This is a genomic window from Azospirillum sp. HJ39 (genome assembly GCF_041507355.1).
GTDB lineage: Bacteria > Pseudomonadota > Alphaproteobacteria > Azospirillales > Azospirillaceae > Azospirillum > Azospirillum thiophilum.
This window is the reverse complement of sequence record NZ_CP167913.1, coordinates 786238-843908: the sequence shown is the minus strand read 5'-3', so window position 1 is coordinate 843908 and position 57671 is coordinate 786238. Positions and strand designations below refer to the sequence as shown.

Annotated in this window: 44 protein-coding genes and 2 tRNA genes (2 of these 46 only partly in view); 26 read left to right on the top strand and 20 right to left on the bottom strand. The window is 69.5% G+C overall.

Going from position 1 to position 57671, the window contains the following annotated elements; all coding sequences use genetic code 11:
* Together ABMY26_RS35285 and ABMY26_RS35280 are read right to left on the bottom strand one after the other, a co-directional pair.
* On the bottom strand, window positions 1-11 hold the 5' portion of the coding sequence (locus ABMY26_RS35285) for a DUF2892 domain-containing protein (protein ID WP_045584027.1). Its footprint begins 193 nt before the window's first position; 11 of the gene's 204 nt are visible here — the first part of the coding sequence; its start codon is at window positions 9-11; its stop codon lies off the left edge, out of view.
* Between the two features lie 152 nt (window positions 12-163).
* Entirely contained in the window at window positions 164-847 is a 684-nt protein-coding gene (locus ABMY26_RS35280) for a Crp/Fnr family transcriptional regulator (RefSeq protein ID WP_372400095.1), read from the bottom strand.
* A 275-nt stretch (window positions 848-1122) separates the two neighbouring features.
* Between ABMY26_RS35280 and ABMY26_RS35275 the strand changes: the two genes are divergently transcribed.
* The 8 genes from ABMY26_RS35275 (at window position 1123) to ABMY26_RS35240 (ending at window position 12541) form a co-directional block, all read left to right on the top strand.
* On the top strand, window positions 1123-3384 hold the full coding sequence (locus ABMY26_RS35275; protein WP_372400094.1) for a GumC family protein: 2262 nt from the start codon (window positions 1123-1125) through the stop codon (window positions 3382-3384).
* 50 nt (window positions 3385-3434) lie between these two features.
* A complete protein-coding gene (locus ABMY26_RS35270) occupies window positions 3435-4880 on the top strand; it encodes a flippase (RefSeq protein ID WP_372400093.1) in 1446 nt (481 codons plus the stop codon).
* Between the two features lie 418 nt (window positions 4881-5298).
* Window positions 5299-6654: a nucleotide sugar dehydrogenase gene (locus tag ABMY26_RS35265; protein WP_372400092.1), complete on the top strand. Its 1356-nt coding sequence runs from the start codon at window positions 5299-5301 to the stop codon at window positions 6652-6654.
* Window positions 6655-6682: 28 nt separating this feature from the next.
* Entirely contained in the window at window positions 6683-7690 is a 1008-nt protein-coding gene (locus ABMY26_RS35260) for an NAD-dependent epimerase/dehydratase family protein (RefSeq protein ID WP_372400091.1), read from the top strand.
* 182 nt (window positions 7691-7872) lie between these two features.
* Window positions 7873-8850, top strand: a complete 978-nt coding sequence (locus tag ABMY26_RS35255) for a GDP-L-fucose synthase family protein (protein WP_372400090.1) — start codon at window positions 7873-7875, stop codon at window positions 8848-8850.
* Between the two features lie 6 nt (window positions 8851-8856).
* Complete coding sequence (locus ABMY26_RS35250; RefSeq protein ID WP_372400089.1) at window positions 8857-10152, top strand: glycosyltransferase family 4 protein; 1296 nt, start codon at window positions 8857-8859, stop codon at window positions 10150-10152.
* The gene (locus tag ABMY26_RS35245) at window positions 10149-11390 is read left to right on the top strand and encodes a glycosyltransferase family 4 protein (RefSeq protein WP_372400088.1); all 1242 of its coding nucleotides are present in this window, start codon (window positions 10149-10151) and stop codon (window positions 11388-11390) included. Before ABMY26_RS35250 ends, ABMY26_RS35245 begins: the two co-directional genes overlap by 4 nt.
* Before the next feature lie 2 nt (window positions 11391-11392).
* A complete protein-coding gene (locus ABMY26_RS35240; protein ID WP_372400087.1) occupies window positions 11393-12541 on the top strand; it encodes a glycosyltransferase family 4 protein in 1149 nt (382 codons plus the stop codon).
* 17 nt (window positions 12542-12558) lie between these two features.
* On the opposite strand, the gene ABMY26_RS35235 is transcribed toward ABMY26_RS35240, so the two are convergent.
* Window positions 12559-13038, bottom strand: a complete 480-nt coding sequence (locus ABMY26_RS35235; protein WP_372400086.1) for an Lrp/AsnC family transcriptional regulator — start codon at window positions 13036-13038, stop codon at window positions 12559-12561.
* A gap of 136 nt (window positions 13039-13174) precedes the next feature.
* Between ABMY26_RS35235 and hppD the strand changes: the two genes are divergently transcribed.
* The 3 genes from hppD (at window position 13175) to ABMY26_RS35220 (ending at window position 19146) form a co-directional block, all read left to right on the top strand.
* The gene (hppD, locus tag ABMY26_RS35230; protein WP_372400085.1) at window positions 13175-14248 is read left to right on the top strand and encodes a 4-hydroxyphenylpyruvate dioxygenase; all 1074 of its coding nucleotides are present in this window, start codon (window positions 13175-13177) and stop codon (window positions 14246-14248) included.
* A gap of 166 nt (window positions 14249-14414) precedes the next feature.
* Complete coding sequence (locus ABMY26_RS35225) at window positions 14415-17993, top strand: response regulator (RefSeq protein WP_372400084.1); 3579 nt, start codon at window positions 14415-14417, stop codon at window positions 17991-17993.
* A gap of 52 nt (window positions 17994-18045) precedes the next feature.
* Window positions 18046-19146: a two-component system response regulator gene (locus ABMY26_RS35220; RefSeq protein WP_045583846.1), complete on the top strand. Its 1101-nt coding sequence runs from the start codon at window positions 18046-18048 to the stop codon at window positions 19144-19146.
* Between the two features lie 42 nt (window positions 19147-19188).
* On the opposite strand, the gene ABMY26_RS35215 is transcribed toward ABMY26_RS35220, so the two are convergent.
* A complete protein-coding gene (locus ABMY26_RS35215) occupies window positions 19189-23505 on the bottom strand; it encodes a glycosyltransferase (RefSeq protein ID WP_372400083.1) in 4317 nt (1438 codons plus the stop codon).
* 572 nt (window positions 23506-24077) lie between these two features.
* Here ABMY26_RS35215 and ABMY26_RS35210 point away from each other — a divergent pair.
* Entirely contained in the window at window positions 24078-27224 is a 3147-nt protein-coding gene (locus tag ABMY26_RS35210; RefSeq protein WP_372400082.1) for a carbohydrate-binding domain-containing protein, read from the top strand.
* A gap of 272 nt (window positions 27225-27496) precedes the next feature.
* Window positions 27497-28252: a phytochelatin synthase family protein gene (locus tag ABMY26_RS35205; RefSeq protein ID WP_372400081.1), complete on the top strand. Its 756-nt coding sequence runs from the start codon at window positions 27497-27499 to the stop codon at window positions 28250-28252.
* 9 nt (window positions 28253-28261) lie between these two features.
* Here the strand turns inward: ABMY26_RS35205 and ABMY26_RS35200 are convergent, their stop codons facing one another.
* Complete coding sequence (locus ABMY26_RS35200) at window positions 28262-28726, bottom strand: hypothetical protein (RefSeq protein ID WP_372400080.1); 465 nt, start codon at window positions 28724-28726, stop codon at window positions 28262-28264.
* A 135-nt stretch (window positions 28727-28861) separates the two neighbouring features.
* On the opposite strand from ABMY26_RS35200, the gene ABMY26_RS35195 reads away from it, so the two are divergent.
* Entirely contained in the window at window positions 28862-29413 is a 552-nt protein-coding gene (locus tag ABMY26_RS35195) for a DUF3305 domain-containing protein (protein ID WP_372400079.1), read from the top strand.
* Window positions 29406-30065 (top strand): DUF3306 domain-containing protein, encoded by a 660-nt coding sequence (locus tag ABMY26_RS35190; RefSeq protein WP_372400078.1) that lies wholly within the window; start codon window positions 29406-29408, stop codon window positions 30063-30065. Before ABMY26_RS35195 ends, ABMY26_RS35190 begins: the two co-directional genes overlap by 8 nt.
* Window positions 30066-30158: 93 nt before the next feature.
* On the opposite strand, the gene ABMY26_RS35185 is transcribed toward ABMY26_RS35190, so the two are convergent.
* The 3 genes from ABMY26_RS35185 to ABMY26_RS35175 form a co-directional block, all read right to left on the bottom strand.
* The gene (locus ABMY26_RS35185) at window positions 30159-30905 is read right to left on the bottom strand and encodes a glucose 1-dehydrogenase (RefSeq protein ID WP_045583916.1); all 747 of its coding nucleotides are present in this window, start codon (window positions 30903-30905) and stop codon (window positions 30159-30161) included.
* 175 nt (window positions 30906-31080) lie between these two features.
* Window positions 31081-31157 (bottom strand) — tRNA-Asp (locus ABMY26_RS35180).
* Window positions 31158-31161: 4 nt separating this feature from the next.
* Window positions 31162-31237: transfer RNA gene (locus ABMY26_RS35175), tRNA-Asn, on the bottom strand.
* A 305-nt stretch (window positions 31238-31542) separates the two neighbouring features.
* On the opposite strand from ABMY26_RS35175, the gene ABMY26_RS35170 reads away from it, so the two are divergent.
* Both ABMY26_RS35170 and ABMY26_RS35165 read left to right on the top strand, forming a co-directional pair.
* A complete protein-coding gene (locus ABMY26_RS35170) occupies window positions 31543-32721 on the top strand; it encodes a hypothetical protein (RefSeq protein WP_372400077.1) in 1179 nt (392 codons plus the stop codon).
* A 179-nt stretch (window positions 32722-32900) separates the two neighbouring features.
* Window positions 32901-33479 carry a hypothetical protein gene (locus ABMY26_RS35165; RefSeq protein ID WP_245636973.1) on the top strand — a complete coding sequence of 193 codons (579 nt, stop codon included), beginning with the start codon at window positions 32901-32903 and terminating at the stop codon, window positions 33477-33479.
* Window positions 33480-33641: 162 nt separating this feature from the next.
* Here the strand turns inward: ABMY26_RS35165 and lhpI are convergent, their stop codons facing one another.
* The 4 genes from lhpI to ABMY26_RS35145 form a co-directional block, all read right to left on the bottom strand.
* Window positions 33642-34547, bottom strand: coding sequence for a bifunctional Delta(1)-pyrroline-2-carboxylate/Delta(1)-piperideine-2-carboxylate reductase (lhpI, locus tag ABMY26_RS35160; protein ID WP_372400076.1), 906 nt, complete (start codon window positions 34545-34547; stop codon window positions 33642-33644).
* Between the two features lie 37 nt (window positions 34548-34584).
* The gene (locus tag ABMY26_RS35155) at window positions 34585-34968 is read right to left on the bottom strand and encodes a dihydroneopterin aldolase (protein WP_045583913.1); all 384 of its coding nucleotides are present in this window, start codon (window positions 34966-34968) and stop codon (window positions 34585-34587) included.
* An 88-nt stretch (window positions 34969-35056) separates the two neighbouring features.
* Window positions 35057-36139, bottom strand: coding sequence for a site-specific DNA-methyltransferase (locus ABMY26_RS35150; protein ID WP_372400075.1), 1083 nt, complete (start codon window positions 36137-36139; stop codon window positions 35057-35059).
* Window positions 36140-36228: 89 nt separating this feature from the next.
* Complete coding sequence (locus ABMY26_RS35145) at window positions 36229-36882, bottom strand: ribonuclease HII (RefSeq protein WP_372400074.1); 654 nt, start codon at window positions 36880-36882, stop codon at window positions 36229-36231.
* Window positions 36883-37118: 236 nt separating this feature from the next.
* On the opposite strand from ABMY26_RS35145, the gene ABMY26_RS35140 reads away from it, so the two are divergent.
* Entirely contained in the window at window positions 37119-37625 is a 507-nt protein-coding gene (locus ABMY26_RS35140; protein WP_372400073.1) for a YchJ family protein, read from the top strand.
* Between the two features lie 239 nt (window positions 37626-37864).
* Window positions 37865-38488, top strand: coding sequence for a cold-shock protein (locus tag ABMY26_RS35135; protein ID WP_082109142.1), 624 nt, complete (start codon window positions 37865-37867; stop codon window positions 38486-38488).
* A gap of 124 nt (window positions 38489-38612) precedes the next feature.
* Here the strand turns inward: ABMY26_RS35135 and ABMY26_RS35130 are convergent, their stop codons facing one another.
* Genes ABMY26_RS35130 through ABMY26_RS35120 form a run of 3 tightly spaced genes read right to left on the bottom strand, consistent with a single transcriptional unit; the run spans window position 38613 to window position 41895 of the window.
* The gene (locus ABMY26_RS35130; RefSeq protein ID WP_372400072.1) at window positions 38613-40292 is read right to left on the bottom strand and encodes an oligopeptide/dipeptide ABC transporter ATP-binding protein; all 1680 of its coding nucleotides are present in this window, start codon (window positions 40290-40292) and stop codon (window positions 38613-38615) included.
* Window positions 40289-41101, bottom strand: coding sequence for an ABC transporter permease subunit (locus tag ABMY26_RS35125; protein ID WP_372400070.1), 813 nt, complete (start codon window positions 41099-41101; stop codon window positions 40289-40291). The genes ABMY26_RS35130 and ABMY26_RS35125 overlap by 4 nt, the downstream gene beginning before the upstream one ends.
* Before the next feature lie 29 nt (window positions 41102-41130).
* Entirely contained in the window at window positions 41131-41895 is a 765-nt protein-coding gene (locus ABMY26_RS35120) for an ABC transporter permease subunit (RefSeq protein ID WP_372400069.1), read from the bottom strand.
* A gap of 219 nt (window positions 41896-42114) precedes the next feature.
* Here ABMY26_RS35120 and ABMY26_RS35115 point away from each other — a divergent pair, with 219 nt between their 5' ends.
* From ABMY26_RS35115 to ABMY26_RS35105, 3 genes are all read left to right on the top strand, one after another.
* On the top strand, window positions 42115-44415 hold the full coding sequence (locus tag ABMY26_RS35115; protein ID WP_372400068.1) for a VTT domain-containing protein: 2301 nt from the start codon (window positions 42115-42117) through the stop codon (window positions 44413-44415).
* On the top strand, window positions 44412-45221 hold the full coding sequence (locus ABMY26_RS35110; RefSeq protein WP_372400067.1) for an endonuclease/exonuclease/phosphatase family protein: 810 nt from the start codon (window positions 44412-44414) through the stop codon (window positions 45219-45221). Before ABMY26_RS35115 ends, ABMY26_RS35110 begins: the two co-directional genes overlap by 4 nt.
* A gap of 231 nt (window positions 45222-45452) precedes the next feature.
* Window positions 45453-46679, top strand: a complete 1227-nt coding sequence (locus tag ABMY26_RS35105; RefSeq protein ID WP_372400066.1) for a polyhydroxyalkanoate depolymerase — start codon at window positions 45453-45455, stop codon at window positions 46677-46679.
* A gap of 175 nt (window positions 46680-46854) precedes the next feature.
* Here the strand turns inward: ABMY26_RS35105 and eat are convergent, their stop codons facing one another.
* The 3 genes from eat to ABMY26_RS35090 are packed head-to-tail and all read right to left on the bottom strand — an operon-like array spanning window position 46855 to window position 50473.
* Window positions 46855-48267, bottom strand: coding sequence for an ethanolamine permease (gene eat / locus ABMY26_RS35100; protein WP_372400065.1), 1413 nt, complete (start codon window positions 48265-48267; stop codon window positions 46855-46857).
* A gap of 50 nt (window positions 48268-48317) precedes the next feature.
* Window positions 48318-49082: an ethanolamine ammonia-lyase subunit EutC gene (gene eutC / locus ABMY26_RS35095; protein WP_372400064.1), complete on the bottom strand. Its 765-nt coding sequence runs from the start codon at window positions 49080-49082 to the stop codon at window positions 48318-48320.
* Entirely contained in the window at window positions 49079-50473 is a 1395-nt protein-coding gene (locus tag ABMY26_RS35090) for an ethanolamine ammonia-lyase subunit EutB (RefSeq protein WP_372400063.1), read from the bottom strand. The genes eutC and ABMY26_RS35090 overlap by 4 nt, the downstream gene beginning before the upstream one ends.
* A 281-nt stretch (window positions 50474-50754) precedes the next feature.
* On the opposite strand from ABMY26_RS35090, the gene ABMY26_RS35085 reads away from it, so the two are divergent.
* Window positions 50755-50943 (top strand): hypothetical protein, encoded by a 189-nt coding sequence (locus ABMY26_RS35085; RefSeq protein WP_372400062.1) that lies wholly within the window; start codon window positions 50755-50757, stop codon window positions 50941-50943.
* A 54-nt stretch (window positions 50944-50997) separates the two neighbouring features.
* Here ABMY26_RS35085 and ABMY26_RS35080 read toward each other — a convergent pair whose 3' ends face one another.
* Window positions 50998-51753 (bottom strand): DUF1194 domain-containing protein, encoded by a 756-nt coding sequence (locus tag ABMY26_RS35080; protein WP_372400061.1) that lies wholly within the window; start codon window positions 51751-51753, stop codon window positions 50998-51000.
* A gap of 392 nt (window positions 51754-52145) precedes the next feature.
* Here ABMY26_RS35080 and ABMY26_RS35075 point away from each other — a divergent pair, with 392 nt between their 5' ends.
* The 3 genes from ABMY26_RS35075 (at window position 52146) to ABMY26_RS35065 (ending at window position 57246) form a co-directional block, all read left to right on the top strand.
* The gene (locus ABMY26_RS35075) at window positions 52146-54029 is read left to right on the top strand and encodes a hypothetical protein (RefSeq protein WP_372400060.1); all 1884 of its coding nucleotides are present in this window, start codon (window positions 52146-52148) and stop codon (window positions 54027-54029) included.
* A 118-nt stretch (window positions 54030-54147) separates the two neighbouring features.
* Complete coding sequence (locus ABMY26_RS35070) at window positions 54148-54783, top strand: LysE family translocator (RefSeq protein ID WP_372400059.1); 636 nt, start codon at window positions 54148-54150, stop codon at window positions 54781-54783.
* Window positions 54784-55149: 366 nt separating this feature from the next.
* Window positions 55150-57246 (top strand): putative bifunctional diguanylate cyclase/phosphodiesterase, encoded by a 2097-nt coding sequence (locus tag ABMY26_RS35065; protein WP_372400058.1) that lies wholly within the window; start codon window positions 55150-55152, stop codon window positions 57244-57246.
* 38 nt (window positions 57247-57284) lie between these two features.
* Here ABMY26_RS35065 and ABMY26_RS35060 read toward each other — a convergent pair whose 3' ends face one another.
* Window positions 57285-57671 carry the 3' portion of a DMT family transporter gene (locus ABMY26_RS35060; protein WP_372400057.1) on the bottom strand. It continues 543 nt past the right edge of the window, so 387 of the gene's 930 nt are visible here — the last part of the coding sequence; its start codon lies off the right edge, out of view; it ends in the stop codon at window positions 57285-57287.

Here is a 57671-nt window from a genome sequence, read left to right as displayed (position 1 = left end):
CGGCAATTCATGGCGGCACCCGTCATGTTGAGGCGATGGCACGGGAATCGCTCGTTCCCGCATGACGATGGTTTATGCCGCGGCTGAGGTTGCCGTCTGTGACGGAGTCACAGGGGGGCAGGTCAGGGCAGCTTTTGCACGTCCCGGTATCGAGCCGCCGCCCTCACCGGCCGTCCGCCAGCGCCAGCAGCGCCGCCGGGTCCGGCACCTGGATCCGGCCGCGCGACAAGGCCACCAGCCCGCGGCGCTCGAACTCCTTCAACTGGCGGCTCACCACCTCGCGCGCGGTGCCCAGCTCCACGGCGAGCGCCTGGTGGGTGATGTCCAGCCCGCCGGCCGCGTCGCGGCGGTCGGCCAGGAACCGCGCAAGGCGCAGGTCGATGCGGCCGAAGGCGACCTCCTCGATCAACATCATCATGCCGGTCAGCCGGGTGCCGAAAGAGGCGAAGACGAAGTCGCGGAAGGCGGCGGAGCGCGCCACCAGCTCGTGGAACGGGCCGGCCGCCAGCGCCACCGCGTCGATGTCGGTTTCCGCCACCGCCTCGGCGCCATAGGGGGCGTCGGTCAGCAGGCAGGCGGTGGTGACGATGCAGGTTTCGCCGCGGGCGACGCGGTACAGCACGATCTCCCGCCCGGTCTCCGAGGTCATCTGCACCCGCACCGTGCCGTCAAGAACCATCAGGAAGGTGTGGCACCGGTCGCCGGCGCGGAACAGGACGGTGCCGCGCGGAACCTCCACCCGCCGGCCGGCAGTGTCGAGATAGGCGGCCCGATCCGGTTCCAGCCTCGCCAATGCTGGGAAAAGCGCAGGCATTTCGGCGGCCCAACCGGTGCGTTCGCGCGTCATGGCCCCTGTCCTTTCGAGTAATCCCCATTATCCCCCGTCCGGCTGCGACGGTCCATACTGCACTGCAACAGGGTCAGGAAGACTACCCACTGCGCGCCCCTTGCTCGCCGCATGCACAGGATGGCCGATGCAACGGCTGGACTAACACTGCGTTTCAGCCAATCGGACGAACCGCCGAGCCCGACCGACGGACAGCAGCCGCTGTCCGAAATGGAAGATCGGGCGACCGTTCGGTCCTATGGCCGCGCTTCTGGTCGTTACGCGAGGAGGACCCTTTGGCCACCCAGGAACTTCAGGAACAGCCCCGCCGTCATACCCCTGAAACCCGGCGGGGGACCGGTTCCGTATCCTACGACCTGTCGGCCAGCGCCGCCAGCGCGGTGCGCCGGACCACCGGGCTGCTGCGGCGGCACAAGCTGCTGATCGGCATGGCGATCGTGGTCGGCACCGGGCTGGCGGCCCTGGTCGCGTTCCGCATGACGCCGCTCTACACGGCCGAAACCCTGATCATGGTCGAGCATCGCAAGAACACCGTCCTCAATTTCGAGGGCGTGGTGTCCGACATGACCCCCGACATCAGCGCGCTGCAAAGCGAGGTCGCGATCCTGAAATCGCCGGCCTTCGCCGAGAAGGTGGTGGCGAAGCTGGGGCTGACGAAGGATCCGGAATTCAACGCCGCGCTGCGTCCGCCGCCGCCGGGCTGGCTGGTGGCGCTGAACCCGCGCAACTGGATCCCCGACAGCTGGAAGCAGACCAGCGATGTGCCGCTGTCCCCCGACGAGATCGCGCGCAACCAGATGACCTCGGTGGTCAACGCCGTGCTCGACAACACCTCGGTCCGGCCGCAGGGGCGCTCCTACGTCATCGCCGTCAGCTTCGACAGCGAGGACCCGCGCAAGGCGTCGCAGATCGCCAACACCATGGCCGACCTCTATCTGGTCGACCAGCTGGACGAGAAGTTCAAGGCGTCCAAGCGCGCCACCCAATGGCTGGAGGAGCGGCTGGGCGACCTGCGCAAGGAGGCCCAGACCACCGGCGACGCGGTGGAGAAATACCGCACCCAGCATGGGCTGACCGTCTCCTCGACCAACGAAAGCACGGTGGTCGGCCAGCAGCTGAGCCAGCTCAACGCCGACTACATCCTGACCCGCACCAAGCGGCAGGAGGCGGAAAGCAAGCTGCGCGACGTCACGGCGATGGCCAACTCGCCGCGCGGCGCGTCGGCGGTCGGCGAGGTGCTGGGCTCGCCCTTGATCCAGGCGCTGCGCGAGCGCGAGGTCGATCTGCAACGGCAGATCGCCGACGCCACCAACCGCTATGGCAACCGGCACCCGATGCTGCAGGCGCTGCAGAGCCAGCTGCGCGACCTGCAGGGCCAGATCAGGGCCGATGTCGGCAAGATCGTCGCCAACCTCGGCAACGAGGTCGAGATGGCGAAGGGCCGCGAGCAGGCGCTGAAGGCCAGCCTGGACCAGGCGGAGGCCAGGCAGAACGAGCAGCAGCAGGCGACCGTCGGCCTGCGCACGCTGGAACGCGACGCCAGCACCGCCCAGGCGATGTACGAATCGCTGCTGACCCGCTCGCAGCAGATCGCCACGCAGAACGACATGCGCCAGCCCGACGCCCGCATCGTGTCGGAGGCATCGATCCCGCTCGACCCGTCGCAGCCCAACCGCAAGCTGATCCTGCTGCTGGCGCTGGTGGCGTCGGGGACGGTCGGCGTGCTGCTGGCCATGCTGCGCGAACGGTCCGACGGCGGCTTCCGCAGCCCGCACCAGTTCGAGCTGGCCACCGGCGTGCGCAGCCTCGGCATCGTGCCGCGCATCCCGCGCTTCGGCGGCGCACCGGCCAGCTACATCGTCGACAAGCCGGTCTCGGCCTTCGCGGAATCGATGCAGAACCTGCGCACCTCGCTGCTGCTCGCCAATCCGGACGGGCGGCACCGGGTGATCCTGTTCAGCTCGTCGGTTCCCGGCGAGGGCAAGAGCTCCGTCGCCGCGGCCTTCGCCCGCACCTGCGCCAACGCCGGCCAGCGGACGATCCTGGTCGACTGCGACCTGCGGCGCAAATGCCTGCACGAGATGCTCGGCCTGTCCAACGACCGCGGCCTGTCGGAGGTGCTGGCGGGAACCGTTGCGCTGGAGGAGGCGATCCAGGTCGATCCGCGCACCGGCCTGCACGTCATCTCCGCCGGCCATGGCCGGGCCCTGCCGCAGGACAGCCTGGGGTCGTCCGGCATGCATCAGCTGCTGTCGCGGCTGTCGGTCAACTACGACCGCGTCGTGCTGGACTCGCCGCCGGTGCTGGCGGTGTCGGAAGGCAAGCTGCTGGCGGCGCTGGCCGACCAGACCGTCTTCATCGTCCGCTGGGGCCTGACCAAGCGCGGCACGGCGATGGCCGGGCTGAAGGAGGTGGTCGAGGCCGGCGGCGAGGTGGTCGGCGTGCTGTTCAGCCAGGTCGATGCCCGCCGCCATGCCCAGTACGAGTTCCCCGACAGCGGCCGCTACCACGGCTACCGCCGGTACTACGCGAATTGAGGAACTCCCTTCCGTGTTCCATGTGCTTTCCACCATTGATGAGCCCGTGAATGACCGCTGGCCGCCGTATCTTCCAGAACATCCGGGCCCTGGCCGCCGCGAAGGCGGCGACGATGGCGAGCGGGCTGGTCACCGCCGCCTGGACCGCCCGGGTGCTGGGGCCGGACAGCTTCGGCGTGCTGGGCTTCGGCACCTCGCTGATGGCCTATGCGGCGCTGTTCGTGAACATGGGCCTGTCCACCTACGCGATCCGGGAGATCGCGCGGGACCGCGACCAGGCGGCCCGGCTGTCGGAGCATGTGCTGACCCTGCGCACCGTGCTGGCGCTGATCGTCGGCGCGCTCTATGCCGCCTTCATCCTGTCGCTGGACAAGCCGATGGCGGTGAAGGCGGTTCTTCTGGTGCAGGCGGTCCAGCTTCTTGGGAACGCTTTGGTGCTCGACTTTGTTTACCAGGCGACCGAGAAGATGGGGGTGATCGCAACGCGGGAGATCGGCACCTCCATCGGATCCATGCTGCTCGTCTTCCTGCTGGTGCGCGGCCCTGAGGATGCCATCACCGCCGCCGCCATCACCGGCGGATCCATCACCGTCAACGCGCTGGTGATGATCGGCCGTTTCCGCCGCGACTTCGGCACGCTGCGCCCGCGGGTCGACCTGAAGGTCTGGCGCGAGATCCTGACCGCGGCGACGCCGATGGCGGTCGGCGTCTTCGCCTGGGCGATCTTCACCCATCTCGACGTGGTGATGCTGGGCTTCCTCGCCCCGCATACCGATGTCGGCTGGTACAGCGCGGCGGTGAAGATCCAGACGCTGGCCAATCTGGTCGGCAACATCGTGATGAACGCCTTCCTGCCGCAGCTGGCCGCGGCCTATGGCGAGCTGGGGCAGATGCGCGACCGGATGCGTGCCTATGCCTCGGTCATGCTCGCGGTCGGCGGGCTGGTGGTCGCCGGCGGCTTAACCCTGGCGCCGGTCATCCTGGGCACGCTGTTCGGCGACGCCTACGCCCCGGCCACGCTGGCGCTGCGGCTGCTGATGCTGGCCTCGGCGGTGGTCTACGCCAACATGATCCTGGGCAACCCGCTGCTCGTCTGGCACAGGCAGACCGGCTACATGATCGCCATGCTGTCCGGCGGTGCGCTGAACGCGCTGCTGAATGTCTGGTGGATCCCCCGTTACGGGATCGAGGGCGCGGCGATGGCGACCTTCACCGCGGAGCTGGCGGCCACGGTCGCCATCGCCTGGATCCACCGCCGGGCGGTCGGCGAGCTGTATGGCGGGATCGCGGCGCGGGCGCTGCTGTGCGCCGGCATGGCCATCGCCGCGGCGCTGGCGCTCGACCGCTTCGCCGCCCCGCTGTTCGACCGCGCGCCGCCCTTGGTGCATTTCGTGCTGGGCAGCGTCGTCATGGTGGCGGTCTATGCGGCGGTCGCGGTGCTGACCGGTCTGGTGCGCCCGAAAAGGTTGCGCCGGCTGGCCAGCGCCACGGCCTGACGGAGCACCTTGTGGCGGGACGGTGACGGTGCCCCCCGATTCCTGCAGACCAGGACTTCCTGTACCGGACAGCAAATCTCTTTGTGCCCATTGCACCACTTCCGAACGTCTCTGTTGGTGCCTCCAAGCATTCATTCGATAGCGGCCGGGGTTAGTACCATTAATACGGCCGTGATCGGCAATCATAGTCTTTTCATAGGACGGTGATTTCTGAAACACTTCGCGCTGCACAACGTCGGAAACGGGTTACTTCAGCACCACGGCGAAGTCACAACAATAAAACAATTTCGAATTTCGAGGTATCTCCGCCTGCATCTCCTCCGGCGTTTCCGCTGGCAGGGCAGGCAGGCAGGACGTCTTCAAACTCACGGGCGGCCCGCCCCATGTGGCGGGTCCGCGGCAAACGGCAGGAGCGACGATGCTTCCCAAGACTTTTCCCGATCGTAACGTCTGCGTCCTCGGGCTCGGCTATGTCGGCCTGACGCTGGCGGTGGCGATGGCGGACGCCGGCTTCCAGGTGCATGGGGTCGAGGTGCGGCAGGACGTGCTCGAACAGCTCGGCCGGGGCAATCCCCACTTCCACGAGCCGGGCCTGACCGAGAAGCTGCGCCATGTGACGGCACGCGGCCGCTTCACCTTCAGCCGCAGCCACGACGGCTGCGACAAGGCCAGCGTCTTCATCATCACGGTCGGGACGCCGCTCGGCAAGGACGGCCGGGTCCGCACCGACATGATCGAGGCGGCGACCCGTCAGGTCGCCGCCTGCCTGAACGATGGCGACCTCGTCATCCTGCGCTCCACCGTCAAGCTCGGCACCACGCGCAACGTCGTGGCGCCGATCCTGCGGTCGACCGGCAAGCGGTTCGACATCGCCTTCTGCCCGGAACGCACGCTGGAGGGGCAGGCGCTGCTGGAGCTGAACCAGCTGCCGCAGATCGTCGGGGCGGAGAGCATGGAGGTCGCGACCCGCGCCGCCCAGATCTTCGGCTTCCTGACGCCGACCACCGTCAAGGTCTCCACCCTGGAGACGGCGGAGCTGATCAAGCTGGTCGACAACACCTACCGCGACGTGACCTTCGCCTTCTCCAACGAGATCGCCAAGCTGTGCAACGCCATGGAGATCTCGGCGGTCGAGGTGGCGCGCGCCGGCAAGCTGGGCTATCCGCGCACCAACCTGCCGCTGCCCGGCCCGGTCGGCGGCCCCTGCCTGGAGAAGGATCCGCACATCCTGATCGAGGCGGCGCGCGAGGCGGGCGTGGAGATGGCGATCACCGCCGCCGGCCGCCGCGTCAACGAAAGCCAGCCGGCCGAGGTCGCCGACTTCCTCGGCAAGCTCGCCCAGTCGATGCAGGGCTTCCCGCAGGTGCCGACCATCAGCCTGATGGGCCTCGCCTTCAAGGGCCGGCCGGCGACCGACGACCTGCGCGGCACGATGGCCAGGCCGGTGCTGGAGGAGCTGCGCCAGCGCTTCCCCACCGCCCGCCTGCGCGGCTTCGACGCGGTGGTCCGCCCCGACGACATCCGCTCCTTCGGGCTGGAGCCGGCGGCCAACATGTCCGACGCGGTGTCCGGCGCCAACCTCGCGGTGATCCTGAACAACCACCCGGTCTTCACCTCGATGCCGCTGCCCGATCTGGCCGAGCGGATGGACCGGCCGGGGGTGATCTACGACTTCTGGAACAATTTCAACAGCCGCGACGTCGATCTGCCGGATGGGACCGCCTATGTCGCGCTCGGCAGCCACGGCACCGCCCGCTACGCGCATGTCGCCTGACCCCGCGGCCCGAAGGGACTCCATTTCCATGAAACATTATCTCGTCACCGGCGGCAGCGGCTTCATCGGCGCGGCTCTCGTCCACCGGCTGGTCAGCGACGGCCACCGGGTCCGCGTGCTCGACGACAATTCGCGCGGCCACACCGGGCGGCTGGCCGGCGTGCTGGAGGACGTCGAGTTCGTCCAGGGCGACATCCGCGACCCCGCCGCCGTGCAGGGTGCGGTGCGCGGGGTCGACGGCGTGCTGCACCTGGCCGCCGTCAACGGCACCCGGCATTTCTACGAGAAGCCGGAGACGGTGCTGGATGTCGGCGTGCGCGGCATGCTGAACGTGCTGGACGCCTGCCGCGCCGGCGGCGTCGGCGATCTGGTCGTGGCGTCCTCCTCGGAGGCCTACCAGACGCCGCCCGTGGTGCCGACGCCGGAGGACGTGCCGCTGGTGGTTCCGGACGTGCTGAACGCCCGCTACAGCTACGGCGGCTCCAAGCTGATCTCGGAACTGCTGGCGATCAACTGGGGACGCAGCGGCTTCGACCGCGTGGCGATCTTCCGTCCGCACAACGTCTACGGCCCCGACATGGGCTGGGAGCATGTGGTGCCGGAATTCTCCCGCCGCGCGGTGGAGGCCATCGCCGCCCACCCGAGCGGGGCCGTGCCCTTCCCGATCCAGGGCGATGGCCGCCAGACCCGTGCCTTCGTCCATATCGACGATGCCGTCGACGGCATCGTGACGGTGATCGGCAAGGGCGGGCATCTCGGCATCTACCACATCGGCAACCCGGAGGAGGTCACCATCGCCGACCTCGCCCGCCGCACGGTGGCCTGCCTCGGCCGCGAGGCCCAGGTGATGCCCGGCCCGGCCGCTCCCGGCGGCACCGACCGCCGCAGCCCCGACATCGCCAAGCTGACCGCCCTGGGCTTCACCCCGCGCATCCCGCTCTCCGCCGGTCTGCCCGGCGTGGTGGAGTGGTATGCCGGGCGGGCGCGGGAGAGTTTGGGGGCGGAGGTTGGGCGCATGGGGCAGGCGGCGGAGTAGAAGCGCCGTTTTCCCCCTCCCTAACCCTCCCCCGCTTCGCGGGAGAGGGGACTGCCGCCGCTTTGGCCGTTCAGCCAGGTCGGCAAGCGTTCTACCCCCTCTCCCGCGAAGCGGGGGAGGGATGGGGAGGGGGCAAGCAGCCTCGACCCCGGACGACACCTCTTCATCAGGAGACGGCCCGCATGGACCGCAACAGCCGTATCTTCGTCGCCGGCCACCGGGGCCTCGTCGGGTCCGCCATTCTGCGGCGGCTGACCGAGGCCGGGCATACCGGCCTCGTGACCCGCGACCGCTCGCAGCTCGACCTGACCGACCAGGCGGCGGTGCGCACCTTCTTCGACCGCGAGGGCATCGACCAGGTGATCCTGGCCGCGGCCAAGGTGGGCGGCATCCTCGCCAACGACCGCTTCGGCGGCGACTTCATCCGCGACAACCTGCTGATCCAGACCAACGTCATCGACGCCGCGTGGCGCGGCGGGGTCAGCAAGCTGCTGTTCCTCGGATCCTCCTGCCTCTACCCGAAGCATGCGGAGCAGCCGATCAAGGAGGAGGCGCTGCTGTCCGGCCCGATGGAACCGAGCAACAAGCCCTACGCCGTCGCCAAGATCGCCGGCATCGTCATGGCCCAGGCCTACCGGCGCCAGTACGGCTTCAACGCCATCTGCGCCATGCCGTCGAACCTCTACGGCCCCGGCGACCATTTCGAGCCCGAGACCTCGCATGCGCTGCCCGGCATGATCCGCCGCTTCCACGATGCCAAGATGGCGGGCGACCCGACGGTCACGCTGTGGGGCACCGGCACGCCGCGGCGCGAGTTCCTCTATGTCGACGACATGGCGGACGCCTGCCTGCACCTGATGGACCATTACGACGGCGAGGAGATCATCAATGTCGGCCCGGGCGACGACATCGCCATATCCTCCCTCGCGGCGCTGATCCGCGACACCGTCGGCTATCCCGGCACGCTGACCCACGATTTGACCAAGCCCGACGGCCATCCGCGCAAGCTGATGGACGTGTCGCGCCTGTCCGCCACCGGCTGGCGGCCGAAGGTCGCGCTGGAGGAGGGGCTGCGCCGCACCTACGCCTGGTTCCTGGAGAACGCCGCCCCCGGGCGCGGCCAGGCGGTGGGTTCGGCCCCCCGGCAGGCGGCGGAGTAGGCCCCGATGCCGGACGAGTCCATCCAACTGCGGCAGCCGGTCAGGGACCGGCCGTCGGCCGATCCCGCCTCGGCGATGCCGTCCCTGTCGGACGTGCCCGTTCCGGAGGAGCTGCTGCTGGTGGCGCAGAGCTATTGGCCGGAACCGGCCGGCAGCGCGCCGATGATGACCGACCTCGCAACCGCCTTCGCCGCGGCCGGGACCGGAACCACGGTGCTGACCGCGCGGCCCAACTATCCCGGCAACAGGGTCTATGACGGCTATGCCGACGGGTCGCAGGACAGCCAGAGGGTGGACGGGGTGCGGATCGAGCGGCTGCGCACCATCCCGCCGGCCGGCGGCGGCATGAAGGCCCGGCTGATCCACGAGGGCGTGCTGCATGCCGGCTTCGCCGCCGCGCTGGCCCGCGGCCGGGTCGGCCGGCACAAGGCGGTGCTGTCGCTCTGCCCGTCGATCCTGTCGGTGGCGCTCGCCGACCGCTTCACCGCGCCCGGCGGCCGGCACGTCGCCATCGTCCACGACATCCAGTCCGGCCTTGCCGGCGCGCTCGGCATGGGCGGCAAGGCGGCGGTCAAGGCGATCCGCGCCATGGAGCGCACCGCCCTGAACCGCGCCGACGGCATCGTCGTCCTGTCGGAGCCGATGCGCGGCGTGCTGGAGGAGCTGGGCGTCACCCGGCCGATCGTGGTGATCCCGCCGCATGTCGATGCCGACGCGGTCCATCCGCTGCCGCGGCCCGACCAGCCGCCGACCGCGCTCTACAGCGGCGCCTTCGCCCGCAAGCAGGGGCTGGAACAGGTGCTGGACATGGCAGGCCATCTGGCCGGGCTGATGCCGCAGGCCCGCGTCCTGCTGCGCGGGCAGGGCGGGCTGGAGGAGGAGCTGAAGGCCCGCGCCGCCGCCATGGGGCTCGCCAATGTGGTCTTCGAGCCGCTGGCGCCCAAGGACCGGCTGAACGAGGCGATGGCGGAGGGCGACGTCCATCTCGTGCCGCAGCGGCCGGAAGGCGCCGCCTTCGCCATGCCCGGCAAGGCGGTGACCATCCTCGCCGCCGGCCGGCCCTTCGTCAGCACCTGCCTGCCGGGGTCGGCGCTGGCGACGCTGGAGGCGCAGGTCGGCGCCTTCCTGTGCACGCCGCCGGAGGAGCCGCACGCGATGGCCGAGGCGGTGGCCGCCCTGCTGTCCGACCCTGCCCGCGCCACCGCCATGGGTCGCCGTGGCCGCGCCTGGGTCGAATCGCATGCCACCCGCGCCGTGGCGCTCGACCGCTACGCCCGCCTTCTGTTGGGAGAGGCAGCATGAAGAAGCCCGCCCTGGTCTTCAGCTGGGAGATGTTCGGCCCCTACCATATGGACCGGCTGGAGGCGGTCGGCCGCCGGCTGGGCCGTGTCTATGACGTGATCGGACTGGAGGTCGGGTCGAAATCGCATACCTATGATTGGGACCAGACGGGAGCCGGGCAGAATTTCCGCAAGATCACCCTGTTCCCCGGCCGGTCCAAGGCCGACCTGTCCAGGGCCGCCGTCTACCGCGCCCTGTTGCGCGAATGCCGGCGCGTCGACGCCCGCTTTGTCTTCCTGTGCCATTACGAGGATCCGGACGTCTTCGCGCTGGCGCTGACCATGCGGCTGACGGGGCGCAGGGTCATCAACATGAACGCGTCGAAATACGACGACAAGCCGCGCATCCTGTGGCGGGAGATGGTCAAAAGCCTCTTCTACGCCCCCTATCAGGCCGGGATCGGCGGCAGCCACCGCACGGTGGATTACTTCCGCCTGCTCGGGCTGCCGAAGGAGCGGCTCTATATCGGGTACGACACGCTGTCGCTCGACCGCATCCGCCGCCTGTCCGGGATGGAACCGGCCCCGGGGGGAGTACCCTTCGCCGACCGCCACTTCACCATCATCGCGCGCTTCGTCCCGAAGAAGAACTTGTTCCGGGCGGTCGAAGCCTACGACATTTACCGGCGGCTGGCCGGCCCGTCCGCCCGTCCGCTGCATCTCTGCGGTTCCGGTCCCCTCGATGCGGAACTGCGGGCCGAGGTGACGCGGCGCGGGCTGGACGGGCAGGTCGTCTTCCGCGGCTTCCTGCAGGAGAAGGGCATCGCCGAGACGCTGGGGTCGACGCTGTGCCTGCTGCTGCCGTCGCTGGAGGAGCAGTTCGGCCTGGTGGTGAACGAGGCGCTGGCCATGGGGGTGCCGACCATCCTGTCCGACCAGTGCGGCGCCCGCGACGTTCTGGTCCGCAGCGGGTTGAACGGCCACATCGTGGAGCCGGACAACCCCGAGGGGCTGGCGCGCTACATGCTGTCGGTGGCGGGGGACGAGGATGAGTGGCGCCGCCTGAGCCTGAACGGGCGGCCCTTCCAGGCGCTGGCCGACGCCAGCTTCTTCGCCCTGTCGGTCGAGAAGGCGGTGGTGGCGCTGGGCGGCCCGAAGGCGGAGCGCAGCGCCGATGCGGAGTTTGCGTCCGACTATTCCGCCGAACCGGAGGGGGGCCGACACGGCCCGTCCGCCGGGGCGGCCCTGACCGGGAGTTGACGATGGAACCGAACGCGCGCACCCATGTGGTCGTCTCCGGGCGGCTGCCGCCGCCGGTGGACGGGATGAGCCGGGTGACCGCCCTGGTGCTGGACCGTCTGCGCGACCGGATGCGGGGGCGCGGCGATGTCGAGGTCGCCGACCTGTCGCCGGGCTGGAACGGCGGCGGCGCGGCCTACCACCTGCGCAAGGCGGGGCGGGTGGTAGGCACGGTCGGCCGGCTGTTCGGCGGCATCCGGCGCCCGGACCGGCGGTTCTACATGCCGGTCGATTCCGGCTGGGGCGCGCTCTACACCGCGGCGCTCGCCGGCACGGCGCGGATGCTCGGCTACGAGCGGGTGCTGCATCATCATTCCTTCGCAACCATTGCCAAGCCCACCTGGCGGATGCGGCTGCTGACCCGGGTCGCCGGGGCCGGCTGCACCCATGTCCTGCTGTGCCCGGCGATGCAGATGCGCTTCCAGTCGGTCTATCCGGCGGCGCGGACCTGCATGACCATGTCGAACGCCATCTTCTCCGTCCCCGCCGCCGCCCCGCGCCCGCGGCGCGACGGGCCGCTGCGCATCGGCCACCTGTCGAACCTGTGCGCCGACAAGGGGCTGGACACGCTGTTCGCCCTGCTGCGCGCGCTGCAGCAGGACGGCGTCGATGCCCGGCTGGTGCTGGCCGGGCCGGGGCTGAAGCCGAAGGACAACGCCATGATCGCCGCCGGGCTGATGGCCTTCGACGGCGCGGTCGAATATCACGGCCCGGTCGGTGGCGAGGCGAAGGAGGCCTTCTACCGAGACATCGACGTCTTCGTCTTCCCCACCCGCTACCGCAACGAGGCGCAGCCGCTGGTCCTGTTCGAGGCGATGGCCGCCGGCGTGCCGGTGCTGGCCTACGAGCGCGGCTGCATCGGCTCCGACATTCCGGCCGACGGGCTGGTGCCGCAGGACGCCGACTTCGTGAAGGCGGCGCTGCCGATCCTGGCGGCCTGGGCCGACGACCGCGAGGCGCTGGCCGCCGCGTCGGCGCAGACGCTGACCCGCGCCCGCGTCGCCTACGAGACCAGCCGGAGCGGCCTGGACCTGCTGCTCGACCGCATCGCCGGCCCGCATCCCGCGGCCGCCGCGGCCGCCATGCGGGCCAAGCGGCGGGTGGCGGGGTAGGGGAGGAGACGGAACCGCTACGGCGTCCCGCCCCCCAGCGGCAGCGCCGTCTCGAACTTGATCTCCTTCAGGGCGAAGTTGGAGCGGATGCGGACCTGGAAGGGCAGCTGGAAGACGAACTCCTCCAGGAAGCGGTTGTAGTCGGCGATCGCCGTCACCGCGACCCGCAGCAGATAGTCGGCATCGCCCGACACCGCGTAGCATTCCAGCACCTCGGGCCGCTTGCGCACCGCCTCGATGAAGATGGCGGCGGTCTCGGCCGAATGACGGTCGAGCGTGACATGGGCGAAGACGCATTCGCCGACCGACACCGCCTTCGGATCGACCAGCGCCGTGTAGCGGCGGATCACCCCGGTTTCCTCCAGCGAGCGAAGCCGCCGCCAGCAGGAGGAGGGCGAGGAGCCGACGCGATCCGCCAGCTCCTGCACGGTCAGGCGAGAATCCTCCTGCAGGGCGACCAGGATTTTGACGTCGATTTCCGACAGGGAAGCGGACAACGGAAAATTTCTCCGATTTGGCGGCCGGATATGAGGAATCCTGCCAAAATCATAGGTCTGCCGGCGTCACTTTGAAAGCTATTTCCACCAACAGTCCGCCATACTGACCGCATCACATCCACCCGGAGACGCGACCATGGCCGATATGTGGGAAAACCCGATGAAGACCGACGGATTCGAGTTCATCGAGTTCACGGCTCCGGACACCGAAGCGCTCGGGCGCCTGTTCGAGCAGCTGGGCTTCGCGGCAATCGCCCGCCACCGGTCCAAGGACGTGACGCTCTACCGCCAGGGCGACGTCAACTTCATCGTCAACGCCGAGCCGGCCGGTTTTCCGCGCAACTTCGCCGCCCTGCACGGCCCGTCGATCTGCGCCATCGCCTTTCGTGTCGCCGATGCCGCCTTCGCCTACCGCCGCGCGCTGGATCTCGGCGCCTGGGGGGTGGAGACCCGCGTCGGGGCGATGGAGTTGAACATCCCCGCCCTCAAGGGCATCGGCGATTCGCTGATCTATCTCGTCGACCGCTACGGCGGGCGCGGCAGCATCTACGAGGTCGATTTCGTGCCGCTGCCCGGGGTGGACCAGCATCCCAAGGGTGCCGGCCTGACCTACATCGACCACCTGACCCACAATGTCCACACCGGCCGGATGGAGGAGTGGGCCGGCTTCTACACCCGCCTGTTCGGTTTCCGCGAGATCCGCTATTTCGACATCGAGGGCAAGCTGACCGGCCTGCGGTCGAAGGCGATGACCAGCCCCTGCGGCAAGATCCGCATCCCGATCAACGAGTCCGCCGACAACAAGTCGCAGATCGTCGAGTATCTGCGCGACTATCGCGGCGAAGGCATCCAGCATGTCGCGCTGGGCACCGACGACATCGTCCGCACGGTGGAGACGATGCGCGGCCTGGGCACCCCGTTCCAGGACACGCCCGACACCTATTACGAGGGAATCGACGCCCGGGTGCCCGGTCACAGCCAGGATCTGGAGCGCCTGCGCGCCAACCGCATCCTGGTCGACGGCGCGCCGACCGAGGGCCAGGGCCTGCTGCTGCAGATCTTCACCCAGACCGTCATCGGCCCGATCTTCTTCGAGATCATCCAGCGCATCGGCAACGAGGGCTTCGGCGAAGGCAACTTCAAGGCCCTGTTCGAATCCATCGAGCTCGACCAGATCCGCCGCGGCGTGCTGAAGGAGGACGCCGCCTGACCGGCCTGTCCTTCCCCCTCCCGCACGGGAGGGGGAGAACGGGGGCACATGCATGCCTTTTTGCGTAGGTGCTTCCAAAAAGCATCGGTTGACGGAAACGGACGGATATCTACAATTTTAGCCAACTAATCCGCTCGGTTAAAACCGCTCCGTCCGGCTCCGCTGAATGACCCTCTGGCTCGATGCCTTCTTCCGGCCCGCTCCACCCAGTCCGCTGGAGACGGCGATGGCCGGGACCCATGCCCCCGGACTGATCGTCCTGTCCGTCTTCGTCGCGATGCTGGCGTCGCTGGGCGCATTGATGATCGCCCAGCGGCTGGCCACCGCCCGCCGGCTCGCTTGGGCGGTGTGGCTGTTGGCGGGCGCCGTCAGCATGGGCGGCGGCATCTGGTCGATGCATTTCATCGGGATGCTGGCTTTCTCGCTGCCCTGCGGCGTCAGTTACGATGTCGGCACCACCATGCTGTCGGCGCTGCCCGGCATGCTGGCCAGCGCGGTGGCCCTGACGGTGATCGGACGGCCGCAGCAGGCCGGGCTGAAGGAGCTGTGCGTCGGCGCGGTGCTGATGGGGGCGGGGATCGGTGCCATGCATTACGCCGGCATGGCGGCCATGCGGCTGGACGGCTTCCTGCGCTATGACGCAGGCATGGTGCTGGTGTCGGTCGTGGTCGCCGTGGCCCTGGCCTTCGTCTCGCTCGGCATCCGGCGGCAGGCGGGTCGTTCGACCTCGACCCGGCAGCGCACGCTGACCATGCTGGCCTCGGCGGCGGTGATGGGGGCGGCGGTCGCCGGCATGCATTATACCGCCATGTCCGCCGCGGTCTTCTTTCCGACGCCCAACCCCGACGGGGTCGGGATGTCGCTGCCGCCCACCACCCTGGCGATCCTGATCGTGGTGTTCGCGGTCTCCATGGCGATGACGACGATGGCCGCGGCCTTCGCCGGGCAGCAGGTCGAAACCTCCCGCGCCCTGCGCGAGGAGGTCGGCCGCCGGCTCGCGCTGGAGCATGAGGCGAAGGCGGGCGAGGCGCGCCTGCAGGCGATCTTCGACACCGTGGTCGACGGCGTCGTCACCATCGACAGCCGCGGGATCGTCCAGCGCTGGAGCCCGAGCGCCGCCCGCATGTTCGGCTACCGGGTCGACGAGGTCGTCGGCCGCAACGTCTCGATGCTGATGCCGGAGCCGGACCGCTCGGCCCATGACGGCTATCTGCGCCATTTCCTCGACACCGGGGAGGCGCGGATCATCGGGATCGGGCGCGAAACCACCGGCCGGCGCAAGAATGGCGGGGAATTTCCGCTGGAACTGTCGATCAGCCAGGTGCGGCTGGGCGACGAGCTGCTGTTCACCGGGATCGTCCGCGACGTGACCGAGCGCAAGCGCGTCCAGCGCGAGCTCGAGGATGCCGTCCGCGGGGCCGACGCCGCCAACCGCGCGAAATCCGCCTTCGTTGCGAATGTCAGCCACGAGATCCGCACGCCGCTGAACGCCATCATGGGCATGGCCCACATCCTGCTGCGGTCGGGCCTGGCGCCGGGCCAGCGCGACCAGGCGGCGAAGATCCTCCAGGCCGGGCGCTCGCTGCTGTCGATCATCAACGACATCCTGGATTTCTCGAAGATCGAGGCCGGCCAGCTCGCCATCGAGGCGATCCCGATGGACCTGGAACAGGTGCTGCGCGGCGTCACCGACATGGTGGTGGAGCGTGCCGCGGCCAAGGGCCTGGAACTGGTCCTGGATGTCGGGACCGACCTGCCGTCGCGTCTGGTCGGCGACCCGCTCCGCCTCGGCCAGATCCTGCTGAACTACGCCAACAACGCCATCAAGTTCACCGACAGCGGTGAGATCAAGCTGACCGTCCGCGATGTGGGGCAGGACGGAAGCGGGCGGGGCGGAAGCGGGCAGGGCAGCGGCATGGTCCTGCGCTTCACCGTCAGCGACACCGGCATCGGCCTGTCGGAGGAGGCGCGCGCCCGCCTGTTCCAGCCCTTCCAGCAGGCCGACGTGTCGATCACCCGCCGCTTCGGCGGCACCGGCCTCGGCCTTGTCATCTGCAAACGGCTGGCCGAGCTGATGGGCGGCACCGTCGGCGTGGACAGCCGCCCCGGCGAGGGCAGCAGCTTCTGGCTCGAGGTTCCGCTCGGTCTGGCGGCGGACGCCGGGCCGCGGCCGCTTCCCGTCCTCGGCATGCGTGGCCGCCGCGCGCTGGTGGTGGAGGACAACGACAGCACGCGCGCCGTCATCGGCGACATGCTGCGCTCGATGACCTTCGAGGTGGAGGAGGCCGAGGGCGGCGACCGGGCGGTGGAGCTGGTGCGGGCGGCGGTCGCCGCCGGCCGGCCCTTCGACATCGTGTTCGCCGACTGGCGCATGCCGGGACGCGACGGGCTGGAAACGGTCAAGGCGATCCGCCGCCTGTCGGACGGACCGGCGATGCCGGCCTTCGTGCTCGTCACCGCCTATGGCGGCCACGAGATCATGCACCGCGCCGCCCAGGCCGCGGTGGAGGAGGTCCTGTTCAAGCCGGTCAACCCCAGCACCTTGCTCGATGCCGCGACCCGCGCCCTGGGCATGGTGGTGGATGCCGCGGCACTCATTCCCCAGCTGCCGGAGGATGCCGCCGCGCGCAGCCTCGCCGGACTGCGCATCCTGGTGGCGGAGGACAATCCGTTGAACCAGGACGTGGTGCGCGAGTTGCTGACCAGTGCCGGCACCGGTCCCGACATCGTGGATGACGGTGCCGCGGCGCTCGGCCGGCTGGCGGCGCACCGCTACGACCTCGTCCTGATGGACATGCAGATGCCGGTGATGGACGGGCTGGAGGCCACCCGCCGCATCCGTGCCGACGCCGGCCTGGCCGGCCTTCCGGTCGTCGCCATGACCGCCAACGCGATGGAGGCCGACCGCCGCGCCTGCCTGGAGGCCGGCATGGACGACCATCTTTCCAAGCCGATCGACCCGGAAGAGCTCTATGCGATGGTCGGCCGCTGGGCGCTCCGGCCGCCGGCAGCCGCCGAACCGGCGGCGCCGCTGCCGCCGGCCGCGCCGGCGGGCCGGGCCGCGGTACTCCTCCCGCCTCCACCGCCCTTCGACCGGCTGGCGCCGGAGATCGACGCCGCGTCCGCGCTGAAGCGTGTCCTGAACAATGCCGGCATGTACGGTTCGATGCTGGGCCGCTTCCGGAGCGACCAGCGCGACGTGGGGCAGCGGCTGGCCTCGGCGCTGGAGGCCGGCGAGGCCGCCGGGGCGGAACTGCTGGTCCACAGCCTGAAGGGCGTTGCCGGACAGATCGGCGCCACGGCGCTGGCAGACGCGGCGGCGGTCGTCGAGAGCCTGGTCCGGGCCGGGGCCTGCGGTCCCCAGCCGCTGGTCCGCCTGGGGGAGGAACTGGTCCGCGTGCTGGCTGCGATCGACCGGGCGATGCCGGAGCCGGAGCCGGAGCCGGAGCCGGAAGCGGCGGCGGCGGGCGGGCCGAACACTGCAGCGGCCGGCATCGATATCGCCGGCGGGATGGAGGCCGAATGCGGAGAACTCCTGCACCGGCTCGCCACGATGCTGGCCGAGGACGATCCCGAGGCGCAATCCCTGCTCCGGCAGGAGGGGACGGCGCTGCAGGCCGCCCTGGGCCGCGACGCCTATGGCCGGCTGGCCGGCGCGGTCGAGCGTTTCGATTTCGACGAGGCGCTGGAGCTGGTCCGGTCCCTGCCGTTCCACCCCGCGCCGGAGCCGGCAGTGCCGGCATGACGATGTCTTTTGCGGTCTCCCTGCGGACGGCCGCTTCCCCCTGGAGAGTTCAGTGAACAACGAGTCCAATGGCGACCGCCCCGTGATCCTGGTCGTCGACGACACGCCTGACAATCTGGCCCTGATGTCGGCGCTGCTGCGCGACAGCTACAAGGTCAAGGTCGCCAACGGCGGCGAGAAGGCGCTGCGCATCGCCCGCACGGTTCCCCGTCCCGACCTGATCCTGCTGGACATCATGATGCCGGACATCGACGGCTATCGGGTGTGCCGCGACCTGAAGGCCGATCCGGCGACCCGCGACATTCCCGTCGTCTTCCTGACCGCCCTGGCCGAGCAGGAGGACGAGCGGATCGGGCTGGAGCTGGGAGCGGTCGATTACATCACCAAGCCGATCGGCGCGCCGATCCTGCAGGCCCGTGTCCGCAACCACCTGAACCTGAAGGCGGCGGCCGACTTCCTGCGCGACAAGACCCGCTACCTGGAGGCGGAGGTCGAGCGGCGCACCGCCGACATGCGGGCCATCCAGGACGTGACCATCGTCGCCATGGCCTCGCTGGCGGAAACCCGCGACAACGAGACGGGTGCCCACATCAGGCGGACCCAGCATTATGTCCGGGCGCTGGCGGAGGAACTGCAGGGTCACCCGCGCTTCGCCGCCGTGCTGACCGACGACATGATCGACCTCCTGTTCAAATCGGCGCCGCTGCACGACATCGGGAAGGTCGGCATTCCGGATGCCATCCTGCTGAAGCCGGGCAAGCTGACCGCCGGGGAATGGGAGGTGATGAGGAGCCATGCCACGCAGGGCGCCGCGGCGATCGCACAGGCCGAAGCCATGCTGGGCGGCGGCACCGCGTCCTTCCTGCACCTCGCCCGCGAGATCGCCGAGTCCCATCACGAGAAGTGGGACGGCTCCGGCTATCCGCGCGGCCTGAAGGGCGAGGAGATTCCGCTGTCGGCCCGGCTGATGGCGCTGGCCGACGTCTATGACGCCCTGATCTCGAAGCGGGTCTACAAGGATCCGATGCCGCACGAGGAAGCGGCCGGTATCATCGCCGACGGACGGGGGCGGCATTTCGATCCCGACGTGGCCGACGCCTTCCTGCGAAACGCCGACCGCTTCAAGGCCATCGCGCTGCGTTTCCAGGAGTGACCGGGCCGGCGCGGCGGACAGGGGGGCCGCCGCGCCGTCCACTCAGTCTCCGCAAACAGCCGGTGCCGCCTCCCGGCAGGCGGCTTGAAGGATGCTGCCCAGGTCCGCCGGAACCGGGTCCGGCGCCCCTGGCGGGGCCGTGACCCGCAAGGCCTTGGCCACATAGGTCAAGGGCAAAAGCGCGCCCTGCCGCCGCCGTTGCGCGTGAGGGGCGAGCAAGCGCAAGGCCTCCTGCGCCATCCCCCACGCCTCATCCCGCGGCAAGCCCGGCCGCAGCCCCCGGATCGCCAGAGCCATTGCGCGGTAGGGCTCAATATCGTTGGGCCGCACCGTTCCCACCGAATCGAACAGCAGCAGGGCGTTTTCAGCCAGTGTGGCAGCCTCCTCCTCCGCTTCCATGCCCAGCAGCGCAGCGGCCTGCAAGGTCAGGCACCATCCCTGTTCAGGCGCATAACGGTGCTGCTGGGCAGGCCGCGTGGCTGCAAACAGGTCCGCCGCCTGCCGGGCCAAAGGCTCCGCTTCGGCACTTTGGCCCAACAATAGAATGAGTCCCGCTCGATTTCCGAACGCCCTGGCCCAGTCAGCCCGGTGTGCGTCGGGCCGTTGTGCCGCCAATTCACGCCAGATTCCTTCGGCGTGTCGGGCGGCCTCCAGCGCATCGGCGTACCGGCCTTCATCCGCAAGGCGGATGCCCAGATTGTCGAGGGAGCCTGCCCAGCCAGCCCGGTGCGCATCGGGCCGTTGTGCCGCCAATTCACGCCGGATTTCTTCGGCGTAACGGGTGGCTTTCAACGCCTCGGCGTGGTGGCCTTCATGCGCAAGACGGTTGCCCAGACTGTCGAGGGAGCCTGCCCAGTTAGCCCGGTGCGCGTCGGGCCGTTGTGCCGCCAAATCGCGCTGGATTTCTTCGGCGTGCCGGGTGACCTCCAGCGCTTCGGCGTACCGGCCTTCATTTGCAAGATGGCTGCCCAGATTGCCGAGGGAAGTTGCCCTGCCAGCCCGGTGCGCGTCGGGCCGCTGTGCCGCTAGTTCACGCCAGATTTCTTCGGCGAGCCGGGCAGCCTCCAGGGCTTCGGCGTACCGGCCTTCATTTGCAAGACAAGCGCCCAGATTGTTGAGGGAGCTTGCCCAGTTAGCCCGGTGTGCGTCGGGCCGTTGTGCCGCCAGTTCACGCCAGATTTCTTCGGCGTGCCGAGCGGCCTCCAGCGCTTCAGCGTAACGGCCTTCATCCGCAAGATGGTTGCCCAGATTGTTGAGGGAGGTTGCCCAATCATCCCGATGTGCGTCGGGCCGCTGTGCCGCCAACTCACGCCAGAGGGCCTCCGCGCGCTGGCCGGCCTTCAGCGCCTCCCGCATTTTTCCCTGAGCGGCAAGAGCATTGGAATAAGAACTATATAGATAAGGAAGAACCGAAGCCGCGGCGCTCTGGTAATTTCTCCTTGATCTTTCAATGGCCGAAAATGCTATCTCCGGCCATTTTTGAGCAAGGTCGAATTCGGATACTGAATAATATGCCCTTGATATGTTAGAGGCATCGCCGATAAATTTCTCAAAACTTTTGACTGACCTCCATCCATTTTCCTTTGTCTTCGTCGCCATCAAATGCGTGGTTTCTTTTATGAGTGGCGCCAAAGCGACGGATCGCGTCGGCAGTTTCGGCCAGACATGCTCGACGATCTTCTGCTGCAATTTCTTGTCGGCTTGCCGCAAAGCTTCGGCCAATGCCGGCCCCAGCGGGTCGCCGATGTCCACGGCAACCTCGATCGCACGGTCCACCAGTGGGATGGACAGGCGGCTTGGAAACAGGGCGCGCTGCAACAGGCGGGACGATCCCCGTTGACCGATGCGGGTCAACACGGTCAGGGCAGGTTTGATCCAGGTTGGACGATCCGCCGTGTCGAAGACGCAATCGAGAAGTTCATCCTCATCCGCCAAAACCCGTTCCACCAGACGCTCGCCCAACAGGTCCGGACGCAGGGCATCGATCCCCCCTTCCCGTGGGTAGAGCGTGTGCAGATGGTCGAACATTTGCCGGCGGTCGGCATCGCCGGCGTCCCGCAGGGCAGGGACCAGCCGCAGGATTTCACGGGCATCGCGGGCGGTGGTGGTGCCGCCGGTCAGTGTCAGCAGGGCCAGCGCCTGCTTCATCCCCGGCAACAGGGCAGGGTCCAGGCCGCTGCTGCGCAGGCTGCTTCGCCAGTAATCCTGTTCCCAGTCCAGGGCGACGGTCAGCAGGTCGCTTCCCGTCTCCAGGTTCCGGCCAAGCAGGGCCATCAGGGCGGCCAGATGCAGAAGCAGTGTGTGGCGGAAATGGGGGGCCGACAGGTCCGGCATCGGTGTCGGCGTGTCGGGCAGGGACCGATGAGGGGACAGGCGGGCGCGGAAAGCGTCCTGCGCCTCCCGGTAAAGTCGCTCGCGGGCGGTTCGGTCGCCGGTGTCCGGAGCGGGCAGGGACAGCGGCCCCTCCGCCGCCTCGGGGCTGCGCAGGAAGCCGCGGGCTACGGGATCGGTGGTGTCCTCGCACAGGCGACTCCGCCATTCGCGATCCCCCCGTCCCAACAGCACCAGCCGCACCCGGTGCCCGGCAGGGGCGCACAGGGCCGCCTTGATGATGGCCTCCACATCGGAGCGGCGGCTTTCGGCGTTGTCCACCACCAGGAACACGCGGGGAGCCGTTTTGACCAAGGCCTCGATGTCGGCGATGACGGACGGGGTGTGCCGGCTGTCGGGCACGAAGGCTGCGGTCCAGCCCGGCCCGGCCCGATCCAGCAGGCGCCCGCAAACCTCCACCATCAGCCGGGTCTTGCCGCTGCCGCCATCGGCTGTGTAGAGCCGCAAGGCCACGGACAACCGCGCCCGCCCCTCATCCTGCGCCCAGGCCAGAACATCGTCGGCAACGGAGGCGAGCATGTCCTGAAATGGAACGATGCGGTATTCCGGGCGCAGCAGCAGGCTGTCCAGAACCAGCCGCTCTTCCGGCAGGGTCTGGCGCGGGTCCGCCAACCAGGAGGGAGACGGCGCGGGCGTGACCGGTGCCGGCGGTGCGGGTGTTCGAGGCGGCGGACGGTCGGCGGCACCGCCCGGGGGGAGGTCGTTCAGCCCCAGCCCGGTCAGGAGGCCGTTGGCCGTCCCCTCCCAGCTCATGCCCTTATTCCGGAGAAGGCTGCGCAGTTCCCTGGCGTGCTTGCGGTATTCGCCGGGGTCGGCCGCAATGCTCAGGATCGCATTCTTCACCTGACGGACGTCACCTGGCAGAAACGGATGCTGGTTCGGGTCATCGGGGCCCGTTGGGGTGTGGCCCGCAACCGGGATGCCGCTTACGCCACCGGGACCGACGCCCGGCGCTTCCTCCCGCAAAAGCTGGTACAGCCCACTGTCTTGCGACAGGATCAGCGGCACCCCCGCCGCCACCGCCTCCCACCCCGTCAGGCCGAACCCTTCATGCCACGAGGGCATCAGCGCCACAGAGGCGCTGGACAGGTCGCGGAACAGGGCTTCACGGTTTTCCAGAAACGGGCGGGCAGTGACCTGCAGGCGGTGTCCGGCGGCGAACTCTTCGGCCAGGGCGACGAGATCTCTTTCCGTCTGGCTGCCCGGCTCTTCGATGCCCACGATTTGGATCTCGGGGCGGGATTTTTGCAGGATCGGCGCCACCCCGGCCTGGGCAGCCGACTCCCGGCAAGCCTCTGCCATGGCGGCAACGGCAAGGCTGCCCTGCTTGATCCGGTCGTCCTCGGCATCCATCCGGCCAAAGACCATGGCGCGGAAGCTCGTTTTCGCCGGGTCGCGATCCTGGAGTCCCTCCGCCAGTCCGGGAATGAGCATGACCGAGGCGGGGCGCCCTTCGTCGGCCAGCATCTCGTCGGCGTTGTCGCGCAGTTTGGGCCCGACGGCGAAACAACAGTCGGCTTGGGCGAACAGGGTACGCTGCTCGTCGTGGCGGCTGACCCCGGTGGCTCCGCGTCCGTGTTTGTGGCCGGCATACTGCCCATAGGCCATGTGGTGGATCAGGGCGACCTGTCCCATGTCCATCGCCTTGCGCGCCGAAAGTGCGATGTGGCCGGTGACGACATCATGTCCCACCCACCACCCGACGCCGACGATTCCATGATCCTGCAAGGCGCAAACGACGTTGCCGGAATCCAGGTTTTCTCCGCTTGTGGCGATCAGGCGGACCTTGTGGCGCTTGGCATCGTCGCTTTCCGACGGTTCCAGCGGGGCCTTGACAACGCAGACCACCTCCCGCGAGCCATCGAGGCGTTTTGCCAACGCCCGGCAAAGATCGGCGTTAAAGGCATTGATGCCGCCATGGCGCGGTCCCCAGGCGGTAGCGATGAAGACGATGGAAAATCCGGTCACAGCGTTTATCGGGTCAGGTGATGACTTTAACGATGATACCCGCCAAGGGTGAAAGCGACAATGATTCAGGCCCTTGGAGTGCGCGTCCCTTATAGGCGGTAGGCAGGTGGGTGTACGATGCGCCGCAAAGCATTTAAATTTCCATAATACATCTTATGCGCTATTTCTGTGTAAGCGCAAAGCTAAGCTGTCAGTCTTCCGTCAGCTCCGCAGCGCGTGGAAGTTCCATTGGCCGGCGGCGATTCCCCGGTGCGCCCGCATGCTTCCCGCACGAATCCGCAAGTCCGAAGACGTGGCGCCGGCGCTTGGCTGGCAGCAGTTCCATGAAGTCAAAACGGCAAAGCTCAAGCTTGCGGTGACGCTCATGCCGTTCAGGCGGGATTCTTACTACGTCCAGCTCCAGGTTCCATTTCATCCTGCCGGCACATGGAGAATAGCGCCCGCTTTTTGTCTCAATCATGCCACGGGAAACCACCCTATTCATAATTTCCTAACCATAAGTGTTAGTACCCCATTAAGGCTAACGACCGAGCCTGCGGAACAAGGCGATATCCATAAAGCGGAGTTCCAAAATGGCTACCACCAACACCGACGGTACGATCCAGGTCACCTTCGCGGTCAATGCCTGGGGTGCCGTAGCCGGCGGAAAATGGCCGCATTTCCAACTGCTTGTCGATGGAAAGGTCATCGGCGACGCCACCGTCGCCTCCGCCACCCAGTCGCGCTACGTCTTCACCGCCAACGTCCCGGCCGACAAGGCGCATGCCCTCCAGCTGGTCTACGACAACGACGACACGGTCAACGGCGTCGACCGCAACCTGTTCGTCAAGTCGTTCGAGGTCAACGGCAAGACCATCCTCGCCATCGATCCCTCGGTGAAATACGACACCGGCAAGATCGACGGGCAGGCCGTCATCGCCGGGCAGACCGAGATGTACTGGCCGGGCGCGTTGAACGTCGCGCTGCCCGCCACGCTGTTCTCATCGACGCCGGTCGACACCGGCACCGGCACCGACACCATGACCACGACGATCAAGGTCAAGGCCTACGGCGTCAGCGCCGCCGGCCAGGCCCCCCATTTCAAGCTGGTGATCGACGACCAGGTCGTCGGCGACGCCTGGGTCAGCGCCACCTCGCCCACCGACTACACCTTCACCGCCAAGGTGGACCCGAACGAGGCCCACAAGATCCAGATCTGGTACGACAACGACGCCACGGTGAACGGTGTCGATCGCAACCTGTACGTCAAGTCGATCGACATCGACGGCCAGACCATCGCTTCCACCTCCGACATGGCCTCCTACGACAAGGGCCCGGTGGACGGCAAATACGTGGTCGCCGGCCAGGAAGGGCTGTTCTGGGGCGGCGCCCTGACCTTCGGCGTTCCGGAGGAGTATTTCGGCGGCGCCTATGTCCCGCCGCCCCCTCCCCCCCCGACCAAGGGCGTCGACATCGTCGTCAACGCCTACGGCACCTCGGCCGGCGGACAGGCCGCGCATTTCAAGCTGCTGGTCGACGGTCAGGTGATCGGCGACGCCAAGGCCTCCGCCACCACCGCCGCCTACAGCTTCAAGGCCGACATCGACCCGACCAAGGCCCACACGGTCCAGGTCTGGTACGACAACGACAGCACGGTGAACGGCGTCGACCGCAACCTGTTCGTCAAGTCGGTCTCCATCAACGGCCACACCGTCGCCGCCACCGACAGCATCGTCACCTACGACAAGGGTGCCGTCGACGGCAAGGACGTGGTCAAGGGCCAGGAGGGCCTCTATTGGGGCGGCGCCCTTAACATCAAGGCCGGCGCCGACCTGTTCGGCGACACCCCCGTCCCGCAGAACCCGGACCCGACCGCCCCGACCAAGCCGGCCTTCTACGTCGCCGCCAACGGCAAGGACAGCTGGTCCGGCAAGCTGGCGGCGCCGAACGCCGACGGCACCGACGGCCCCTTCGCCTCGCTGGAGAAGGCGCAGGCGGCCATGCGGGCCAGCTCGATCGACACGACCTACATCCGCGAGGGCACCTACCACCTGACCAAGACGCTGGAGCTGACCTCGGCCGACAACGGCCACAGCTTCCAGAACTATCCCGGCGAGACGCCGGTGCTGAGCGGCGGCGAGGTGGTCAAGAGCTTCACCAGCGAGGGCAACGGCCTTTATTCGGCCAAGCTCGGCTCCGCCAGCTATCTCGACCTGATCGTCGGCGACGTCCGCCAGCATCTGGCCGAGAAATACGCCTATGACAGCGCCGACGTGACCAGCGGCTGGCGCTTCGCCGATGCGGCCTCGGGCGGGGCCAGCGGCTGGTACATCCGCTCCCACGGCAGCGAGGTGACCGCCGCCGACATCCAGCCGGGCACGCTGATCCAGGTGATGGACGCCGAGCGGCTGGGCGACACGCTGACAAGCATCTCCAGCTTCAACGCCTCCACCCGCACCATCATGCTGAAGAACGGCGCCTCCCTGCCCTTTGCGGAAGGCACCACCTACAAGCTGCTGAACAACGCCTCCTACGTCGATCAGGCCGGCGAGTTCGCCTGGCGCGCATCGGACGGCAAGCTGCTGTACAAGGCCGCCAGCTCCGGCTTCGCATCGACCGGCGTGGAGGTGCCGCGGCTCGACACGCTGATCAAGCTGAACGGCGCCAGCAACATCACCATCGACGGGCTGACCTTCAAGAACACCACCACCGGCGGCGACGCCCTGCTGCTGACCAAGTCCAGCGGCAACCACATCAGCGACAACAGCTTTCTGAACGTCGGCACGGCGATCAAGCTGACGGCGGCATCCTCGAACAACGACATCGCCCACAACACGCTGAACCATCTGGCGGAAAACGGCATCGAGATGGACGGCCGCAGCAACGGCAACAGCATCTATGCCAACAGCATCAGCAACATCGGCGAGGTGCGCAAGGCGGTGTCGGGCATCTTCGGCACCGGCGTCGACAACAACGTCATCTCCAACAACGACATCGACCACAGCGCCCGCTACGGCATCTCGTTCAAGGATTACGGCGGCACCACCAACACGGTGAACCACAACAACGTCATCCAGTACAACACCATCTCCTACACCGGCCTGGAGACCGCCGACGGCGGCGCCATCGAGATCCTCGGCCGCTCCAGCGCGAACACCGGCATGATCATCCAGGGCAACCGGATCGAGCATGCCAGCGGCCTCGCCACCAGCAACGCCGACGGCTGGATGTACGGCCAGAAGGGCTTCGGCATCTATCTGGACGACATGGCCGGCGGCATCACCGTCAAGGACAACTTCATCAAGGACGCCGACTGGGCGTCGGTGCAGATCCATGGCGGCGACAACAACGTGGTGACCAACAACTTCGCGGTCATCGCCAGCAACAAGGAAGACTTCATCCGAATCGAATGGCAGCCGGTCCACGGCACCCCCGGCGACCCGCACAACAACACCATCACCAAGAACGTGGTGATGGGAACCCTGCCGCTCGACGACTATATCGAGCTGCTGAGCGCCAACGACTTCGTCATCGATTACAACCTTGTCTACAACGTGCCGAAATACGGCGACCATGATGTGATCGGCAAGCCGATGTTCACCAACGCCTATTGGGGCGACTATTCGCTCCAGGCCTCGTCGCCGGCCTTCGCCATGGGCATCCATGACCTCGCCTGGGCCAAGATGGGGGTCGAGGGCACCGCGGCGGCCGGGCTGGAGCATTTCTGGGACGGCGTCTGACCGCGCGACCCGGAAGCGGCATATCGGAAAACGGCACAGCGGGGGTACACCCCCGGTGTGCCGGTCCCTTGGCGGGCGGCGCCTGTTCTGCTCGATTGAGATCGAGCGACGGAGGCGCCGCCCCCATGCGTTTACACGCCCTCATGCGTTTACACATGGCTCCCCTTCGGCCCGACCGGCCGGAGCCGCTGTTCGTCAGGCTTGGCCGTGGCCTTGCAACGCACCATATCGGGGCGGCGCACCCGAGACCGGACGGACAGAGACCGTTTCTGATGAAGCATGCGAAGATTGCGGCCGGCATCCTGCTGTGGACGGCCTGCCTGGCGCCGGCCCAGCCGATGGCCCAGCAGGATGACAGGAAGCCGAAGTTCGGCCCAGATGCCGTGCCGATCACCCGCGCCGCCGACTATGTGCGCAGCGCCCCGGCCCCCGATTACTGGGCGCTCGCCCCCTTCTATGTGCCGCAGGCGACCAGCGCCTCCTGCTCGCTGGCCAGCGTGACCATGATGCTGAACGCGCTGCGCGGGTTGCCGGCGCTGGCGTCGGAACGGCTGGTGACCGGCAAGCAGCTGCTCGACCGGCTGGACGACGACCATTGGCGTGCCGCCACCGCCGAGGATGGCGAAGGCATCTCCTTCGGCGAGCTGGAGACCTATGTCCGCCGCAGTCTGGCCGCCTATGGCATCGAGGCCGAGATCGAGGTGTGGCGCCCGCGCGACGCCTCCGCCGCGACCCTGGCCGAGCTGCGCCGCCTGCTGTCCGACAACGAGCGCAGCGCCGACGACATCGTCCTGCTGGCCTTCGACCAGGGGACGCTGACCGGCGACGTCGGCCTCGGCCACATCGCGCCGCTGGGCGCCTACGACCCGGTGACGAAACGGGCGCTGGTGATGGACCCCGACCGCGCCTGGTACGTGCCCTACTGGACCGGCGACGCCCGGCTGCTGGACGCCATGCTGAAGCCCGACCGCGCCGATCCGGAGGGCAGCGGCCTGATCCGCGTCCGCGCCCGCCGGGTGTCGGGGTAGGCCTCCACCCTATTTGATCTCCTGGCTCGACAGGTCGGAGGGGTTCTGCGAGCGCGTCGGCTCGTTCGGCTGGTCGGGTTCGCTCGCCCACCGGTTCGGGCGCGGCACGGGAGTGCCGTTCAGGTCGGGCGGCGCGCGGCGCACGGCGGCGAGCGCCTGCTGCAGCTCGCCGCTGCCGGTGGCGGCGGAGCTGGACTGGTTGGGTGACTTGTTGCCCTGGTCGGTGGGCATCGGGTCCTGGCTTTCCTGCACGTTCCGGTCGCGGGCGAGCGTGTCGCCGGCCGTATCCTTCGATCCGCTGTCCTGAAGCGCGCCGGGGACCGGATCCTGGCCGGAGCCCGGCGCCTGGATCGGTTGCCGGGAGTCCGGCTGCTGCGAACCTTGATCCTGGGGGTTCGCCTGCTGCGCGGCGACGCCGAAGGCCGGCAGGCCGAGGAGCGCGGACAGCAGCAGGGCGGCGGCGATGGTGCGCATGACGCGTTGCTCCTTGGTCGGAACCCGTTGGGGATCATCCGTCGGGGACGGCACGGGGGAACGGCACCAACCCGTTCCCGGCGCGTTGTACCGGGGACGGACTCCAACCCCGGCAGCCCATCAGGAACACCGATCATGCCCACCGAGTTCCCGACCTTCACCTCATCGATCCCGCAGCCCGACCGCGCCGAGCGGCGCAGCGTCGGGGTGGTGGTGGAACGGCGGCGCGTCGACAGCCCCTGGATCGAAGCGCGCTGGCAGCCGGTGCTGCTGGTCCCGCCCGACGCTGAGCGCGCCGATTGGAGCGTGATGGCGGAGGGGCCGGACTGGACCCGCCATTATGCCGGCACCGCCGAGATCGCCCTGTTTCCGACCGAGGCGGAGAACTACAAGCACAATCTCGACGGCGGCGCCCCTTGCGCCTACGTCATCCTGCGGCCGGGCGGGCCTGCGCCGGGCCTGCGGCTGCTGGCCGTCACCGTCGACCCCGGCGAGATCGACACCCACGCCGAGGCCGGCGACGACGTGATCGAGCCGCTGCCGCTGCCCATCCCGCTGCTGCTGTGGATGGACGGCTTCGTCGCCCGCCATCATGTCGAGCGCAGCTTCCACAAGCGCAAGCGCGACCGTGCCGATCCCGACGCCCTGGCGCCGCGCCGCCCGAACGGGCAGCCGCGGCATGGCTGAGCGCGAGGCAGGCGACGAGGCCGGCGACGAGGGGTTCCTCGGCCGCTGGTCGCGGCGGAAGCAGGAGGCGCGGACCGCGGAGGCCCCCCCGGCCGCCCCCCTTCCGGTCCAATCCCTTCCGCCCGAACCATCGGGCGAGGTGGAGCCGGCGGAGCGCCGGACGGAGGAGGATGCGCCCGCAGTGCCGGAGCTGCCCGCGCTGGACAGCCTGGATGCCGGCAGCGACTACACCGGCTTCCTGCGCCGCGAGGTGCCGCAGGAGTTGCGCCGGCAGGCCCTGCGCAAGGCATGGTCCAGCGATCCTGTCATCGCCGGCTTCCGCGGCTTCGCCGACTATGACTGGGACTTCAACGCCCCCGGTTACGGCGCCCTGCGGCCGACCGACGACATCGCCCGGCTGCTGGAGGCGGTGCTGCCGACCCGGCCGCAGGCAGAGGATGAAGAGGGAGTGGCGGTGGCCGAGGCGGCGATCCAGCAGGTGGCGATCCAGGAGACTGCTCAGGAAGCGCCGGACGACACCGCTGGTTCCCCCTCCCCCGCTTCCACCGTCCCTCCCCTCCCGATCGAAGATAAGGAGCCGGATGGCCCGGCGGAGGACCGGCGGAGTTCCCTCCCCCGCCCAGCTCTCGCACAAAGCTCCGCTTTGTGCTGACGCGGCAGACGGACCGTAGGTCCGCCGAGAGCGGGGGAGGGTTAGGGTGGGGGCAGCCGGCGCCCCAACCCCTGCAACACTCCCCCTGCCCCCTCAGACGCAGCGCCCGCCGTCGACCTCCAGGCACACGCCGGTCAGGAAGGCCGCCTCGTCCGAGCACAGGTAGAGCGCGGCGTTGGCGATGTCCTCCGGCGTGGACAGCCGGCCGAGCGGGATGCTGCTGCGGAACTGCTCGCGGTGTTCGGGCGTGTCGGTGCCCATGAAGCGGTGGAGCATCCCGGTCTCGCCCGCCACCGGGGCGATGGCGCAGACGCGGATGCGGTCGGTGGCCAATTCCGCCGCCATCGACTTGGTCAGGGTGATGACCGCGCCCTTGGAGCCGTTGTACCAGGTCAGGTTCGGCCGCGGCCGCAGGCCGGCGGTCGAGGCGATGTTCAGGATCACGCCGCCGCCCTGGGCGCGGAACACCGGCACGGCGTGGATGGCGCCATGGTAGATCGACTTCACGTTGACGGCGTAGATGCGGTCGAAGGTGGCCTCGTCGACGTCCAGCATCGAGCCGTAACGGTGGGTGTAGCCGGCATTGTTGACCAGGATGTCGAGCCGGCCGAACTCGCCGATGGCGGTCGAGACGATGGCTTCGTAATCCTCGCCGACCGCGACGTCGGCGCGGACGGCGAGCGCGCACTCGCCCAGGCTGTCGGCGACCCGGCCGGCCGCCGCCTCGTCCAGGTCGGCGACGATGACGCGGGCGCCTTCGGCGGCGAAGCGGCGGGCGATGCCCTCCCCGAAGCCCGACCCGCCGCCGGTGACGACGGCGACCTTTTCTGACAGACGCATGAACGCTTCCTCCCCGGCTGTGCGCGGCCATTCGGGCCTGCGGACTCCGTACAACAGGGAGCAGGCGCCATCGGCCGCATCGTGAACGCGGCGAAGCGCGCATGATAGCGCGAAGCCGCCCGGTGGGGCAGCCGCCATCATCCGCAACATCCGAACAGGGAGGATAAGGGGAAAATGGCGCGAGTGACGGGACTTGAACCCGCGGCCTCCGGCGTGACAGGCCGGCGCTCTAACCAACTGAGCTACACCCGCGCTATGGCTCCCGGTGCTGGACTCGAACCAGCGACAAGCGGATTAACAGTCCGCTGCTCTACCAACTGAGCTAACCGGGAACGGAGGCCGCCTTATAAAACCGCTGGCGGACCCTGGCAAGCAGAAAAACGCAAAGCATCGCATTTTTTCCGGGCCAAGGCCGAACCGCGTCGGCGACGGGTGACGGCGGTCCCGCCGGGCGCGCCGGGACTCGTCGATTTCCGCATCTCCAAGGTGATTAGGATCCTAAGTAATTCTCTGGAAGAGAATGAGATGTATAAAATTATGGCCTATTATGATGAGAGTTGCTAAAGTCGATACGCCTTATAAGGGCAATCGTCGCCTTCGCATTTTTCCATGACCGCCGCCAAGCTGGGAGGTCCCCTTGCCCCACCATGCCAACACCCTGTTCTCGGCCCTGCCCACGGCCCAGGCGGCATCATGGAAACCGATGGGCACGGCGGCGGCCGGCAAAAGCAAGAGCCTCGTCGCCACCGCGTTTTCCGCGCCCTCCGCCGAAGCCGGGGACAGCGTCGAGGTCAGTCCGTTGGGCAAGGCGCTGACCGGTGTTGCCGCCAAGGTCTTCGAGAAGCTGGATGGCAAGGCGCGCGGCATGCTGGAGGATGCCGTCAAGACGGGGAGCCTGACCGCCGACGATGTGGTCAAGGGCCTGCGTGGCATCGCCAAGGAGGCGGTTCAGGCCCGTTACCTCAGCGAAGCGCCACGCACGCAGGAGGAAATGGAGTATGGCGAAAAGATGCGCTCCATCAGCGAGCGGAAATTGAAATTCAGCGCGGAGCAGACGGATATATGCAATTCATTCTCCAAACAGATGGAGCAGGTTGAGGCGGAAAATTACGAAGATGGATTTTCAATTTCAAAAAAAGTTGGCATTGCAAAGGAAATGTCATCGAAATTGGAAGATCACAAGAAAAATTTCATAGAAACATACGGTAGCCTTGACGAAAAAGTCATGAAAGATGGCGAGGAAATCGACGGTAATTTTATGGCGCGGCGGCTATCGAATAACCTGAAACACTCGGATATTTTTTCCGGTGAAGAGGATTCGGCAGTTTTCTCCAAGTCCGATTCGCAGGCTGTCGAAAAGCTGTTCAATGCGGGGTTCCGGCCCGCCGTCTATCGGAATGCCGCGAAGGCGTTCGCCGACGAAACGGATCTCGACGCCATACCCGATCTGGAGCGGCCGGAAGCCGAACCGCGGCAGAAACAGGTTTCCACGGAAACGCCGCCTCCCGGCTATTCGGAGGGCAAGGCCCGGTTGGATGCGGCATGGCAAACGGCTGCAGGCATGATGATGCAGGGCAAGAAGGCCGCGGAGGAAGATCCGATGGTCGCCCTGCTGAACGCCAACGCGAACGCCACCTTCGGTCGTCAGTGGCATCCCCTCCAGCCGTTGCCGGCCACCTCCCAGACTGCTACGGGAAGCGCCACCGCGACCACCGACAACGACGCCGTTCTCGGCGCGCTGACCCAATCGCTGAAGGAGGGCGCCGTATCCGCGACTTCCACGGCCAGAGGCGCGCGAAACGATACCCAGGTTTGACGAGTCCACACCATGGGTTTGCGTGAGCCGGTTCAATCCCGCATGCCGGTCGCCAGACGGACGGTCGCCCGGCGGACGGTTGACGGCCGGCCATTTCCGATATTGTGCTCACCCTTGACAATTCGGGGTTTTTCAGGCTTTTTCTCGCCCTCACTCCCCCACCATCCCCGCAGGCCCCGATGTCCGAGGTCGTCCCCTTCGCCGCCGCCCGCGAGGCGCTGCTCGCGCGCCTGACCGAACAGCTGCCGCCGTCGTCGGAATGGGCGGGACGCCTGCTGCTGATGCCCGACGGACGCCGGGTGGAGCCGATGCCGGCGGCGGACGCGGTGGAGTCGTTGCGCAGCTTCCGCGCCGGCCTGGGCGAGGCGATCGGCGCCGCCGCCTGCTCGGTCGGCGGGGTGTGGGTCGGGCGCGAGGATTGCCTGGACTGGGACGGGCTGCTGGCGCCGCTGGCGGTCGCCGCCGCCTATGTGGTCGGCCGCACCCAGTCGGCCGGCGGCTTCGCGGCCGAGCTGTTCCGCTGCAAGGACGCGCTGGCCGGCTGGGGCGTGCGCGGCCTGCGCGGCGACCCGGCGGTCGCCCGCGCCGCCGGCTATGCCGTGGTGTCGGTCAGCCGCCGTGCCGACGATCAGGAGATCGTGCTTGACCGGGTGATGGACACCTTCGCCTTCGTGATGCGCAGCCAGGGCGAGCCGACGGTGGCGACCGCCGACATGGACCGCCGGCTGGTCAAGCGGGCGGTGCCGCTGCGGCGGTGAGCGAAGGGGCTGTGTGGTGCCCCCTCCCTAGCCCTCCCCCGCTATCGGACGGACCTTCGGTCCGCCGAGGGCGGGAGAGGGAACTGTGCCGCTGTCGCACCAGCCCCCTCTCCCGCGGAACGCGGGGGAGGGTCGGGGAGGGGACAAAAAGTCCGTCCGCCCTTACCCCTGCCCCAGCGCGCAACGCGCCGCGGCGAGGTCCCAGGCCGCACAGCCGACGCTCTTGAACAGGCGCGGCCGACCGGCGGTCGCCCGGCCCTCCAGCGCATCGACCAGCGACTTCACGCCGCTCCAGTCCACCCCGGCCTGGATGAGGTCGCCCGCCTCGTGGTGGGCACCGGCTGGGTCGTCGACGAACAGCTCGCTGCCATGGACGGCGGTCGGACTGAACTCCGCCATTTCCGGCTTGAAGGCGCCGACGCCGACCAGCAGCCGGTCGGGGCGCGGCGTCTCGTCATAGATCGGGGCGAGGCTGGTGGTCAGCGCGACCACCACCTCGGCGGCGGGATCGACCGGGCCGCTCATCGGCCGCAACGCCACGCCCTGTCCCTCATGCCTGGCGCAGAAGGCCGCCGCACCGTCCAGGCTGCGGCTGTGGATGTCGACGCGGATGCCGGGATAGAGCGCGGCGAGCGCGGCGACATGGCCAGACGACTGGGTGCCGGCGCCAAGCAGCGCGACATGGCGCGGTGCCGCCGGGGCCAGCGTCCGGATGCCCAGCATCGACACCGCGGCGGTGCGGCGCGCGGTGACGGTCGGGCCGTCCAGGATCAGGCGGGGCGCGCCGGTGACGGCGTCGAAGGCGCTGACCACGCCATGGATGGTCGGCAGTCCGCGGGCGCCGTTGCCGGGATTGACGTTGACCAGCTTGTGGATGGCGATGTCCGCCGATGTCGCCGGCATCGACAGCAGCACGCCGCCATCCGGCAGCGGCAGCACCTGCCGTTCCGGGCTGGCGATGCGCCCGGCGGCATAGTCGTGCGCCGCGGCGGCGACCGCGTCGCACAGGGCCGGGAAGGGAAGACGGGCGGCGGTCTGTTCGGCGGTCAGGACTGCGAGCGACGTCACGGGGCTGCTTCCTCATATGGCCGGAGAAGAGGGAGGGTCAGGCGCGGGCGCGCTCGATCTCCACGCCGACGCTGGCGGCGTCGGGGAAAACGTCCAGCTTCTCCACCCGCACCTTGGCCAGCGTCACCCGCGCGTCGGCGAGGCAGCGTTCGGCGATGCGCTCGGCCAGGGTCTCGACCAGGGTGACATGGCCCTGGGTGACCACGCCCTTGACGATGGTCGCCACATCCTCGCCGGTCACGCCGGGGGCGATCACCTCGAGGTCGAGGTTCAGGCGGATGCGCTGTGGCTTCAGCCGCTCATGGGCGTAGACGCCGATCAGCGCGTCCATCACCAGATCGCGAACGAAACAACGGGTGGACAGCGTCGCCGGGGCCGAGCGCGGCACCGGGGCGGTGACGGTGGCGAAGAGCTTGTTCATGGCCGAAAGCCCTAGCACGGCGGCGCCACCGCTGCCAAGCCGCCGTCCCTCCCGATGCCCATGCCGGGGGGGCAGGGCTGGGGCGGACTCAGTGCATCTCCGACCGGATGCGCTCGCGCAGCACGTCGATCGGGTGCAGGCTCTCGCCCTCCTCGTAATGCCAGAAGGTCCAGCCGTTGCAGGCCGGCAGCCCGGCCAGGGCGGCGCCCACCTGATGGATCGAACCGCGATGGTCGCCGCGCGGGCCGGACCCGATCAGCGTGCCGTCGGCGCGCACGCGGGCGGCGACGCGGCGGCGCTGGTCGAACAGGGTTGAGCCGGGGCGCAGCAGCCCGCGCTCCACCACCCAGCCGAAGGGGATGCGCGGCGCGCTGCGCTTGGGCGGCGTGTCGAGGATGGCCGCCTCCGGCGCCTCCTCCACCGCGTCGATGCGGGCCTGAGCGGCCTTGACATAGGTGTCGTCGCGCTCCAGCCCGATCCAGCGGCGGCCCAGCCGCTTGGCGACCGCGCCGGTCGTGCCGGTGCCGAAGAAGGGATCCAGCACCACGTCGCCCGGCCGCGACGACGACAGGATCACCCGGTACAGCAGCGATTCCGGCTTCTGCGTCGGGTGGGTCTTCTTGCCGTCCTCGTCGCGCAGCCGCTCAGACCCGCTGCAGATCGGCAACAGCCAGTCGCTGCGCATCTGAAGATCCTCGTTGAGGTTCTTCATCGCCTCGTAATTGAAGCGGTAGCGCGCGTCCTTGTCGCGGGCGGCCCAGATCATCGTCTCATGAGCGTTGGCGAAGCGGGTGCCGCGGAAGTTCGGCATCGGGTTGGTCTTGCGCCAGACGATGTCGTTCAGGATCCAGAAGCCCAGATCCTGCAAGGTGGAGCCGACGCGGAAGATGTTGTGGTAGCTGCCGATCACCCACATCGAGCCTTCCGGCTTCAGGATGCGGCGGGCCGCCGTCATCCAGTCGCGGGTGAAGCGGTCGTAGGTCTCGAAATCGTCGAACTTGTCCCAATCGTCATCCACCCCGGCGACGCGGGTATGGTTCGGCCGCAGCAATTCGCCGCCCAACTGCAAGTTGTAGGGCGGATCGGCGAAGACGAGATCGACCGAAGCGGGCGGCAGCTCGTTCATGAGAGCGATGCAATCGCCGACCAGGATACGGTTTTCAGGGAGCATTTCACGACCGGCAAAGAACTGGGACTCGGCCGGACAATGAGTCTCGGCCGAGTCGCCGTCAACAGCTTTCTTTGCCAAGTGACGGGGGCTCAGCCGGCCAGTGCCTTTTGGCGTTTCACTGGTGCAAAACTGACTCGGTGATGCGGCGTGACACCGTGCCGGGTCAGCGCGTCCAGATGCTCGGGCGTCGGATAGCCGGCGTTTCGGTCCCATCCATAGTGGGGGTAGAGGGCGGACAACCGCAACATCTCGCTGTCACGTGCCACTTTGGCGAGAATAGAGGCGGCGGCGATCGACTGGCTGCGGCTGTCGCCCTTGACGATTGCCACCGCCTCGCACCCAAGGTCGGGGGTGAAGCGGCCGTCGATCAGCGCCGCGTCGGGCGCGATCCCCGGCAGCGCGTCGAAGGCGCGCTTCATCGCCAGCAGCGTCGCCTTGTGGATGTTGAGTTCATCGATTTCCGCAGCCGAGGCCTCGGCGATGGCGAAGGAGAGCGCATGCGCCCGGATCGCCGGCTCGATCTCCTCGCGCAGGCGGCGGTTGACCGCCTTGCTGTCGTCGATCCGCGCCGCGATGTCCGGCGGCAGCCCGCCCGGCGGCAGCACCACCGCGGCGGCGACCACCGGGCCGCAGAGCGGGCCGCGCCCCACCTCGTCGATGCCGCAGACGCGGCGGCCGGGACCGAATCCGGCCTCCAGCGACAGGTCGGGACGCGCCCGGAGGATGGCGGCTTTGCGGGGCATCGGCGGCGACTCGCGGCTGGATCGGGAAGGCGCGGGCTTGATAGCGGCGGGGGAGTCGGCATGCAAGGGGGGCGCGCCGGGCCGCAGCCGTCCATGCCGGCCTGCCTCCTGTGCCAACCTGCCTCTTGAGCACAAGAGCACGGCTGCGCTATGGATGCGCCCCGCAAGCCGACCGGCACCGGGGTTGCGACGCCGGCCGTCGCGACGCCGGGCTTACGCCAACACCGAGACAGGCCATGACCGACACCACGACCCAGACCGCCGCCGAATGCCCCTGCCGTTCCGGCAAGCCGCTGGACGCCTGCTGCGGTCCCTATCTGGCCGGCCTGCCCGCCCCGACGGCGGAGGCGCTGATGCGTTCGCGCTACTCGGCGTTCGCCACCGGCAACATCGACTATCTGCATGACACGCTGCTGCCCAGCACCCGCGAGGACTTCAATCGCGAGGAGATCGAGACCTGGGCGAAGAACAGCGTCTGGACCGGCGTCGAGATCCGCTCGGCCGAGGCCGGCCAGCCCGGCGACGCCGAGGGCACGGTGGAGTTCGTCGCCCGCTTCAGCATGAACGGCAAGCCGATGACCCACCACGAGACCAGCCGTTTCACCCACCAGGACGGGCGCTGGTACTATGTCGACGGCATCCTGGGCGCCCGGCCGCGCAGCGGGCCCAAGGTTGGCCGCAACGACCCCTGCCCCTGCGGCAGCGGCAAGAAATACAAGAAGTGCCACGGTGCCGCGGCCTGACCGTCCGCTTTGAGTCGGGCCTGCTCTTTCGCGCTGCACCTGCGAGATTTCGGCGAAATCGCCCTGCCCCGCCCGTCCAACGGGCGGCGTCGGGGCTTTTGTCGTGCGCGTATGGGGAAACTTCGCGATCCTGATTGAATTATGGGTCGGAACCGATCATCCTCCGTCTGCCCTGTTCCGGGTCTCCCTCTTTGGTTCTTGCCGGGGTGGGGTTTAACACGACAGATGAGACGATACTGATGTTCGACCGTCCGCAGCGCTCTTCCTTCCGCGCTCCTGAGATCACCCAGCGCGACATCCGCGCCACCGTCAAGTGGTTCAACGCCACCAAGGGCTTCGGCTTCGTCACCCCCGACGACGGTTCGCCCGACGCCTTCCTCCACTCCACGGTTCTGCAGTTCTGCGGACACGACAGCCTGCCCGAAGGCGCGACCATCACCTGCGACCTGTCGCGCGGCCCGAAGGGCCCGCAGGTTGCCACCATCCATGCGGTCGACACCTCGACCGCCGCCCCGAGCCGCCCGCGCGCCCCGCGTGGTGGTGATTCGTGGGGCAACGACGGCGGCTACGGCGGTGGCGGCGGCGGTTACGGCGGCGGCAGCAGCCGCGGCGGTTACAGCGCCGGCGGTTACGACGATTCGGACAGCGGCGGCGGCGAGACCGTCGACGGCACGGTGAAGTGGTTCAACGTGTCGAAGGGCTTCGGCTTCATCGCCCCGTCCACCGGCGGCAAGGACATCTTCGTGCACATCCGTGCGCTGGAGCGGTCGGGCATCTCCGGTCTGGACGACGGTGCGCAGGTCCGCGTGACCATCCGCCAGGGCGCCAAGGGCCCCGAGGCGCAGCGCGTCGAGATGGCCTGATCCCTCATCGGTCGTCGTGAAGTGAAAGGCCCCCGCTCCATCGGAGCGGGGGCCTTTTTCACGCCGGGCCCGATTCATGCCGGTCCGATTCATGATGGCCGGTACAGGACCGGCCGGAACCGCCCTACGGCGTGTCCCAGTAATGGCAGGCGACATGGTGGCCGGGCGCCACCTCCTCCAGCGGCGGGACGGCCTGGGCGCAGAACTCGCGGGCCAGGGGGCAGCGGCGGCGCAGCGGGCAGCCGCCCGGCTGGCCGAAGGCGGACGGCGCCTCGCCTTCCAGCGCCGGCCGTTCGCCGTTCGCGGCGGCCAGCATCGCCCGGCTGTAGGGGTGCAGCGGCGCGCTGCGCAGGGTGTCGGCATCGGCGCTCTCGACCACCCGTCCGGCCAGCATCACGATGCCGCGATGGGCGTCGCGCAGCCCCTCGCCATAGCGCTCGGTCGCCAGGATCAGCGACAGCCGGCGCCGGTCGCGCACCGCCATCAACCGGTCGAGGAACCCCTCGCGCTCGTCCGCCGACAGGCTGCCGGCCGGCTCGTCGGCGATCAGCACCCGCGGCTCGGGCAGCAGGGCGCGGGCCAGCCCGGCATGGGCAGCCTCCGCCGGCGTGAGGGAGGCCGGCCAGCGGAGCGCCGTCTCGGGGCGTTGGCCGGCCTCCTCCAGCGCGGCGTCGATGTGACGGTCGCGGCGGTCAGGGGCGATGTCCGGGCGCAGGCTCTCCAGCGCCAGGGCGAATTGCGCGCCGACGGTCATGGCGGGATCGAAGGAGGCGGCCGGGTCGGGAAACAGCGGCTGGAGGTCGCGCCGGGCGCGGCGCAGGCCGCCGGGATCGGGGTCGTTTTCCCCCGGCGGCGGCGGGGCGGCGGCGGCCACCAGATCGCGGCCCATCCAGGCGACCATCCCGGCGGTCGGCGGCGGCAGGCACAGCAGGGCGCGGGCCAACGTCGCCTTGGCGCTGCCGGTCTCGCCCAGCAGGGCCAGCGTCTCGCCGGTCCGCAGATCCAGGTCGATGCCGTGCAGGACGGTCAGCGCCCGCGCCTCTCCCTTCGGGCCGGGGGCGAGCGGATAGGCGATGCCGACCCCGCGGGCGTGCAGGCGGGCGGTGCCCGGCGGCTCCAGCGGCGCGGCAGGCGCCGTCCGCGGCGGCTCCGGCGGCAGGAGGCGGCCGCGGCGCAGGCTCAGCACCCGGTCGGCGGGGCCGGCCACCCCCTCCTCCGGCCGGCCGGCGAGCAGCAGGGCGACCCCATCGGCCCGCGCCCAGTCGGCCAGCCGGTGGAGCAGCCGCAGCCGGACCGTCGGGTCCAGCCCTGCCCCCGGCGCATCGGCCAGCAGCACCGCCGGCCCGACGGCCACCGCCATGGCGAACAGGCAGGCCCAGCGCAGCGATTCCGGCAGCTGTTCGGGGGGCAGGTCGAAACGGCGGGCGGCGGGCGGCACGCCCATGCGGTCCAGCCCGTCGGCCATGCGGCGCAGCGCCCCGCGCAGGTCGAGCCCGAGATGGTGGCCGACCACCTCGGCCACCTGCAGGGCCAGCGGCCGGCGCGGCGCCAGCCTGCCGCCCTGGGCGATCAGCAGGCGGCTGCCGTCGACACGCAGGTTTCCCGCCGCGTCGACCCCGGCCGGACGGCAGCCGGCGAGCGTGCCGAGCAGCGCGGTCTTGCCGCTGCCGGCGCCGCCGGTGACCGCCACCACCTCCCCTCGCTCCACCTGCAGGAAGGCGCGGTCGAGCAGGACTCGGTCGCCCAGCATCAGGGTCAGCGCCTCGGTTTCCACCGGGGCGGTCTTCGGTGCGATGTGGGTCATGGGCTGTAAGGGCCGGGCTTGCGGTTTCCCGCCACCGCGGAGTCGGCGATGGCGCAGGCGGCCCACAGCGCGAGCGCCAGCAGCAGGGCCGGCGGGGCGAAGGCCAGCGGGTCGCCCAGCCGCGCCGCCAGACCGATCGAGGCGCCCCAGCTGCCCAGCGCCGGCGGCAGGCCGAGGCCGAGCAGGCTGGCGAAGCTCTCCGCCGCCAGCACGCGCGGCAGGGCCAGCATCCCGGCGGCCAGCAGGGGCCGCAGTGCGTTGGGGAGCAGATGGCGGCGCAGCACCTCATGCTCCGGCAGGCCGGCGGCGCGGGCGGCGGTCAGGAACTCCGCCCGCATCAGCGCCGACAGCTCGGCATGGGCGAGCGCGGCGACCGCCGGGGCGGCGGTCAGCGCGGTGACCAGGGCCAGTGGCCAGACATCGTCCAGGAGGCCGCCGGCCAGCGGCACCAGCAAGGCGAGCGGAAGGCCGATGAGCCGGTTGGCGACGCCGATGGTCCGCCGCTCCGCCCGGTCGCTCATCAGATTGCCGAGCAGCCCGGCCAGCAGCGCCCAGCCGATGCCCAGCGCCCCGCCCAGCACCCCGGCCAGCAGCGCGAAGGACAGGCTGCCCCGCCCGTCGAGCAGCGCGGCAGCCACCGGATCGGCGTCCAGCCGGTGGATCGCGCTGCCGTCGGCCATCAGCGGAGCTGCAGCGGAGGCGAGCGCCAGGGCGGCCAGCACGGCGGCGCCCGACAGCCCGCGGGCGAAGCCGGCACGCGGCGCCGGATCGGCCGGATGGGAAAGAGGCGGTTGGTCGAACTCGGCCATCGGATCCTTTCACTGGTCCTTATCGTGGCTCACGCCCCTTCATAGGGCGTGGAGCTGTGGTTGGCCGGGTCGATCCAGTCGCGTACCGCAAGGCCGAGCGCGGCGAGCAGGGCGGTCAGCCCGCCCAGCGCCACCAGGGCCGGCACCGCTCCGGCCGCCGATCCGGCGCGGGCGGCGTCGATCATCGATGCGCCGGCACCCGGCAGGTCGAGCAGGCTTTCCAGCGCCACCGCCCCGACCATCGCGGCCAGCACCGCGGCGCGCAGGCCCCGCATCACCGGGTCGACCGCCTGCGGCAGGGCGTGGTGGCGCAGCACGGCACGCTCGTCCAGCCCCAGTCCGCGGGCCATGCGCACGGCACCGCCCTCCGGCCCCGGTCCCAGCGCGCGGTCCATCGCCGGTCGCGCCAGCCGGGCGGCCTGGCAGGCGGCGGGAATGGCGAGCGCCGTCCAGCCCAGCGGCGTCGGCGAGGCGCCCGCCCGCACGGCGAGCGTGGCGAGCGCGGCCAGCAGGAACCCCGGCAGCAGCGGCCCGGCCCCGGCCAGCAGCCGCCCGAACAGCCCGCCGGGCGACCGCGGGGCCACCGCGGCCCAGGCCCCGGCCAGCGTGCCCAGCGCGGTGCCGATGGCGAGCGACGGCAGGGTCAGCAGCAGCGTTACCGCCAGCCCGCGCAGCAGCGCCATTGCGGCGTCCGGCTGCGGCGCCGACAGGGCGGCCAGCCCAACCCCCGCCGCCATCGGCAGGACGGCGGTCGGCACGGCATCGATCAGATGGCGGATCAGCGGACGCGGCATCGGTGGGAAAATGGCAGGATGGGTATGACGTGCGACCGTAAGCGTCCATGCCCCTGCCGGGCAACTGAATTAGCGCTTTCGGCCGGCCGGACCGATTTTGCGGCCGTTCCGGACCCCGGATGGCTGCAATTCCCACCGGCTTTCACCAAATGGCTGAGGGCGGGGAGGGAAAGTCCTTCCCAGATGTTGTGACCCAGGATCCACACCCGACCGGCCCCCATGTACGTCCATTCGCCCCATCCGCTTCCTCCAACCGACCCGAGTCCCGAATCCCACGGACCCGAGTCCCGCGGGATCGCGGCCGCCGGCTTCGCCGGCGCGTCGCGGCCCATCCTGGAGCCGGGACGGACCTGCTGGCGGATCGAGGACACCGGCCGGCTGGGCGTGGTCGTCGATGCCGAGGATTATTTCGCGCTGGCCAAGGCCGCGATGCGGCGGGCGCGGCGCAGCATCTACATGACCGCCTGGGATTTCGACGCCCGCATCCGCCTGATGCCGCAGACGCGGCGCCCGCGCCGGCCCGACCGGCTGGGCACGCTGCTGAACTGGCTGGCGACGACGCGGCCGGATCTGCACATCCATGTGCTGAAATGGGACTATGCCGAGCTGTTCGACCTCGCCCGCTGGTCGCACCCCTTCATGCTGCGCAACTGGCTGACCCACCGCCGGCTGCAATACCGGCTCGACGGCGACCATCCGACCGGCGCCTGCCACCATCAGAAGATGCTGGTGATCGACGACCGGGTCGCCTTCTGCGGCGGGCTGGACATCACCGCCAACCGCTGGGACACCCGTGCCCACCATGCCCACGATCCCAGGCGGCGCCAGCCCGACGGCAAGCCCTACGAGCCCTTCCACGACGTGATGATGGCGGTCGACGGCGCCGCCGCCCGCGCGCTGGGCGAGATGTTCCGCGACCGCTGGGCACGGGCGACCGGCGAGACCCTGCTGCCGCCCGCCCCTGCGCCAGGCCGCCCGCCGCGGCGCCACCCGCTGGCCGCCGACCCCTGGCCGCCGGGCTTCGAGCCGATGCTGCGCGACGTCCGCGTCGGCATCGCCCGCACCGATCCGGCCTGCAACGGCCGCGCCGAAGTGCGCGAGGTCGAGGCGCTGTATCTGGCGGCGATCGCCGCCGCGCGCGAGGTCATCTATCTGGAAAGCCAGTATTTCGCCTCCACCGCGGTGGCCGAGGCGCTGAAGGCCCGGCTGGCGGAGGAGGACGGGCCGGAGGTGATCGTCGTCAACCCGGTGCGCACCACCAGCTGGCTGGAGAACACCGTGATGCTGGGTGCCCGCGCCCGCCTGACCCGCGAGCTGCGCGAGGCCGACCGGCATGGCCGCTTCCGCCTCTTCGCCGCGTTGACCGATGGCGGCGCCTGCATCACCGTCCATGCCAAGGTGATGGTGGTCGACGACCGGCTGCTGCGCATCGGCTCGGCCAACCTGAACAACCGCTCGATGGGGCTCGACACCGAATGCGACCTGGCGCTGGAGGCCGGGCCGGGACCGGAGGATGCCGCCACCCGCCACGCCATCCGACGCACCCGCGACGACCTGATCGCCGAGCATCTGGGAACGACCCCCGACGAGGTGGCGGCGGCGGTGCGTCGGCAGGGATCGCTGGTGGCGGCCATCGAGTCGCTGCGCCGGCCGGCCGGCCGCACGCTGGAGCCGCTGCACGACCCCGAACCCGACGGGCTGGCCGCCGCGGTCGCCGATTCCCGCGTCTTCGATCCCGAACACCCGGTCGACGCGGTCGACATCGTGCGCCGGGTGCTGCCGTCGCGCATCCCGCGGACCCGCCACTGGCTGATGCTGCTGGGGGTGCTGGCGCTGGCCGGGCTGTGGGGGATGTGGCGCTACACCGCGCTGCAGGAGTGGGCGACGCTGGAGGCGGTGCTCGCCGCCTTCCACGGCCTGGGCGACAGCCCGCTGGCGCCGCTGTGGGTGATGCTGGCCTATGTCGTCGGCGGCTACGTCATGTTCCCGCTGACCTTGCTGATCGCCGCCACCGCCATCGTCATGGGGCCGTGGTGGGGCTTTCCAACCGCGATGGCGGGCGCCGTCGCCTCTGCCGTCGCCATGTTCTGGACCGGGCGCCTGGCCGGACGCGACCTGCTGGAGCGGCATGGCGGGCCGTTGATCGCCCGCCTCAACGAGAGGCTGTCGGACAGCGGCATCGCCGCCGTCGCCGGGGTGCGCGCGGTGCCGGTGGCGCCCTACACGGTGGTCAACCTCGCCGCCGGCGTGTCGAAGTTGCGGTTCGGCGACTATGTGATCGGCACGATGGTCGGTCTTGCGCCGGGAATCCTTGCCTTCAACCTGCTGGGCCATCAGCTTGAACGCACCATCGGCGACCCCGGTGCCGGCGACATCGCGCTGCTGGCCGGCATCGCGGCGGCGGCGGTGGGGCTCGGCTGGCTGACCAGCCGGTTGCTCGGGCGCCGGGCAGGCGGCCGGGGAAACGGCGGGGGAATCGATGCAGAGGGCCGGCAAGATGAAAGGACTGACGAACCGTGATCCGTTTCAGCCGTGAGCGTGTCCAGCGCATCGCCTCCGCGTTGCGCGCGGCCCGCGCCCGCCGTCCCCGCCGTGTCGACAACCGCAGTTTACCCGTTCCCGATGGCATGGCCGCGATGGCGGTCGCCACCTGGAACATCCACAGCTGCGTCGGGCTGGACGCCCGGTTCGCGCCCGACCGGGTGGCGCAGGTGATCCGCGACCTCGACGTCGACCTGATCGGCCTGCAGGAGGTCGGCTGGCACCATCGGGGCGAATCCGGCATGGACCAGTTCGCCTTCCTGGAGCGCCACACCGGGCTGAAGGCCTATGCCGGCCCGACCAAGCACAGCGAGCGCGCCCATTACGGCAACGCCCTGCTCACCCGCCTGCCGGTGCATGCGATGGAGACCATCGACCTGTCGGTCGGCAAGCGCGAGCCGCGCGGCGCCATCGACGCGGTCGTCGGGGTGCAGGGCCGCGAGGTGCGCGTGATCGTCGCCCATCTCGGCCTCGACCCCTGGGAACGGGCCAAGCAGGTGGGCGACATAGTGTCGCGGGTGGCGGAAAGGCCGGAGCTGCCGACCCTGTTCATGGGCGACCTGAACGAATGGACGCCCAGTTCGCCCCGGCTGCGCCGGCTGGCCGAGTCCTTCGCCGACGTTGCCAACCCGCGGAGCTTCCACGCCCGCATGCCGACCCTGCGGCTCGACCGCATCTATGTAACGGGAGGCCTGCAAATCCCCGCTTTCGAGGTGATCCGCAGCGTGCTGACCCGCCGGGCGTCCGACCATCTGCCGGTGCGCGCGACGTTGGCCGTGCCCTGACGGGCGTGCGCCCGGTCCGGCTTCTTGCGAAGGTCATAGCGGGTTCGTTGCAATTGATAATTTTTTGTGCAGTGCAATGTTCTTTGGACAACAGAGCTTTGCAAATGCGAAGACGCTCTTGACCTATACGCGACCCCCGACCAAGGATATGGTTGGTCATACGATCAATGCGCCGATCGAAGGGATAACGACCCTGGCCGACCGGGGGCAGCCGTGACGTGAGGATCTGATTTGCTGTACCACCTGTACGACATGCAACATGCCGCCATGCGGCCGATGCGCTTCTGGGCCGAAGCGGCCCAGCACACCTTCCAGAGCCCGCTGATGCCGTTGTCCTACACCAAGCTGGGCCGGGCGGTCGCCGCCGGGGCCGAGCTGGTGGAGCGGACGACCCGCCGCTTCGGCAAGCCTGCCTTCGGGCTGGCGGAAACGCTGGTCGACGGGCAGACCGTCCCGGTCACCGAGCGGTTCGTCTGGCAGTCGCCCTTCTGCAAGCTGCTGAACTTCGCCAAGCCGGAAGGCACGCCGCGCCAGCCGCGGGTGCTGCTGGTCGCCCCGATGTCGGGCCACCACGCCACGCTGCTGCGCGGCACGGTGGAGGCGCTGCTGCGCGACCATGACGTGTTCATCACGGATTGGATCGATGCAAGGCTGGTCCCGATGTCGGCCGGCCGCTTCGACCTGGACGACTACATCGACACGGTGGCGGAGCTGATCCGCTTCCTGGGCCCGGACACCCACGTCATCGCGGTGTGCCAGCCGGCGGTCCCGGTGATGGCCGCGGTGTCGCTGATGGCGGCGGCGGACGAGCCGGTGCAGGCGCGGACCATGACGCTGATGGGCGGCCCGATCGACCCGATGGCCAACCCGACGACGCCGGTCAAGCTGGCGATGGAACGCCCGCTGAAATGGTTCGAGCGCAGCGTCATCACCACGGTCCCTGTCTATTATCCGGGCGCCTTCCGCCGCGTCTATCCCGGCTTCATCCAGCTGTCGGGCTTCATGTCGATGAATCTCGACCGCCACATCAACGAGCATGTCGGACTGTTCCGCCACCTCGTCCGCGGCGACGGCGATTCGGCCGAGCAGCACCGCCGCTTCTACGACGAATATCTGTCGGTGATGGATCTGTCGGCGGAATTCTACCTGCAGACCATCGAGACGGTGTTCCAGAAGCATGCCCTGCCCGAGGGCACCATGGTCTCGCGCGGCCGCAAGGTGGAGCCGGCGGCGGTGCGGAAGACCGCGGTGATGACGGTGGAGGGCGAGCTGGACGACATCTCCGCCCCCGGCCAGACCATCGCGGCGCAGCGGCTGTGCTCGTCCCTGCCGGACGAGATGCGCAAGGTGCATTTCCAGAAGGGCGTCGGCCATTACGGCATCTTCAACGGCCGCCGCTGGCGCGAAAGCATCCTCCCGGAAATCCGCAGCTTCATCCTGAGCCACGACGGGAAGTGAGGACAGGGGGGAGCTGCGGGTGCCCCCTCCCTAACCCTCCCCCGCTCCGCGGGAGAGGGAACTGCCGCCGCTTTGCAGATTTGCTCCCTCTCCCGCAAGGCGGGGGAGGGAGGGACCCGCGGCGAAGCCGTGGGAGGGAGGGGGCATCCGCAAGCCGACGCCCCCCCGCCAAGCCTCAATCCACCATCGACCGCGCTTCGGTGAAGGCGTCCATATGTCCGAGCCCGCCGGTCGCCCCGGCCTTCACCCGCATGCCGGCGGTCGCCAGGTGGAACAGGTAGCCGAGCGCGAACAGCGCCACGAACAGGCCGAAGACCAGGGCGTTGTAATAGACCATCGTCACCAGGGCCAGCACCGCCAGCACCAGCGAGATCGCCGGGAACACCGGATAGAAGGGCGCCCGGTAGGGACGCTCCAGCGCCGGTTCGGCGGCGCGCAGGCGGAACAGCGCCGCCATGCTCATGATGTACATGACGATGGCGCCGAACACCGACATGGTGACGATGTTGGCGGTCAGCGGCAGGCCGCCGATCTCGATGAAGGAGTCGGAGTAGATGGCGGCGATGCCGACCACGCCGCCGGCCAGGATGGCCCAGTGCGGGGTCTTGCGGGTCGGGTGCAGCCGGGCCAGCACCGGCGGCAGGAAGCCGGCGCGCGACAGCGCGAAGATCTGGCGCGAATAGCCCATGATGATGCCGTGGAAGGACGCGATCAGGCCGAACAGGCCGATCCACACCAGCATGTGCAGCCAGCCGCTGGACTCGCCGACCACCGCCTTCATCGCCTGCGGCAGCGGGTCGTTGATGTTGGACAGCGCGTTCCAGTCGCCGACGCCGCCGGCGAAGATCATGGTGCCGAAGGCCAGCACCACCAGCGTCAGGATGCCGCCGATATAGGCGCGCGGCACGGTGCGCCTGGGATCCTTGGTCTCCTCCGCCGCCATCGCCGCCCCCTCGATCGCCAGGAAGAACCAGATGGCGAAGGGGATCGCGGCGAAGATGCCGCCGAAGCTGTCCATGCTGAAGCTGTTCGACCCGGACCAGCCGTTGGCGGTGAAGTTGGCCCAGGAGAAGCCGGGGAACACCACGCCCATGAACACCACCAGCTCGAAGATCGCCAGCAGGGTGACGAACAGCTCGAAGGTGGCGGCGATGGACACGCCGGCGATGTTCAGCCCCATGAAGATGACATAGGCGCCGACCGCGGCCAGCTTGGGGTCGAGCCCGGGGAACTGCACGTTGAGATAGGCCCCGATGGCCAGTGCGATGGCCGGCGGCGCGAAGACGAACTCGATCAGCGTGGCGAAGCCGGCGACGAAGCCCCCCTTGGGTCCGAAGGCGCGGTAGCTGTAGGCGAAGGGTCCGCCGGCATGGGGAATCGCGGTGGTCAGCTCGGTGAAGCTGAAGATGAAGGTGGTGTACATCGCCGCGATCAGGATCGTGGTGACGAGGAAGCCCAGCGTCCCCGCCGCCGCCCAGCCGTAGCTCCAGCCGAAATATTCGCCGGAGATCACCAGCCCCACGGCGATTCCCCACAGATGGAGCCCGCTCAGGCTCTTGCTCAATTCAGGTTTCGTGTTCCCAGACATGATGCCTCCTGCCCCTGTTCAAAGGCGTTGGTGTCGATGGCAGCGCTCTCTCACGACCGGTCGGGCAGTTGGTTTTTCTCGTTGTCCGGACCGGCCAGCGACGGGGCGTCCTCCTTCAGGGCGACCCCGGTCAGTTTCAGCCGCGCCGCCTCGGTGGCGAGCCAGCACAGCTTGTCGGCGGCCGCCTGGATGGACAGGCCGTCGGAATGGATGTTGGAGATGCAGTTGCGCTCGGAATCGGCGCGGCCGGGCCTCGGCGCCCAGGTCAGGTAGGCGCCCAGCGATTCGGCAGCCGACAGGCCGGGCCGCTCGCCCACCAGCAGCACCGCCAGCCGTGCCCCCATGGCCGCGGCCACCTCGTCGCCCAGCGCGACGCGGGCCTGTTCCGCCAGCACCACCGGCCCGATCCGCAGGCCGGGCAGCCGCGTCATGCAGGCATGGATCAGCGGCGCGGCATTGACCTGCACCGCCGCGGCCGACAGCCCGTCGGCGACGACGAACAGCAGATCCCACTCGCCGGGCGGCAGCGCCGCGGCGCTCGCCGGATCCAGCCGGCGGCCCAGATCCGGCCGGCGCAGATAGGTCGGCCGGTCGGCGGCGGCGCTGTGGACGCGGAGTGTCTCGAGCGGGGCCAGATCGGCGGCCAGCCGGGCGAAATCGACCGTGCTGTGGACGGCGTCGCGGGCGCGGGCATGGGCGAGCTGGAAGTCCAGCAGTGCCTTGGTCGGCAGGGCGTCGCCGCTGCGGCCCAGCGCGATGCGGGCGCGGGTGGCGGTGCGGAAGCGCGCCCACGGATCCTTGGGGGTCTCATTCATCGGCCGGCGCTCCCCAGCAGGGCGGAGACGACGAGGCTCTGGTCGGGCCAGGGCGGCAGCCGGCGTTGCCCGTCGAGCCAGCCCGCCTTGTCGAGCCACGCCTCGAACTCCGGGGCCGGCGGGCGTTTCAGCAGGTGCCGCAGGCCGAGCACGTCATGGTAGGACAGGCTCTGGTAGTTCAGCATGACGTCGTCGGCGCCGGGCACCGCGATCAGGAAATTGACGCCCGCGGTCGCCAGCATGGTCATCAGGACGTCCATGTCGTCCTGGTCGGCCTCGGCATGGTTGGTGTAGCAGGCGTCGCAGCCCATCGGCACGCCGAGCAGCTTGGCGCAGAAATGGTCCTCCAGCCCGGCACGGGTGATCTGCTTGGCGTCATAGAGATATTCGGGTCCGATGAAGCCGACCACCGTGTTGACCAGCAGCGGGTCGAAGGCGCGGGCCACCGCATAGGCGCGGGTTTCCACCGTCTGCTGGTCGACGCCGAAATGGGCGTCGGCCGACAGGGCCGAGCCCTGCCCGGTCTCGAAATACATCACGTTGTCGCCGATGGTGCCGCGCTTCAGCGACTTGGCCGCCTCCTGCGCCTCGGCCAGCAGCGACAGGGTGACGCCGAAGCCGGCATTGGCCTTCTCGGTGCCGGCGATCGACTGGAAGACGAGATCGACCGGCGCCCCGCGCCCGATCGCCTGCAGGGTGGTGGTGACATGGGACAGGACGCAGGACTGGACCGGGATGTCGAAGCGGGTGCGCACCGCGTCCAGCATTTCCAACAGCGCGATGCAGGCCGGGACGTTGTCGGTCGCCGGGTTGATGCCGATCACCGCATCGCCGATGCCGTAGAGCAGCCCGTCCAGCGTCGAGGCGGCGATGCCGGTCGGGTCGTCGGTCGGGTGGTTGGGCTGCAGCCGGCTCGACAGCCGGCCCGGCAGCCCGACCGTGGTGCGGAAGCGGGTGACGACCGAGCATTTGGCGGCGGCGCAGACCAGATCGTGGTTGCGCATCAGCTTGGACACCGCCGCCGCCATCTCGGGCGTCAGGCCGGGGGCGAGCGCCGCCAGTGCCGCGCCGTCGGCCTCGTAGGACAGCAGCCAGTCGCGGAACTGCCCGACCGTCATGTGCGCCACCGGGCGGAAGGCGTCGGCGTCGTGGCTGTCGACGATGAGGCGCGTCACCTCGTCGGTCTCGTAGGGGACCAGCGCCTCGCTCAGGAAAACCTTAAGCGGCAGGTCGGCCAGCACCATGCGGGCGGCGACCCGCCGCTCGTCGCTGTCGGCGGCGATGCCCGCAAGCTCGTCCCCCGACCGCCGCGGCGAGGCGCAGGCCATCAGGGTCCTCAGGTCGTCGAAGCGATGGCGATGCCGCCCCAGATCGCAATGGTACCCAGCCATGCCGGCCTCCCGCCCGTCTCATCCTCGAAGGGCAGAGTGGCACGGTCCAGCCGGCGGGCAGTTGACCGTAGAACACAAAATTCGGAACGTTCCCCTCTCCCGACGGAAAGGAATAGCCGCTTTGCGCGCGTTCCGGCGCAAGCGTGGCCACCGGCGGAGCAACCGGGTAGCCGTGCGAACCGGAAGCCCGGCCGTGGCGTTCCTCTCGCATCGCAGCGCGCCGCCCGCCGGCAGTCTTGCCCGAACCGGGACGCCGCGCGCCACGCAAGAAGGAGATCGTCATGCTGACGCTGTTGCGCACCGCCGTCCTGGTCCTGCCGCTGGTCGCCGTGGCCGCCTGCCACCAGGAAGGCCCGGCCGAGCGGGCCGGCGAGTCCATCGACAAGGCCGGCCAGAGCGTCAAGGACGCCATCGATCCGCCCGGCCCGGCGGAAAAAGCCGGCCGCGCCATCGACCGCACGGTGGACTGACCGGCCTGTCCGGTCGGCGTGGGCTGTCGGGGCGGGGGCAGCCGGCGGGCGCCGTCAGCGGGCGACGAGGTCCCGGCCCGCCCGCCCGTCCGGCATCACGCCGGACACCTCCAGCAGCAGTTTGCTGAGAATGGCGTCGGCGAAGGCGTCGAAATTGCGCGCCGGAACCAGGAAGGCGCCGGGACCGCCGATGACATGGTCGCGGTAATAGCCTTCCAGGTCGTTCGGCGCTGCTCCGCCCCAGGGGTTTGGCCGGTCGTTCAGGATCGGCAGGCCGTTGATGGTGATGCCGCGGGCGACCGCGGCGTCGCGCGCCTCCTCCACCGGGCGGCCGCGGTTGTTCTCGCCGTCGCCCGACAGGTCGATGACCCGCCGCATGCCCTCGAAGCCGTTGGCGTCGAACAGCGGGACGGCGCGGTCGATGGCGGCGCTGATCGAGGTCCATTGCTCGGTCATCATCGGCGCCTCGGCGACGACGGCGGCGAAGCGTTCGATGCTGGCCGGATCGCTCAGCTCGGTCCAGGGGACGACGACATGCTGGTGCCCCTCCCCCGCCCATTCCATGTAGGTGGCGGCGACGCGGCCGAACGGCCCGCCGCGGATCGCCGCCTGCACCCTGGGGTTCAGCAGGGCCTGGACATAGCCGTTGCGCTGCAGCTTCGCCTCGTCCGGATCGACGCTGCCGGACACGTCGACGGCCAGCACCAGTTCCAGGTCGACCGGCGTCTGGGCGGCGGCCGGAACCGCGGACAGCGGCGCGCATAACGCGGTGACGATCGGAAAACAGGCCAAGAGACGGTATGCACGCATCCGCATCCTCCTTCTCGCCACCGGGGGCCCGGGCCGGAACGCCGGCCACCGAATACCGGACGAAGGACTGAGGATTGGTGCGCAGGCATCGGCTGTCCATGGCCTGCCGGGGTATTCCGACGTCCTGATCGGGCCAAGGCGGAGTACCTCGCGGTCGAGGCGGATGCCGCAAGGAACGCGGGCGGCAGGGTGATGTGCATGCGTCGAGCCGGTAAACGGGTGACAAGACGCCGATTGCCTGCATAGCATTGCCCATAGGGAGTACGCCGTTAGGATGGGTGCTCCTTTCCCGTTCCTTGTCCGAAGCATCCATCGACGTGGTCCCAGATCGTTCGGTTCCCGGTCGTCCGTTTCCTGGTCGTCCGTTTCCCTGCCGCCCTGCTGCAGCGCGGTTGTCGTTACGGCCGCGTCGGCTGCTATGGGCCGCCTGCGCCATCGTCCTGGCGGGCGGCTGGCCGGTCGCCGCCTCCGCCCAGACGGCGGTCACTGCCGCCGCTGCCGCCCTGCAACCCCTGCATTCCGCCGAGCTGCTGGCGCCGGAGCCACCGCGGCCGCCGGTCCCCCTCGCCTCCATGCCGCATGGTGCCAATGCCCCGACGGCCTGTGCCGACGGCGAACCGGCCGGCCAGGCCGTCCTCGACGCGCTGTTCGGCGGTGACGAGGCCTTCGCCGGGCTGGCGCGCCGGTCGCCTGCGGAAGCCTTCCGCTGCTCCGGCCTGTTTCCGGGCGAGGCTGCGTCGGTGGTGCTGCGCGATGCGGCGGTTGCCGCCCCTTTCGACGTGCTCGGCGCCGCCGACCAGCTGTCAGTCCGGTCCGGCGGCGCGGAGATCATCGCCCGGGCGCTGGACATCGGGCTTTTGATGCGCTCGCTCGACAGCGGGATGCACTTCTACGAAACCCGGCACGAACTGCGCAAACGCCTTGCCAAGCCGGACCTGCGGATGCTGGAGCTCCAGGCGGCGAAGCTGCTGGCGGCGTCCTTCGCACGGGATCCTGCCCTGCTCGCTCCCAGGATCGGGGCGCTGATCGACGACATGGTCGACGACCCGCCGGCCGACCGCTTCCGCATCACGCTGGCGCTGCCGTCGGAGTCCCTGCTGGAACTGGTCGCGCGCATCGGGCCGCAGCTCTACACCTCCTCGCTCGACGGTCTCGTCAACATCCTCCAGATCCAGCTGAAGCAGGAGCGGCGCGGCTTCCTCGACCTTGCGCGCGGGCCGCGGACCCGGCGGCTGTGGGCGGAGTTCTTCGTCGCGACGGTCGGCGGCGGGCGGGCGGGCAGCCTGTTCGGCACCGACCCGGCGGCGGCGCGCGAGCTGATGCGGGAGAGCATCCAGGCCCTGGTGCCGGCCGTCTCGAAGGCGCCGGGCCGTGCGCCGAACGGTGCGCCTAGCGGGGCATTGGATCCGGCGGCGGTCATCGGCGCGCTCGCCGATGCCATGGACACCGACTCCCGCCCGGTCCGTGCGGCGCTGGAGGACGAACTGGCGGCCTGGTACCGCGGCGCCGGCGATCCGTCGGTCAAGGCCATGGCCGGGCTTGCCGGCAGCCTGCATGCGATGCGCCTGTCCGGACGCCCGGCGACCGCGGCCTTCCAGGCGGAGCGCTTCGCCGAGCGCCATTCCCTGGCGGCGCTGCCGGTGCTGACCGGGCAGCGTCTGTTCCGCAACGGCCTCAACGTGCAGCGGATGACCTTCTACGACGATCCCGACGGGCGGGCGTCCTTCCGCGGCTTCCTGCGGCTGCATCGCGCGCAGGGCTGGGCGCTGCAGACCAATCCCGGCTTCGTCGTCGCCGTCAGCCCGGAACGGCGGGGCCGCCGGATCGTCATCGTCGCCGACGTGCCCGGGGCGGGCGAGGCCGGCCGCGCCGCCGCCTGGGCATGGCTGTCGCGCGAGGGCCTGTCGCCCTCCATCGTCGTCCACCGCGGCCACAGCTATCACGAGGACGGGACGATGCCGGAGATCGTGCCCGCCACCGCCCTGGTCTTCTGGGGCTCCTGCGGCGGCCACACCCGCCTGCGCGCCACGCTGGACCGGGCGCCCGACGCGCTGGTGCTGGCGACGCAGAACATCGGGGTGTCGGCGGTGAACGAGGCATTGCTGGCCATCATCGAGGACCGGCTGCTGACCGACGGGACGATCGACTGGAACGCCGTGTGGACCGATGCCCGCAGCCGGATCCGCGACCGCCGCTTCGCCGCCTACAGGCGGCCGGACCAGGATTCCGCCAATCTCGCCCTGCGGGCATGGCGGGCGCTGCAGGCGTCCGAGTAAGCACCCGGGAGAGCATGGCTGCACTTCGCCGGGGCCGCTTGCGGCGGCGTGCGGCGCATGATGCTGTGGTGCGACCGACCGACGCATATCTCCCTTATCCATCCGGGGCCCGACGACCATGACGTGGCAGACGCTCGCCTTCTTCTTCGCCACCGCCTTCGTGATCTCGATGACGCCGGGGCCGAACATGCTGCTGGCGATGAGCCTGGGCCTGCGGTTCGGCGCGCGCCGCGCCGCCTGGGGCGGGGCCGGCATGTGCGCGGCGCTGGCGGTGATGGCGGCGCTGTCGGCCTTCGGGCTGGGCGCCCTGCTCTCCACCTCGGTCCTGGCCTTCGAGATCGTGCGCTGGGCCGGCGTGGCCTATCTGACCTGGCTCGGCATCGCCGCATGGCGGGCGCCGGTGGAGCCGGCCGGGGAACGCGACACCGCCGCAGCGGCGTCTGGCGAGGGGTCGGCCTCGCGGCTGTTCCTGCGCGGCGCGCTGGTGGCCTTCAGCAATCCCAAGGCGCTGGTCTTCATGGGCGCCCTGTTCCCGCAATTCATCGATGCCGCGGCACCGCTGGCGCCGCAGCTGGTGGCGCTGGTCGCGACCATGGTCGTGATCGAGTTCGGCTGGATCATGGCCTATGCCACCGGCGGCGACCGGCTGGCGGCGAAGCTGACCACGGTATCGGCGGCCAAGTCGCTGAACCGCCTGACCGGCGGGCTGATGATCGGTGCCGGCGGCCTGCTGGCGCTGGCGCGGCGGGTGTGAGCCCCCGCCCTCCGGGCCTTCCGTATCGCTGAAAAAGAAAAGGGCCGCGCAGTGCGCGGCCCTATAGTTTAGGGAGGAAACGCCCCGAGAATGGGCAAGGGCAGAATATGCTGCGCCGCACACCAACTGGTATTACCAATGCTGAATGGTAGCCATGCGCCGATGGAATGGCCCCATGCAGCAATATGCATTGCCAGCAATATGCGCCGGTAGCCGGTTACAAAAATTTCATGGAATCGCCGCGCCCCGGTCATCGCCGGTCCTATTAATGCTTCGGTTCGCCAGGTCCGCCTGAAGGCGCAACCCGCCGGGGGTGCGCCACCGGCAGGGGTGGCGATGCGAAACACCCGGCCGAGGAACGGTACGATGGCGATCCCAGTCCTGCGCAGCCTGACGCTGAAGCAGGCGATTCACGCGGTCCTCGCCGCCTTCGTCATCGGATTCGCCATCACCGCGGTGGAATTCGCCTGGACCGCCTCGCGCGAACGGGCAACGGCGCTGGCGCGGCTGGGGGATGCCGTCGCCCTGGTGGAGGGGCCGGCGGCCGGCGCCGCCTGGCAGATCGACGGGGTGCTGGCCGGGCAGGTGCTGGACGGCATGATCCGCACCGACGCCGCCTGGGCCGAGATCCGCCTGATCGACGGGACGCTGCTGGCCCGCCGCGACCGGACCTCTCCGCCGGCCACCCCGCTGGAGCGCGCGGCGACGGCGCTGCTGTTCCGCGATCCGCCGGTGGTGGTCCATGACCTCTTTCCCCCCTCCGCCGGCCACCCTGCCGGAGACCGCAGCCTGCCGGACGGTGCCGCCGGCAGGGTCGGGCGCCTGATCGTCGGCATCGACACCGGCCGGGCGGCCGCCGGCTTCCTCGCCTATGCATCGGCGGCGCTGGTGGCGGGAACGCTGCGCAACCTGCTGGTCGGGCTGGCGATGGCCGCGGTCTTCCACCGGCTGCTGACCCGTCCGCTGCTGCAGATCGGGCGCGCCGTGGCCCGCATCGACCCGGAAAAGCCCTACGGCCAGCCGCTGGCCGTGCCGCGCGGCCATGCCGACGACGAGCTGGGCTTCGTCATCGCCCGCTTCAACCACACCCTGGGCCTGCTGGAGCGCGAGCATGACGAGCTGCGCCGGCTGGCGACGCGCTGTCCGCTGACCGGGCTGGCGAACCGGGCGCTGCTGCTCGACCGGCTCGACCACGCCATCGAGCTGGCGGAGCGTGCCAGATCGGCCGGCTCCGGCCGGCTGGCCGTGCTGTATGTCGATCTCGACCGCTTCAAGCGGGTCAACGACAGCCTGGGACACGGGGTGGGCGACGCGCTGCTCTGCCGGGTGGCGGAGCGGCTGAACGCCAGCGTCCGGCGCTGCGACACCGTCGGCCGGCTCGGCGGCGACGAGTTCCTGGTGGTGCTGGAGCGTGTCGCCGACGGCGAAGAGGCGGCGATGGTGGCGCAAAGGCTGCTGGACACCCTGTCGATGGTGACGGAGGTGGCGGAACACCGCGTCCATGTCACCGCCAGCGTCGGCGTCGCCCTCCACCAGGCGCAAGCGGGCCAGGCACAAGGGAGCCAGACCGACAGTGCCGGGCTGATGCGGATGGCCGATTCCGCCATGCAGGCCGCCAAGAATGCGGGCGGCAACCGCTTCGTCTTCTACACGCGCGACATGACCGACCGGGCGGAGGCGCGGCTGCGGCTGGAGTCCGGCCTGCGCGAGGCGGTGGCGGCGCGGTCCTTCGAGCTGGTCTATCAGCCGAAGATCGAGGCGTCGGGCGGCCGGCTGACCGGCTTCGAGGCGCTGATCCGCTGGCGCCACGAGGGGGTTCCGATCTCCCCCGCCGACTTCATCCCGGTGGCCGAGGACACCGGCCTGATCATCGAGATCGGCCGCTGGGTGCTGGAGGAGGCCTGCCGCACGGCGACGCGCTGGGCGCTCGACCATGGTCCGGTGCCGGTGGCGGTCAACGTCTCCGCCCGCCAGCTCGCCGACCCCGGCTTCGCCCGGCAGGTCGAACAGGTGCTGCAACGCCACGGCACCCCGCCCGACCTGCTGGAGCTGGAGATCACCGAGACCGTCATCATGAAGGACGTGCGCCACCACCTGCCGACGCTGAACCGCCTGCGGGCGCTGGGCGTGCGCATCGCCATCGACGATTTCGGCACCGGCTATTCCTCGCTGGCCTATCTGCGGCAATTGCCGGTCGACGTGCTGAAGATCGACCGCAGCTTCGTCAACGATCTGCCGCACGCCCCCGACATCGCCTCGACCGTCATCGCGCTGGCCCAACGCCTGATGCTGTCCACCGTGGCGGAGGGGGTGGAAACCGCCGAGCAGCGCCATTGGCTGGCCGAGGCCGGCTGCGACTGCCTGCAGGGCTACCTGATCTCCCGCCCGCTGTCGGCCGACGCGGCGGAGGCGATGATCATGACGGCCTTCGCCTGCGACGAGGCGCTGCCGCTGTCGGCGTGAGGGGGGCCGGCATGGGAGGCGGAAGGGAACTGGGAACGTCAGGCCGGGCGGCGCTTGCCCGCGATGACCAGCGCGATGCCGCCCAGCACGGCGGCCGAGGCGATGGCGAGCGGCGGCGTGATCCGTTCGCCCAGCGCCAGCAGCGCGGCGATGGCGGTGATGACCGGGACGCTCAACTGGACGGAGGCGGCGCGGGCGGCGGTCAGGGCAGGCAGAGCGGCGTACCAGATCGCATAGCCGACGCCCGACGCAAGTGCCCCCGACAGCAAGCCATAGACCAGCCCTCCGGCATCCCAGCGCGCGCCGCCTCCCGACACGGCGCCGAAGGCGGACGACAGCAGCGCCACGACCGCAGCCATCGGCGCGGCGCGCAGGAAGTTGCCGGCGGTGGTGGCGATGGGATCGCGGCTGCTGCGGCCCAGCAG

Excerpts from the sequence above, each read along its gene's own strand:
- ABMY26_RS35280 (WP_372400095.1), bottom strand. The coding sequence starts at position 847 with ATGACGCGCGAACGCACCGGTTGGGCCGCCGAAATGCCTGCGCTTTTC.
- ABMY26_RS35270 (WP_372400093.1), top strand. The coding sequence starts at position 3,435 with ATGACCGCTGGCCGCCGTATCTTCCAGAACATCCGGGCCCTGGCCGCC.
- ABMY26_RS35265 (WP_372400092.1), top strand. The coding sequence starts at position 5,299 with ATGCTTCCCAAGACTTTTCCCGATCGTAACGTCTGCGTCCTCGGGCTC.
- ABMY26_RS35260 (WP_372400091.1), top strand. The coding sequence starts at position 6,683 with ATGAAACATTATCTCGTCACCGGCGGCAGCGGCTTCATCGGCGCGGCT.
- ABMY26_RS35255 (WP_372400090.1), top strand. The coding sequence starts at position 7,873 with ATGGACCGCAACAGCCGTATCTTCGTCGCCGGCCACCGGGGCCTCGTC.
- ABMY26_RS35250 (WP_372400089.1), top strand. The coding sequence starts at position 8,857 with ATGCCGGACGAGTCCATCCAACTGCGGCAGCCGGTCAGGGACCGGCCG.
- ABMY26_RS35245 (WP_372400088.1), top strand. The coding sequence starts at position 10,149 with ATGAAGAAGCCCGCCCTGGTCTTCAGCTGGGAGATGTTCGGCCCCTAC.
- ABMY26_RS35240 (WP_372400087.1), top strand. The coding sequence starts at position 11,393 with ATGGAACCGAACGCGCGCACCCATGTGGTCGTCTCCGGGCGGCTGCCG.
- hppD (WP_372400085.1), top strand. The coding sequence starts at position 13,175 with ATGGCCGATATGTGGGAAAACCCGATGAAGACCGACGGATTCGAGTTC.
- ABMY26_RS35225 (WP_372400084.1), top strand. The coding sequence starts at position 14,415 with ATGACCCTCTGGCTCGATGCCTTCTTCCGGCCCGCTCCACCCAGTCCG.
- ABMY26_RS35210 (WP_372400082.1), top strand. The coding sequence starts at position 24,078 with ATGGCTACCACCAACACCGACGGTACGATCCAGGTCACCTTCGCGGTC.
- ABMY26_RS35205 (WP_372400081.1), top strand. The coding sequence starts at position 27,497 with ATGAAGCATGCGAAGATTGCGGCCGGCATCCTGCTGTGGACGGCCTGC.
- ABMY26_RS35200 (WP_372400080.1), bottom strand. The coding sequence starts at position 28,726 with ATGCGCACCATCGCCGCCGCCCTGCTGCTGTCCGCGCTCCTCGGCCTG.
- ABMY26_RS35195 (WP_372400079.1), top strand. The coding sequence starts at position 28,862 with ATGCCCACCGAGTTCCCGACCTTCACCTCATCGATCCCGCAGCCCGAC.
- ABMY26_RS35190 (WP_372400078.1), top strand. The coding sequence starts at position 29,406 with ATGGCTGAGCGCGAGGCAGGCGACGAGGCCGGCGACGAGGGGTTCCTC.
- ABMY26_RS35185 (WP_045583916.1), bottom strand. The coding sequence starts at position 30,905 with ATGCGTCTGTCAGAAAAGGTCGCCGTCGTCACCGGCGGCGGGTCGGGC.
- ABMY26_RS35165 (WP_245636973.1), top strand. The coding sequence starts at position 32,901 with ATGTCCGAGGTCGTCCCCTTCGCCGCCGCCCGCGAGGCGCTGCTCGCG.
- ABMY26_RS35155 (WP_045583913.1), bottom strand. The coding sequence starts at position 34,968 with ATGAACAAGCTCTTCGCCACCGTCACCGCCCCGGTGCCGCGCTCGGCC.
- ABMY26_RS35150 (WP_372400075.1), bottom strand. The coding sequence starts at position 36,139 with ATGCTCCCTGAAAACCGTATCCTGGTCGGCGATTGCATCGCTCTCATG.
- ABMY26_RS35145 (WP_372400074.1), bottom strand. The coding sequence starts at position 36,882 with ATGCCCCGCAAAGCCGCCATCCTCCGGGCGCGTCCCGACCTGTCGCTG.
- ABMY26_RS35140 (WP_372400073.1), top strand. The coding sequence starts at position 37,119 with ATGACCGACACCACGACCCAGACCGCCGCCGAATGCCCCTGCCGTTCC.
- ABMY26_RS35135 (WP_082109142.1), top strand. The coding sequence starts at position 37,865 with ATGTTCGACCGTCCGCAGCGCTCTTCCTTCCGCGCTCCTGAGATCACC.
- ABMY26_RS35130 (WP_372400072.1), bottom strand. The coding sequence starts at position 40,292 with ATGACCCACATCGCACCGAAGACCGCCCCGGTGGAAACCGAGGCGCTG.
- ABMY26_RS35125 (WP_372400070.1), bottom strand. The coding sequence starts at position 41,101 with ATGGCCGAGTTCGACCAACCGCCTCTTTCCCATCCGGCCGATCCGGCG.
- ABMY26_RS35120 (WP_372400069.1), bottom strand. The coding sequence starts at position 41,895 with ATGCCGCGTCCGCTGATCCGCCATCTGATCGATGCCGTGCCGACCGCC.
- ABMY26_RS35115 (WP_372400068.1), top strand. The coding sequence starts at position 42,115 with ATGTACGTCCATTCGCCCCATCCGCTTCCTCCAACCGACCCGAGTCCC.
- eat (WP_372400065.1), bottom strand. The coding sequence starts at position 48,267 with ATGTCTGGGAACACGAAACCTGAATTGAGCAAGAGCCTGAGCGGGCTC.
- eutC (WP_372400064.1), bottom strand. The coding sequence starts at position 49,082 with ATGAATGAGACCCCCAAGGATCCGTGGGCGCGCTTCCGCACCGCCACC.
- ABMY26_RS35090 (WP_372400063.1), bottom strand. The coding sequence starts at position 50,473 with ATGGCTGGGTACCATTGCGATCTGGGGCGGCATCGCCATCGCTTCGAC.
- ABMY26_RS35085 (WP_372400062.1), top strand. The coding sequence starts at position 50,755 with ATGCTGACGCTGTTGCGCACCGCCGTCCTGGTCCTGCCGCTGGTCGCC.
- ABMY26_RS35080 (WP_372400061.1), bottom strand. The coding sequence starts at position 51,753 with ATGCGTGCATACCGTCTCTTGGCCTGTTTTCCGATCGTCACCGCGTTA.
- ABMY26_RS35070 (WP_372400059.1), top strand. The coding sequence starts at position 54,148 with ATGACGTGGCAGACGCTCGCCTTCTTCTTCGCCACCGCCTTCGTGATC.
- ABMY26_RS35065 (WP_372400058.1), top strand. The coding sequence starts at position 55,150 with ATGGCGATCCCAGTCCTGCGCAGCCTGACGCTGAAGCAGGCGATTCAC.